Annotated in this window: 52 protein-coding genes (1 of these 52 running past the window's edge); 19 read left to right on the plus strand and 33 right to left on the minus strand. The window is 63.1% G+C overall.

The features are described from left to right. Positions 1–64 carry the 3' end of a CheR family methyltransferase gene (locus NA645_RS13310; protein ID WP_256049244.1) on the plus strand. It extends 4,061 nt beyond the left edge of the window, so 64 of the gene's 4,125 nt are visible here — the last part of the coding sequence; the start codon falls outside the window, past its left edge; its stop codon occupies positions 62–64. A 403-nt stretch (positions 65–467) separates the two neighbouring features. Here NA645_RS13310 and NA645_RS13315 read toward each other — a convergent pair whose 3' ends face one another. Then, entirely contained in the window at positions 468–2,024 is a 1,557-nt protein-coding gene (locus NA645_RS13315) for a sigma-54-dependent transcriptional regulator (protein WP_256049245.1), read from the minus strand. A 257-nt stretch (positions 2,025–2,281) separates the two neighbouring features. Here NA645_RS13315 and phhA point away from each other — a divergent pair, with 257 nt between their 5' ends. From phhA to NA645_RS13330, 3 genes are all read left to right on the plus strand, one after another. After that, positions 2,282–3,067, plus strand: coding sequence for a phenylalanine 4-monooxygenase (gene phhA / locus NA645_RS13320; protein ID WP_256049246.1), 786 nt, complete (start codon positions 2,282–2,284; stop codon positions 3,065–3,067). 190 nt (positions 3,068–3,257) lie between these two features. Further along, the gene (locus tag NA645_RS13325) at positions 3,258–3,614 is read left to right on the plus strand and encodes a 4a-hydroxytetrahydrobiopterin dehydratase (protein ID WP_256049247.1); all 357 of its coding nucleotides are present in this window, start codon (positions 3,258–3,260) and stop codon (positions 3,612–3,614) included. Beyond that, complete coding sequence (locus NA645_RS13330; RefSeq protein WP_256049248.1) at positions 3,611–4,810, plus strand: amino acid aminotransferase; 1,200 nt, start codon at positions 3,611–3,613, stop codon at positions 4,808–4,810. Before NA645_RS13325 ends, NA645_RS13330 begins: the two co-directional genes overlap by 4 nt. 56 nt (positions 4,811–4,866) lie before the next feature. Here NA645_RS13330 and NA645_RS13335 read toward each other — a convergent pair whose 3' ends face one another. Continuing rightward, positions 4,867–5,820 (minus strand): helix-turn-helix transcriptional regulator, encoded by a 954-nt coding sequence (locus NA645_RS13335; protein ID WP_256049249.1) that lies wholly within the window; start codon positions 5,818–5,820, stop codon positions 4,867–4,869. 174 nt (positions 5,821–5,994) lie between these two features. Between NA645_RS13335 and NA645_RS13340 the strand changes: the two genes are divergently transcribed. The 3 genes from NA645_RS13340 to NA645_RS13350 are packed head-to-tail and all read left to right on the plus strand — an operon-like array spanning position 5,995 to position 9,459. Further along, positions 5,995–8,145 (plus strand): TonB-dependent siderophore receptor, encoded by a 2,151-nt coding sequence (locus NA645_RS13340; protein ID WP_256049250.1) that lies wholly within the window; start codon positions 5,995–5,997, stop codon positions 8,143–8,145. A gap of 58 nt (positions 8,146–8,203) precedes the next feature. Then, the gene (locus tag NA645_RS13345; protein ID WP_256049251.1) at positions 8,204–8,518 is read left to right on the plus strand and encodes a DUF2218 domain-containing protein; all 315 of its coding nucleotides are present in this window, start codon (positions 8,204–8,206) and stop codon (positions 8,516–8,518) included. Next, positions 8,515–9,459 carry an alpha/beta hydrolase gene (locus NA645_RS13350; RefSeq protein ID WP_256049252.1) on the plus strand — a complete coding sequence of 315 codons (945 nt, stop codon included), beginning with the start codon at positions 8,515–8,517 and terminating at the stop codon, positions 9,457–9,459. Before NA645_RS13345 ends, NA645_RS13350 begins: the two co-directional genes overlap by 4 nt. A gap of 154 nt (positions 9,460–9,613) precedes the next feature. On the opposite strand, the gene NA645_RS13355 is transcribed toward NA645_RS13350, so the two are convergent. The 6 genes from NA645_RS13355 to NA645_RS13380 all read right to left on the minus strand — a co-directional run bounded on the left by NA645_RS13355 (position 9,614) and on the right by NA645_RS13380 (position 20,639). Beyond that, complete coding sequence (locus NA645_RS13355) at positions 9,614–11,503, minus strand: methyl-accepting chemotaxis protein (protein WP_256049253.1); 1,890 nt, start codon at positions 11,501–11,503, stop codon at positions 9,614–9,616. A gap of 226 nt (positions 11,504–11,729) precedes the next feature. Next, positions 11,730–13,196, minus strand: coding sequence for a sodium-dependent transporter (locus tag NA645_RS13360; protein ID WP_256049254.1), 1,467 nt, complete (start codon positions 13,194–13,196; stop codon positions 11,730–11,732). An 84-nt stretch (positions 13,197–13,280) separates the two neighbouring features. Beyond that, positions 13,281–13,970 carry a maleylacetoacetate isomerase gene (gene maiA / locus NA645_RS13365; RefSeq protein WP_256049255.1) on the minus strand — a complete coding sequence of 230 codons (690 nt, stop codon included), beginning with the start codon at positions 13,968–13,970 and terminating at the stop codon, positions 13,281–13,283. A gap of 230 nt (positions 13,971–14,200) precedes the next feature. Next, positions 14,201–15,298 carry a 4-hydroxyphenylpyruvate dioxygenase gene (gene hppD / locus NA645_RS13370; RefSeq protein ID WP_256049256.1) on the minus strand — a complete coding sequence of 366 codons (1,098 nt, stop codon included), beginning with the start codon at positions 15,296–15,298 and terminating at the stop codon, positions 14,201–14,203. A 457-nt stretch (positions 15,299–15,755) separates the two neighbouring features. Continuing rightward, entirely contained in the window at positions 15,756–16,850 is a 1,095-nt protein-coding gene (locus NA645_RS13375) for a Leu/Phe/Val dehydrogenase (protein WP_256049257.1), read from the minus strand. Between the two features lie 318 nt (positions 16,851–17,168). Next, positions 17,169–20,639: an indolepyruvate ferredoxin oxidoreductase family protein gene (locus NA645_RS13380; protein WP_256049258.1), complete on the minus strand. Its 3,471-nt coding sequence runs from the start codon at positions 20,637–20,639 to the stop codon at positions 17,169–17,171. A gap of 234 nt (positions 20,640–20,873) precedes the next feature. On the opposite strand from NA645_RS13380, the gene NA645_RS13385 reads away from it, so the two are divergent. After that, complete coding sequence (locus NA645_RS13385) at positions 20,874–21,341, plus strand: Lrp/AsnC family transcriptional regulator (protein ID WP_256049259.1); 468 nt, start codon at positions 20,874–20,876, stop codon at positions 21,339–21,341. Positions 21,342–21,344: 3 nt separating this feature from the next. On the opposite strand, the gene phnP is transcribed toward NA645_RS13385, so the two are convergent. The 16 genes from phnP to NA645_RS13465 form a co-directional block, all read right to left on the minus strand. Then, on the minus strand, positions 21,345–22,091 hold the full coding sequence (gene phnP, locus NA645_RS13390) for a phosphonate metabolism protein PhnP (protein ID WP_256049260.1): 747 nt from the start codon (positions 22,089–22,091) through the stop codon (positions 21,345–21,347). After that, entirely contained in the window at positions 22,082–22,639 is a 558-nt protein-coding gene (gene phnN / locus NA645_RS13395; RefSeq protein WP_256049262.1) for a phosphonate metabolism protein/1,5-bisphosphokinase (PRPP-forming) PhnN, read from the minus strand. The genes phnP and phnN overlap by 10 nt, the downstream gene beginning before the upstream one ends. After that, positions 22,639–23,784, minus strand: coding sequence for an alpha-D-ribose 1-methylphosphonate 5-triphosphate diphosphatase (locus NA645_RS13400; protein ID WP_256049263.1), 1,146 nt, complete (start codon positions 23,782–23,784; stop codon positions 22,639–22,641). Before NA645_RS13400 ends, phnN begins: the two co-directional genes overlap by 1 nt. Further along, positions 23,774–24,475 (minus strand): phosphonate C-P lyase system protein PhnL, encoded by a 702-nt coding sequence (gene phnL, locus NA645_RS13405; RefSeq protein ID WP_256049264.1) that lies wholly within the window; start codon positions 24,473–24,475, stop codon positions 23,774–23,776. Before phnL ends, NA645_RS13400 begins: the two co-directional genes overlap by 11 nt. Positions 24,476–24,812: 337 nt before the next feature. Further along, positions 24,813–25,625, minus strand: a complete 813-nt coding sequence (gene phnK / locus NA645_RS13410) for a phosphonate C-P lyase system protein PhnK (RefSeq protein WP_256049266.1) — start codon at positions 25,623–25,625, stop codon at positions 24,813–24,815. Beyond that, positions 25,622–26,497: an alpha-D-ribose 1-methylphosphonate 5-phosphate C-P-lyase PhnJ gene (locus NA645_RS13415; protein WP_256049301.1), complete on the minus strand. Its 876-nt coding sequence runs from the start codon at positions 26,495–26,497 to the stop codon at positions 25,622–25,624. Before NA645_RS13415 ends, phnK begins: the two co-directional genes overlap by 4 nt. A 2-nt stretch (positions 26,498–26,499) precedes the next feature. Continuing rightward, a complete protein-coding gene (locus tag NA645_RS13420; protein ID WP_256049267.1) occupies positions 26,500–27,606 on the minus strand; it encodes a carbon-phosphorus lyase complex subunit PhnI in 1,107 nt (368 codons plus the stop codon). Further along, positions 27,606–28,205, minus strand: a complete 600-nt coding sequence (gene phnH / locus NA645_RS13425; RefSeq protein ID WP_256049268.1) for a phosphonate C-P lyase system protein PhnH — start codon at positions 28,203–28,205, stop codon at positions 27,606–27,608. The genes NA645_RS13420 and phnH overlap by 1 nt, the downstream gene beginning before the upstream one ends. After that, positions 28,205–28,657, minus strand: a complete 453-nt coding sequence (gene phnG, locus NA645_RS13430; RefSeq protein ID WP_256049269.1) for a phosphonate C-P lyase system protein PhnG — start codon at positions 28,655–28,657, stop codon at positions 28,205–28,207. The genes phnH and phnG overlap by 1 nt, the downstream gene beginning before the upstream one ends. Continuing rightward, positions 28,657–29,361 (minus strand): phosphonate metabolism transcriptional regulator PhnF, encoded by a 705-nt coding sequence (gene phnF, locus NA645_RS13435; RefSeq protein ID WP_256049270.1) that lies wholly within the window; start codon positions 29,359–29,361, stop codon positions 28,657–28,659. Before phnF ends, phnG begins: the two co-directional genes overlap by 1 nt. Positions 29,362–29,395: 34 nt before the next feature. Beyond that, entirely contained in the window at positions 29,396–30,190 is a 795-nt protein-coding gene (gene phnE, locus NA645_RS13440; protein ID WP_256049271.1) for a phosphonate ABC transporter, permease protein PhnE, read from the minus strand. 52 nt (positions 30,191–30,242) lie between these two features. After that, complete coding sequence (gene phnD, locus NA645_RS13445; protein WP_256049272.1) at positions 30,243–31,253, minus strand: phosphonate ABC transporter substrate-binding protein; 1,011 nt, start codon at positions 31,251–31,253, stop codon at positions 30,243–30,245. Positions 31,254–31,300: 47 nt separating this feature from the next. Continuing rightward, positions 31,301–32,146 (minus strand): phosphonate ABC transporter ATP-binding protein, encoded by an 846-nt coding sequence (gene phnC / locus NA645_RS13450; protein WP_256049273.1) that lies wholly within the window; start codon positions 32,144–32,146, stop codon positions 31,301–31,303. A 161-nt stretch (positions 32,147–32,307) separates the two neighbouring features. Next, the gene (locus NA645_RS13455; protein ID WP_256049274.1) at positions 32,308–32,733 is read right to left on the minus strand and encodes a DUF192 domain-containing protein; all 426 of its coding nucleotides are present in this window, start codon (positions 32,731–32,733) and stop codon (positions 32,308–32,310) included. Positions 32,734–32,799: 66 nt separating this feature from the next. Then, positions 32,800–33,576, minus strand: coding sequence for a DNA-formamidopyrimidine glycosylase family protein (locus NA645_RS13460; RefSeq protein WP_256049275.1), 777 nt, complete (start codon positions 33,574–33,576; stop codon positions 32,800–32,802). A 292-nt stretch (positions 33,577–33,868) separates the two neighbouring features. Then, positions 33,869–34,750, minus strand: coding sequence for an RluA family pseudouridine synthase (locus NA645_RS13465; RefSeq protein WP_256049276.1), 882 nt, complete (start codon positions 34,748–34,750; stop codon positions 33,869–33,871). Between the two features lie 186 nt (positions 34,751–34,936). On the opposite strand from NA645_RS13465, the gene NA645_RS13470 reads away from it, so the two are divergent. Together NA645_RS13470 and NA645_RS13475 are read left to right on the plus strand one after the other, a co-directional pair. Continuing rightward, positions 34,937–35,740, plus strand: a complete 804-nt coding sequence (locus NA645_RS13470) for a DUF899 domain-containing protein (RefSeq protein ID WP_256049277.1) — start codon at positions 34,937–34,939, stop codon at positions 35,738–35,740. A 198-nt stretch (positions 35,741–35,938) separates the two neighbouring features. After that, positions 35,939–37,738 (plus strand): thiamine pyrophosphate-requiring protein, encoded by a 1,800-nt coding sequence (locus tag NA645_RS13475; protein WP_256049278.1) that lies wholly within the window; start codon positions 35,939–35,941, stop codon positions 37,736–37,738. A gap of 403 nt (positions 37,739–38,141) precedes the next feature. Here the strand turns inward: NA645_RS13475 and NA645_RS13480 are convergent, their stop codons facing one another. Beyond that, positions 38,142–38,408, minus strand: a complete 267-nt coding sequence (locus NA645_RS13480) for a PepSY domain-containing protein (protein WP_256049279.1) — start codon at positions 38,406–38,408, stop codon at positions 38,142–38,144. A gap of 164 nt (positions 38,409–38,572) precedes the next feature. Beyond that, positions 38,573–38,932, minus strand: coding sequence for a copper-binding protein (locus NA645_RS13485; RefSeq protein ID WP_256049280.1), 360 nt, complete (start codon positions 38,930–38,932; stop codon positions 38,573–38,575). Positions 38,933–39,080: 148 nt separating this feature from the next. Here NA645_RS13485 and NA645_RS13490 point away from each other — a divergent pair, with 148 nt between their 5' ends. The 4 genes from NA645_RS13490 to NA645_RS13505 are packed head-to-tail and all read left to right on the plus strand — an operon-like array spanning position 39,081 to position 41,684. After that, positions 39,081–39,389 (plus strand): PepSY domain-containing protein, encoded by a 309-nt coding sequence (locus tag NA645_RS13490; RefSeq protein WP_181105156.1) that lies wholly within the window; start codon positions 39,081–39,083, stop codon positions 39,387–39,389. Further along, positions 39,389–39,694 (plus strand): PepSY domain-containing protein, encoded by a 306-nt coding sequence (locus tag NA645_RS13495; RefSeq protein WP_131650925.1) that lies wholly within the window; start codon positions 39,389–39,391, stop codon positions 39,692–39,694. Before NA645_RS13490 ends, NA645_RS13495 begins: the two co-directional genes overlap by 1 nt. Beyond that, entirely contained in the window at positions 39,694–40,359 is a 666-nt protein-coding gene (locus NA645_RS13500) for a response regulator transcription factor (RefSeq protein WP_256049281.1), read from the plus strand. Before NA645_RS13495 ends, NA645_RS13500 begins: the two co-directional genes overlap by 1 nt. After that, complete coding sequence (locus NA645_RS13505) at positions 40,356–41,684, plus strand: sensor histidine kinase (RefSeq protein ID WP_256049282.1); 1,329 nt, start codon at positions 40,356–40,358, stop codon at positions 41,682–41,684. The genes NA645_RS13500 and NA645_RS13505 overlap by 4 nt, the downstream gene beginning before the upstream one ends. Positions 41,685–41,719: 35 nt before the next feature. Here the strand turns inward: NA645_RS13505 and NA645_RS13510 are convergent, their stop codons facing one another. Further along, positions 41,720–41,935 carry a hypothetical protein gene (locus NA645_RS13510; protein WP_131650928.1) on the minus strand — a complete coding sequence of 72 codons (216 nt, stop codon included), beginning with the start codon at positions 41,933–41,935 and terminating at the stop codon, positions 41,720–41,722. Between the two features lie 1,297 nt (positions 41,936–43,232). On the opposite strand from NA645_RS13510, the gene NA645_RS13515 reads away from it, so the two are divergent. Both NA645_RS13515 and NA645_RS13520 read left to right on the plus strand, forming a co-directional pair. Beyond that, positions 43,233–44,465 (plus strand): exonuclease SbcCD subunit D C-terminal domain-containing protein, encoded by a 1,233-nt coding sequence (locus NA645_RS13515; protein ID WP_256049283.1) that lies wholly within the window; start codon positions 43,233–43,235, stop codon positions 44,463–44,465. After that, positions 44,462–48,109 carry an AAA family ATPase gene (locus NA645_RS13520; RefSeq protein WP_256049284.1) on the plus strand — a complete coding sequence of 1,216 codons (3,648 nt, stop codon included), beginning with the start codon at positions 44,462–44,464 and terminating at the stop codon, positions 48,107–48,109. Before NA645_RS13515 ends, NA645_RS13520 begins: the two co-directional genes overlap by 4 nt. 45 nt (positions 48,110–48,154) lie before the next feature. On the opposite strand, the gene NA645_RS13525 is transcribed toward NA645_RS13520, so the two are convergent. Further along, positions 48,155–48,679 carry a cytochrome b gene (locus NA645_RS13525; protein ID WP_256049285.1) on the minus strand — a complete coding sequence of 175 codons (525 nt, stop codon included), beginning with the start codon at positions 48,677–48,679 and terminating at the stop codon, positions 48,155–48,157. Between the two features lie 266 nt (positions 48,680–48,945). Here NA645_RS13525 and NA645_RS13530 point away from each other — a divergent pair, with 266 nt between their 5' ends. Further along, positions 48,946–49,707, plus strand: a complete 762-nt coding sequence (locus tag NA645_RS13530; protein ID WP_256049286.1) for a phytanoyl-CoA dioxygenase family protein — start codon at positions 48,946–48,948, stop codon at positions 49,705–49,707. A 434-nt stretch (positions 49,708–50,141) separates the two neighbouring features. Here the strand turns inward: NA645_RS13530 and NA645_RS13535 are convergent, their stop codons facing one another. The 3 genes from NA645_RS13535 to NA645_RS13545 form a co-directional block, all read right to left on the minus strand. Then, positions 50,142–50,687, minus strand: coding sequence for an ankyrin repeat domain-containing protein (locus NA645_RS13535; RefSeq protein WP_256049287.1), 546 nt, complete (start codon positions 50,685–50,687; stop codon positions 50,142–50,144). 75 nt (positions 50,688–50,762) lie between these two features. Beyond that, entirely contained in the window at positions 50,763–52,307 is a 1,545-nt protein-coding gene (locus NA645_RS13540; protein ID WP_256049288.1) for a catalase, read from the minus strand. A gap of 165 nt (positions 52,308–52,472) precedes the next feature. After that, entirely contained in the window at positions 52,473–53,153 is a 681-nt protein-coding gene (locus NA645_RS13545; protein ID WP_256049289.1) for a c-type cytochrome, read from the minus strand. Positions 53,154–53,461: 308 nt separating this feature from the next. On the opposite strand from NA645_RS13545, the gene NA645_RS13550 reads away from it, so the two are divergent. Then, a complete protein-coding gene (locus NA645_RS13550) occupies positions 53,462–53,944 on the plus strand; it encodes an acyl-CoA thioesterase (RefSeq protein WP_256049290.1) in 483 nt (160 codons plus the stop codon). Between the two features lie 156 nt (positions 53,945–54,100). Further along, positions 54,101–54,442: a zinc ribbon domain-containing protein YjdM gene (locus NA645_RS13555; RefSeq protein ID WP_256049291.1), complete on the plus strand. Its 342-nt coding sequence runs from the start codon at positions 54,101–54,103 to the stop codon at positions 54,440–54,442. Between the two features lie 141 nt (positions 54,443–54,583). Here the strand turns inward: NA645_RS13555 and speA are convergent, their stop codons facing one another. Both speA and NA645_RS13565 read right to left on the minus strand, forming a co-directional pair. After that, positions 54,584–56,497, minus strand: a complete 1,914-nt coding sequence (gene speA / locus NA645_RS13560) for an arginine decarboxylase (protein ID WP_256049292.1) — start codon at positions 56,495–56,497, stop codon at positions 54,584–54,586. 115 nt (positions 56,498–56,612) lie between these two features. Continuing rightward, positions 56,613–56,984: a translation initiation factor Sui1 gene (locus NA645_RS13565; RefSeq protein ID WP_256049293.1), complete on the minus strand. Its 372-nt coding sequence runs from the start codon at positions 56,982–56,984 to the stop codon at positions 56,613–56,615. Positions 56,985–57,210: the final 226 nt, after the last annotated feature.

The following is a 57,210-nucleotide window of genomic DNA, read 5'->3' on the forward strand; positions in this document are numbered from 1 at the left end:
GCACCTGCGCAAGCCGATCGACCTGCAGGCGTTGATCGATGCGGTGACTCAGGCGGTGCGTTGAGCCAGGTATGTGTTGACGTTCGCTTTTCGTAGGAGCGAGCTTGCTCGCGAACAGGAGCGTCACCGCAACAGAGTGCAGCGCCATCCCGCCGATTCGCCAGCAAGCTGGCTCCTACAGTTGCGCTGCGCCCAGCCACCTTTGTGTAAACGAGATACCGAGTGTTCCGGCGCCTGCGCGGACCCGTCGGACATCCCATACAGCGAAACCGAAGACCGTGTCCACGGCCACGTCTATGTGTTGACGTTCGCTTTTCGTAGGAGCGAGCTTGCTCGCGAACAGGAGCGTCACCGCAACAGAGTGCAGCGCCATCCCGCCGATTCGCCAGCAAGCTGGCTCCTACAAGAGAGCGAGCTTACTCAACAGGTTTGCAACCAGGAAATCGCGTCTGGAAGCGAAGCCCGACTCAGCCCTCTTTGCCAATCCCATACTCACGCAATTTGTTAGCGATGGTGGTATGAGATACACCCAGGCGCTTGCCCAACAGCCGGCTGCTGGGATGCTGCGCGTACAGGCTCTCCAGCACGGTTTTCTCGAAGCGGCCAACGATGGCAGACAGATCACCCTCCAGAGAAAAGTCACCCAGCGGTTGCGGCGCGCCGTAATCCGGCAGGCGGATGTGCTCGGGCTTGATCACCCCACCCTCGCAGAGCGAAACCGCTTGAAACAGCGTGTTCTCCAATTGCCGCACATTGCCCGGCCAGTGATAGCCAGCCAGCCGCTCCAGCGCTTGCGGCGACAAACTCGGCAATGCGCAACCGATCTGCCGGCTGGCCTGATCGAGAAAGTGCAGCGCCAGCGGTTCCAGTCCATCCAGGCATTCGCGCAGCGGCGGGATGTGCAGCGACAGCACGTTGAGCCGGTGATACAGGTCCTGGCGAAACTCGCCTTTGGCGCAGAGCTCCGACAAATCCAGCTGCGTCGCGCAGATCACTCGCACATCCAGATACACCTCCTCGTCGCTGCCCACTCGCCGGAAACAGCCGTCCTGTAGAAAGCGCACCAGCTTGGCCTGAAGCCGCGTACTCATCTCACCGACGCCATCGAGGAACAGCGTGCCACCGGAGGTCAGCTCCAGCAGCCCGAGCTTGCCTTCCGGACGTGCGCCTTCGAAGGCGCCGGGTCCGTAGCCGAACAGTTCGGTCTCGGCCATAGATTCGGGCAACCCTGCGCAATTGAGCGCCATGAACGGTGACTGCCCGCGCGGGCTGGACAGATGGCAGGCACGCGCTAGCAGTTCCTTGCCGGTACCGGTCTCGCCTTCGATCAGCAAAGGCGCATCCAGCGGTGCCATGCGCCTGGCCTCGCGGACTACCGCAGCCATCACCTTCGAACTCTGGAAAATGCTGTCGAAGCCGCGCAGCTCCTGCTTGCGCACGTTGTAGATACGCTCGCCAACCCGGTCGGCGCGATGCAGGGTCAGCACCGCACCGGCCAAGGCTTCGCTGTCGTCATGCTCCGATTGCAACGGCGCGATGTCGGCGAGAAACACGTCGCCCTTGATGGTCACACGCAAACCATTGATGCGCGCCTTGTTCGCCCGCACCAGCTCCGGCAGATCAAAATCCTCGGCATAGCGCGACAGGCTCATGCCCGGCACTTCGTCCACCCGCACACCGAGCAGCTGCGCCGCGGCGCGATTAGCGGCCACGATGGCGCCCGCCATGTCGATCGACAGCACCGGAAACTCCAGTGCACCGAGCAGGGCATTGAGCTCCAGCGAATGCCGCTCGCTGGGCATCAGGCCGACCTTGCGCACCTCGAACACGCCCTGCAGCGCCTCAATCTTCGGTCGCAGCGCTTGCAGCTGGAGGTTCATCAGATTGGGGCAATGCAGGTAGACCGCGTTGCCATGCTCGCCGCCCACCTCGCCACGCGCGACGTTGATGCCGTAATCGACCAGCAATTCGAGCATGTCGCGAAGGATGCCGACTCGGTTCTGGCAAAGAATTCTGATGCGCACGTGAACTTGTCCCTTTTCGTTTCGGCCGCAACTTTCTGCTGCTCGCTTTTGTTTGTCGTCAAGATTATTTGACAGCACGGCTGTTCGACAAGGCGATAAATTCGTTTGTGCGACGATTCGTAAGTATTACTTTACGAATCAGCTGAACCATCCCGTCAAAAGCATCTACCGACGTACTTCCATACGCTGCGCTGCCGCTATCAGATGAGGCATCCAAACAAAAAAGACTCAGGCGGCCATCCCGCTCAGGAGGTCAGATGAAAACTACGAAGTACGTCGCCCGCGAACCGGACGCGCACGGCCATATTCATTACCCCGACGCCGAACACGCCGTCTGGCAGACCCTGATCGAACGCCAGCTGAAGCTCCTCGGCGGGCGCGCCTGTCAGGAATACCTAGACGGCATCGAACAACTCGCCCTGCCCCACGACCGCATTCCGCAGCTGGACGAGATCAACCGCGTCTTGCAGGCGACCACTGGCTGGCAGGTGGCACGGGTGCCGGCGCTGATTCCGTTCCAGACGTTTTTCGAGTTGCTGGCCAGCAAACGCTTCCCCGTCGCGACCTTCATCCGCACCCCGGAAGAACTCGACTATTTGCAGGAGCCCGACATCTTCCATGAGATATTCGGCCACTGCCCGCTGCTGACCAATCCCTGGTTTGCCGAATTCACCCACACCTACGGCCAGCTCGGCCTAAAAGCCAGCAAGGAAGAACGCGTCTATCTCGCGCGGCTCTACTGGATGACCATCGAGTTCGGCCTGGTGGAGACGCCGGCCGGGCGGCGCATTTATGGCGGCGGCATCCTTTCATCGCCGAAGGAGACGCTCTACAGCCTTTCCGACGAACCCGAGCATCAAACGTTCGATGTGGTCGAAGCCATGCGCACGCCCTATCGCATCGACATTCTGCAACCGGTGTATTTCGTTCTGCCGGAGCTGAAACGGCTGTTCGAGGTCGCGCATGAGGACATCATGGGCCACGTGCGCACCGCCATGCAGCTGGGCCTGCACCAACCGAAGTTCCCGCCGAAAGCGGCGTAGGGTGGAAAACTGCGAAGCATTTTCCACGCGTTTGTTTCATCCACCAATTCGTCCGGGGGGTGACTCCGAGGTCTCATCTACAAAGAGACCTCCACAACGCGGCGGACCGAATCCGACGCGTGGACAAGCCTCCGGCGTTGTCCACCCTACGCTGCTTAATTCTTATGCCCATCACCACAAGGACCAACCCATGACCAACCTCACCCAAGCCCACTGCGAAGCCTGCCGCGCCGATGCACCCAAGGTTTCCGACGACGAACTGGCCGAACTGATCAAGCAGATCCCCGACTGGAACATCGAAACCCGCGACGGCCACATGGAGCTGGAGAAGGTCTTCACTTTCAAGAATTTCAAGCACGCCCTGGCCTTCACCAATGCCGTCGGCGAGATCGCCGAGGCGGAGGGCCATCATCCCGGCCTGCTGACCGAATGGGGCAAGGTCACCGTCACTTGGTGGAGCCATTCGATCAAAGGCCTGCACCGCAACGACTTCATCATGGCCGCGCGCACCGACGAGGTCGCGAAAACCGCCGAGGGCCGCAAGTGAAACATTTCAGCGACGTGGCGCGGGTCCCCGGCGACCCGATCCTAGGGCTGCTCGATGCCTATCGCGCTGACCCGAATCCGGCCAAGCTCGACCTGGGCGTTGGCGTCTATAAAGACGCTCTGGGCCTGACGCCGATTCCCAAGGCGGTGAAGCTGGCCGAGCAACGGCTGATCGAGAGCGAGCAGACCAAGAGCTACATCGGTGGCCATGGCGATCCGCTGTTCGGTGAACAGATGCTGCGACTGGTCCTGGGCGAAGAGTCGCCAGCGCTGGTCGCGAACCGCGCCGGCTGCACCCAGACGCCCGGCGGCACCGGCGCGCTGCGGCTGGTGGGCGACTTCATCGCCAAATGCCTGCCGGGCCGCAGCCTCTGGCTCAGCGATCCGACCTGGCCGATCCACGAAACCCTGTTTGCCGCCGCACGGCTGAAGGTCGAGCACTACCCCTACGTCAACGCGCAGAACCAGCTCGACGTGCCAGCCATGCTCGCCGCACTGGAGCGGATTCCCAGCGGCGACGTGGTACTGCTGCACGCGTGCTGCCACAACCCCACCGGCTACGACCTGAGCCAGGACGACTGGCGTCAGGTGCTGGAAATCGTACGCCAGCGCGAGCTGTTGCCGCTGTTCGACTTCGCCTATCAGGGCTTCGGCGATGGGCTGAACGAGGATGCTTGGGCCGTGCGGCTTTTTGTCGAAGCCTTGCCAGAGGTGCTGATCACCAGCTCCTGCTCGAAGAATTTCGGCCTGTATCGCGAGCGCACCGGCGCGCTCATCGCGGTCACGGCAGACGGCGAATCGCTGATCGACGTGCGCAGCCAGTTCGCCTCGGTGGCGCGCAACCTCTGGTCCACGCCTCCGTCCCATGGCGCCGCCGTGGTGGCGACGGTTCTGGCCAATAGCGAGTTGCGCCAGCTTTGGGAACAGGAAGTCGCCGCCAAGCGCGAACGCATCGCCGGCCTGCGCCAAGGTCTGGTGGAAGCGCTGCAGCCGCACGGTCTGGCCGAACGCTTCGCGCATATCGCCCGGCAGCGCGGGATGTTCTCCTACACCGGGCTGACCGCCGCGCAAGTGCTGCGCCTGCGCGCCGAGGACTCGGTGTATCTGGTGGAAAGCGGCCGCGCCAACATCGCCGGGCTGGATGCCGCAAGGCTCGATCAGTTGGCGGCGGCTATTGCGCGGGTGGTTTCAGACTGAGCCCTGCCACGGCGGGCTGACGCGGAACGCTGCTCGCCCCACCCGACCTAGCTGCGTTAAATCCGCGCACGCACCTGCCTCGGATTGAGCCCGAACTGTCGTTTGAATGCCGTGGAGAAGTTGGCCGGGCTGTTGTAACCCGCGCGCCAGGCGGCCTCGTTGACGCTGACGCCGTCGCGCTCCAATGCCTGGCGCGCCTGCAGCAGCCGTCGTGCGCGCTGGTATTCGAACACGGTCATGCCGCGCAGCGTACGGAATTGACGTTGCAGGGTATTGGCGTTGACCCCGACTTCCCGCGCGATGCGCTCCAGCGTCCAGTCATCCGCCGCACCGCTGTCGAGCAGTTCGATCAGCCGCTGCACGCGCACGTGCTCATGCGGTCGCAGACCGGCGCAGGGTGCCCGCTCGCCGAGACTGCCCAGCGCCTCGCAGGCGATGTCCAGCGCGCGGCTTTCCAGATACAAACGTTGCAGCAGCGGATCGTAACCGGGTGGATTGAGCATCTGCTCGGCCAGGGTCAGCAAACGTGCCGAGGGCTGCCACACCCGCGGCGCCAGATGGCTTTGCATGAAGCGATGCACCGAACTGCCAGCCTCACCGCCGGCGGCCTCGAACCACTCGGGCGACAGGCTGACCACCAGCTTGCGGATATGCCGGCCACGCCGGGCCTGGCGGCGGAACAACACCGGCTCGTTCATCGCCAGAGCGATCCCCTCAGGGCTGCGACACCGGCCCGGCTGGCCAAAGGTGAGCGACAGGTCGCCGTAGCTCACCTCGCTCTGACCGTCGAGAAAGAGCACGAACGACAGACGCGGGCCGACGACGTTCTCGGTGACGAAGTCCTGCAGTTCCTCACAGTCGGACCAATGCAGCGACAGCCCGTCGCGCAATTGCAGCCAGCCCACCCGGCCATAGAACAGGCGATCGTCGTCGGGCCGCGCCAGGCGCAAGCCGGGCTGGCTCGTGAGCGGCAACTCGTCGCGGCGGATGAGGTGATCAGGCTGCTGCATGGCGCATATCCCTGGCGATGGCAGATCGCAAAGCAAATGTTCGGTTGCGCAAAGGTTCGGTCCACAGCGCGGTGGCAGACTACGCGCCGTTACATCTTGATGCAAATCATTATCATTAGTGAAGCCACGGGACAGCCGCCAACCTGCCCCGCCGCCCGCGACAGGAGCCGCCGCATGGACAGAACTACCCGCCCCTTCCGTCTTACCCGTCATTCCCGGCACTGGTTGCTGATCGGCGTGCTCGCGCCCTTTCCGCTTAGCGCTCTGGCCCAAGGCGTCGCGCTGCAGGACGAGCCGGTCCAGCTGGAGAGCATTACCGTCGAGGGCAACCGCCTGTACGACATGCCGTCATCGGAGCAGAGCGGCGGCTATACGGTGCCTGCTGCCACCGTCGGCACCAAGACCCCAGCCGAGCTGCGCGACATTCCGCAGTCGATCACCGTCTACACCAGCGATTACATCCGCGACCGTCAGTTCGTGAACCTCGACGATTTGGCCAAGTACACCGCCGGCCTGCGTACGTTGACCAACGACAGCGGTCGCTCCTCGATCTATGCCCGCGGCTACGAGTACGACGAATTCAACATCGACGGCCTGCCGGCGCCCATGGCCAGCATCAACGGCACGCTACCGTCGCTGTCGCCGTTCGACCGGGTCGAGATCATGCGCGGCCCGTCCGGGCTGTTCAGCAGCACCAGCGAGATGGGCGGCATCGTCAACATGGTGCGCAAGCGCCCGACCGCCGAGTTCCAAGGCAGCTTGACCGGTCGCTACGGCAGCTGGGACCAGAACTACCAGGAAGCCGATTTCTCCGGCCCGCTGGACGAAGAAGGCCGGGTACGCGGCCGCGTGGTCGCATCGCGCGCCGACACCAACGGCGAGGTGGACTACAACGAGAACACCAGCGAGAGCTTTTATGGTGCGCTGGACATGGACCTTTCCGATGCCACCACGCTGTCCCTCGGGCTGATTCACCAGACCAAGGACATCCTGCCGCATAACGGTTACCCCGCCGTCACCGACGGCAGTCTCCAGGACTTCAGTCGCTCGACCTATCTCGGTGCCGACTGGGGCGATTTCGATGGCCGCACCACCGACGCCATCGCCGAGCTGACTCACCGCTTCGACAATGGCGGCTACGGCCGCGTCGCGGTGCGCGGCTCCAAACGGGCCACCAATTACCTCTATGCCTTCACCGGACGCAACGCCACCACGGGCGTGACCAACCTCTCCTACACCGCACGCGATTTGGAGCAGGACACCCTCGCCGTCGACGCCAACTACAGCCAGCCGTTCGAACTTCTGGGCCAGGTCTCGGAGTTCGTCGTCGGCACCGATTTCAAACGCTACGAAACCGAATACGCCGACGCCCGCGGCAACCTTGGCGTCATCGACGTCGACACCTATCACCCAAGCGACAAACCGAAGCCGAACATCACTTTCGGCACGCCGACCGAGACCGACGAACGCGAAGCCGGGCTCTACGCCAAGCTGACCTTCCGCCCCATCGAGCGCCTGGCATTGATCGGCGGTGCACGCGTGAGCAGCTTTACCGGCGAGAACAGCACGGCCGAGCACGACGCCAAGGAAAGCGGCTATGTCACACCTTACGGCGGCCTGGTGTTCGATCTTGATGCGCAACATTCGCTGTATGCCAGCTACTCGCAGGTGTTCAAGCCACAGACCGAGACCGATGCCGGCGGACGCATCATCGAGCCGCGCGAAGGCGAGCAGTACGAGGCAGGCATCAAGGGCAGCTATTACGGCGGCGACCTGAACGCACGCCTCACTGCCTTCCAGCTCACCGACGAGAATCGTGCCACCGGCGCCATCGACGACTTCGGCGTGCCGATCAGCGGCGTGTACGAAGGCAGCGGCAAAACCCGCATCCGCGGCGGCGAATTCGAGATCAGCGGCTACCTGACGCCCGAGTGGGAAGTGCTGGCCGGCTACACCTACATGAAGAGCGAAAACCTGGCTGGCGACGAGAATGCGCTGTTCACCCTCATGCCGCGCCATCAGGCGTCCCTCTGGACCAAGTACACGTTGCCCGGCGGCAGCTTGCGCGGTCTGGGAATCGGTGCTGGCGTCAGCGCCATGAGCGACTTCCACATCGAACGCGCCGGCAGCCCGCGATTGAGCGCACCCGGCTATGCGGTGGTCGATGCCAAGCTGTCCTACCCGATCACCGACAAGCTGACCGCCACCTTCGACGCCAACAACCTGCTCGACCGCAAATACTATTCGCGGGTCGGCAGCGTCGGCACCTTCAACTTCTACGGCCCATCACGCAATTTCGTCGTCGGTGCCCGCTACGAGTTTTAATTCGCCTGAGCCGCCGGCGCCCAATAAGCGTCCGGCGGCTTCGCCATGGAGAACCCCCATGCCCCAGTTTCATGCCGTAGTCCCCACACCACGCGCCGCGCGCAACATGACCCGCCTGTGCAAACATTTCGCACACAAGGGAGACGTGCGCTTCGACGAGGCTCACGCACAGATCGATTTCACCTTCGGCAGCTGCCGGATGCTGGCCACCCCGGACCGCCTGCTGATCGACTGCCAGGCCGAGCCCGGCGAAGCCGAAAAACGCCTGCGCTTCGTCATTGCCGACCATCTCCAGCGCTTCTCCGGCGAGGAGGCGCTGCAGGTCGACTGGCAGGACGGCGCCCTGCCGTCAGCCGAGGGCGTGACGCCGTGAAGCGGCTCGCTCTGGCCCTGATCGCCAGCGTCGGCGCGCACCTGATGCCGGCATCGGCGTCCGCTGCACAGCCTTGGCAAGCCGTGACGCTGCCGCACGCCGAGCAGCGTCTTTTGCATTCGCAGCACACCGACCGCGACTACCGCATCTTCGTCTCGCGGCCGCAGCACGAACCGCCACCCGGCGGCTATCCAGTGCTCTACGTGCTCGACGGCAACGCACTGTTCCCTTCACTGGCGATCCAGGCCCAGGCGCTGGAGGTCCGCCCCGATCCGACCCTGCGCAATTCCGTGCTGATCGTCGGCATCGGCTATCCGGGCGAGGGACTCTACGACTTCAAGGCGCGCGCCGAGGACTACACACCCGACGCCGAAGATCGTCAGCGCCTGCCCGGTCGCGAACCGCCACCCTCCGGCGGCGCCGAGCGCTTCCTGGAGTTTATCGAAACCGAACTCAAACCGATGATCGCCGAGCGCTATTCGATCGATCCAGCGCGGCAGACGCTGTTCGGCCATTCCTACGGCGGGCTGTTCACCCTCTACACGCTGCTCAACCGGCCGCAGGCGTTCAGCGGCTATGCCGCCGCCAGCCCGTCGATCTGGTGGTACCAGGGTTATATCGGCCGCAGCCTGGCAGCGTTCGAGAAGAAAGTGGGACAGCATCCCGTGCAGGCGCGCCTGCTGGTTACCGCCGGCAGCGCCGAGGAACCCGCCGCCGATGATCCGCTGACCGATCCGCGCCAGCGCCACATGGCCGAGCGGCGCATGGTGGGCAATGCACGGGACCTGACCGAACGCCTGTCAGCCGTGCCGGGGCTGCCGGTCGACCTGCGTATCAACGAAGGCGCCAACCATGGCACCAACGCGCAGTACAGCACGGTGCAGGCGCTGGAGCTGGCAACCTCGACAGGCGTGCCAGCCACGACGAAGGCGGGCGACTAGCAGGCCTGAGCGCGATAACTGGAGATGCGCGTTCCGGAGCGGGACTGATCTGAATCGCAAGTAAGGAAGGCGATTCGCGAGCAAGCTCGCTCCTACGGGAACGGCAACGTTGCACGTGTAGGCGTGGGCTTGCTCGCGACGCTGCTGTACACGTTTAGATCCGGAAGCTTCCTACCAGCTGCTTGAGCCGCGCAGCCTGCTGCTCCAGATCGCCACAGGCGCGCAGGGTCGATTGCAGGTTCTCCACGCCTTCCTGATTGAGGGTGTTGATTTCGGTGATATCCATGTTCAGCGACTCGATCACCGAAGTCTGCTCTTCGGTGGCAGTGGCGACCGACTGGTTCATCGCGTCGATCTCGCCGATGCTCCGGGTCACGCTGCCGAGCCGCTCGCCGGCCTGGTTGGCGATGTCGACGCTGGCCTCGCTCTGGCGCTGGCTCTCGGTCATGGTGGACACCGAATCACGTGCGCCGACCTGCAGCTTCTCGATCATGCCGTGAATTTCCTGCGCCGAGGTCTGGGTCCGATGGGCCAGGCTGCGTACCTCATCGGCCACCACCGCGAAGCCACGTCCGGCTTCACCGGCGCGGGCCGCTTCGATGGCGGCGTTGAGCGCCAGCAGGTTGGTCTGCTCGGAAATACCCTTGATCACATCGAGAATCTGGCCGATGCCGACGGTCTGGCTGTTGAGCGCTTCGATCTGCTCGCAAGACGCGCTGATGTTGCTCGACAGCTGCTTCATCGCCTCGATATTGCGCTCGACCACCTTGCGCCCGTCTTCGGCCTGATGGCTGGCGCCGCTGGCCTGTTGTGAAGCATCAGCAGCGTTGCGGGCGATTTCCTGAGCGGCGGCGCCGAGCTGGTTGATCGCGGCTGCGACGCTGTTGGTGCGGCTAGCCTGCTCATCGGAGTTGACCATCGAGGAGTTGGAAGCCGCCAATACGCGCTGCGCCACTTCGTTGACCTGTTGAGTCGCGGAAGACACTTCGCGTATCGAGCCGTGGATCCGTTCAACGAAGCGGTTGAAGGCCATTGCCAGCTCGCCGAACTCGTCCTGCGACTGCACGGACAGGCGGCGGGTCAGATCACCCTCACCTTCAGCGATGTTAGCCATCGCCCGTCCCATATCGGTCAACGGGCGCATCAGCACGCGGATCAGCATGCCCAGCAGCAATAAAATGAACACCACGGCAATCACGGCGGCAACGAAGGCTGACGTACGGAAGTCGGATAGCGCCGCATAGGCCTTTTCCTTGTCCACCGAAATACCTACGTACCAAGTCACCGAGGGGAGACCGGGAACCGGGCTGAAGCTGAGGATGCGCGCCTGACCGTCGAGCTCCGCCTCGCTGAAACCACTGGTCAATGCCGGAGTGTCGTGCGGATAGAGCTCAGCCAGCGTCTTCATGACCTTGGTCCGATCAGGATGGACCAGCACCTTGCCGTCGCCGCTGACAAGGAACGCATAGCCCATGCCGTCGAAATTCAGCGCGTTGATGATATCGACGAGCACCTTCAGGCTGAGGTCGCCGCCGACCACGCCCAGGCTCTGGGCACCGGCGTTGGCTGGCGTCGCCGCAGTAATGATCAGCTCGTTGGTCGCGGCGTCCATATAAGGCTCGGTCAGCGTGGTCTTGCCTGCGTTGATTGCATCCTTGTACCAGGGACGCTGGCGTGGATCGTAGCCTGCCGGAAGTTCGAAACGCGGATGTACGATGAACTCACCGTCGCTGCGACCCAGGTAGGTAAAGGCGAAGGTGGAGCTGAGAGCCGGCTGCTGCACCAGGGCCTCGACCGCCTGGCCTGAACTGTCGCGAGCGATGGTCTGCGCCGTGCTTTCCAGCAACACCAGACGGCCGGAGAGCCAGTTATGGATGTTGTGCGCGGTCACGTCGCCCATCTCGTTCAGGTAGCTCTCGAGCTTGGCCTGGATGGCGTTGCGCTGCAGATAGTCGTTGAACAGAGTGAACAAGGCGAAGGTTGCAATCACGACGAGTGATGCGGCCAACAGGATTTTGTGACTGAACTTTAGACGACTGGGCATGGGCGCGTGTCCGAGGATTGATCTGGGTCAATGCGAAGATCCCTTTTCTGGCCGAGCCTCCTTGCGCTAATCGGAGTATCGGCTCGGCGCAAAAGACCTTGAGGTCACCGCTGGTCAGCTAGAATCGTTGCGAGCCTTGATGACACCCTCGTCGCCCCGCTCGATTCCTCATGCAAAAACGGCACTTCCGTTTCCAGAAGTGCCGTTCAGGCGGGCTGCCACTGGGTTAGACGTTACGCCTGACCAATGCCGGCAACACCCGGGGACGCAGACCTTCGCCAAGGATGGTCAGCGCACCGATGGCGCCTACGATCCAGTACCAGCGCACCAGCGGGTCGAAGCCCAACCAGCCGAGGGCATGCAGAAATACCATCAGGATCAGCACCGGGCAGACGTAGCGCACCATGAACAGCCACAGCGCATAGCCCAGCGGTGGCAGGTCCAGCTCATCGCGCATGATGTCGCTGCGCAGCGCATAGCCGGCAAAGACCACGATGAAAATCCCGCCCAGCGGCATCATCCAGCGCGAGGTCAGGTAGTCCAGCCAGTCGAAGAAGTTCTTGCCCAGCGGCGTCCAGCCCGACAGCAGGTTGAACGACAGCATCGCCAGCAGGCTGATCACCAGCAGGACCGCGCCGGAGCCGATGGCCGCCTTGAGGCGGCTGATGCCGTGTTTTTCGTTGAGGTAGGCGACGGTGGCCTCGATCATCGAGATGGCCGAAGTCAGCGCGGCGAGGGAAACCATGGCGAAGAACAGCACACCGAACGCGGTGCCGAACGGCATCTGTTGGAAGGCCAGCGGTAGACTCATGAAGATCAGCCCCGGTCCGGCGGTGGGGTCCATGCCGTTGGCGAAGATGATCGGGAAGATTGCCAGCCCCGCCAGCAATGCCACGCAGGTATCGATGATGGCGACGGTGAAGGTCGTGCGAGCGATGGACTTGTCATCGGGCAGGTACGAGCCGTAAGTGAGGATCGCGCCGGATGCCAGGCTAAGCGTGAAGAAAGCGTGACCGAGGGCGGCCAGCAAGGCTTCGCCAGTAATTTTCGAGGTGTCGAAGCTGAACAGGAAAGCGAAGCCCTGATCGAAGCCACCGCTGGTAAAGGCGTAGCCGACCAGGATCAGCAGCAGCACGGCGAGCCCCGGCATCATCCAGCGCACGGCATTCTCGATGCCCTTCTGCACGCCCTTTGCGACGATCCACAGCGTCAGCAGCGCCACCAGTAGGCTCCAACCGCCCAACTGCCAGGGGCTGGCGTTGTGCGCTTCGAACACCTGCGCCATACCGTCGACTGAGGTGGCGGCCAGAGAGCCATCAAGCATCTTCAGGGTATAGGCGAAGGCCCACCCGGCGACCACTACATAAAAGCAGAGGATCAAGAAGCCGGCCGCCATGGCCATGCCGCCGACGCCCTTCCACAATGGGCTGCTGCCGTTTTCACGCGCCGCGCGGCCAATCGCATCAATGGGGCTGCCGCGGCCGCGCCGGCCGATGGCGATCTCGGTCATCATCACCGGAATGCCGATGGCCAGGATGCAGGCCAGGTACATCAGCACGAAGGCACCACCGCCGTATTCGCCGGTGATGTAGGGAAATTTCCAGATGTTGCCGAGGCCGACTGCCGAACCGGTCGCAGCGAGAATGAAGCCCCAGCGGGACAGCCAGAGGTTCTTGGGTTTTTCACGTGTCATGCGTCACCTGTTTGTTTTTATCTGTGACGAAAATCGAACCCGCCACGCTCGTGGCGCGACGGAATGTGCAAGGCGGATACACCTTTATTGAGCGTCGGGCTGCACCTCCGGAGCTGCTTTAGCGAAGGCTTCGAGGGTTTCGCAGCGTTCGACCATCTCGAGGATGCGCGGGTACGCGGTGAGGTCACAGGCAAAACGGCGCGCATTGTATACCTGTGGAATCAGGCATGCCTCCAGGTAACCCGGCCGTTTGCCGAGTGACAGCCTGCCCTCGAACGGGGCCAGCCCCTGCTCGAAGCTTGCCAGGCCGGTAGTGATCCAGTGACGGACCCACTCGTTCTTGACCTCGTCGTCCACGCCCAGCGTGCCGCTCAGATACTGCAGCACGCGCGTGTTGTTCAACGGATGCACATCACACGCGATATGCAGCGCCAGAGAACGCACCCGCGCGCGATCGGCAGGATCGTCGGGCAACAACGGCGGCAGCGGAAAGATTTCGTCCAGGTATTCGAAGATCGCCAGCGATTGACCGATGCGCTCGTCGCCATCGATCAACAACGGCACCAGCCCTTGCGGATTGAGCGCTCGGTAGTCAGCTGAATGCTGCTGTCCGCCGTCCTGGACCAAATGGACCGGCAGATTTTCATAGGCCAGTCCTTTCAAGTTAAGCGCGATACGCACTCGGTAAGCGGCGCTGGAACGCCAGTAGCCGTAGAGCTTGAGCGTTGGTGACGCGCTTGATGGATCAGCTGTTATCGCTTGATTGTTATCCATGGGTATCCCTGAGTTAGAAGGCGGCCAACGGCGGCGCGGAACCAATGTAGGGTGGGTTAGCGACGCATGCGCCTCGTCGCATATAGCCTTACGGAGCTGAAGCGTCGCGTAACCCACCAAGCGGAGTATCGGGCCCGTCCTTTTGATGGGTTACGCAGCGGCCAGCTTCTATGCGATCCGTTAACTCCGGTTTAGCGCTGCTCCACCCATCCTACGCTCGCTTCCGACCGTTACTCGCCGCCAATCACGCCGCGGCGAACCTGGTCTTCCTCGATGGATTCGAACAGCGCCTTGAAGTTGCCCTCGCCGAAGCCCTGGTTGCCCTTGCGCTGGATGATTTCGAAGAAGATCGGGCCGATCACCGTGTTGGTGAAGATTTGCAGCAGGATGCCGTCGTCACCTGATTTGCCAGTCCCAGGCGCTCCGTCGATCAGCAGGTTCAGCTCGCGCAACACCTCGGTGGGCTCGCCATGCCCGGCGACGCGGGTATCGACCTTCTCGTAATAGGTATCCGGCGTACTCATGAAATCCACACGATTGGCGCGTAGTTGGCGCACGGTGGCGTAGATGTCGTCGGTGGATAGCGCGATGTGCTGGATGCCCTCGCCGTGGTACTCGCGGATGAATTCCTCGATCTGCGACTTGTCGTCCGCCGACTCGTTGATCGGGATGCGGATCTTGCCGCAAGGCGCCGTCATGGCGCGGGAAAACAAGCCGGTGAGCTTGCCTTCGATGTCGAAGTAGCGGATCTCGCGGAAATTGGCGATGCGCTCGTAGAAGCCGGACCAGACGTCCATCTGCCCACGCATGACGTTGTGGGTCAGGTGGTCGATGCATTGCAGGCCGACGGCGTTATCGTTCGGCGTGCGGCCTTCGATGTACTCGAAATCGACGTCATAGATCGACTTGTCCCCGTAACGGTCGACGAGGTACAGCAAGGAACCGCCGATGCCCTCGACGCAAGGAATGCTCAGCTCGCCGAAGTTGGCGTGGCTGCCCACCAGCCTGGCACCTTGGGATTCGACGTAGGCGGCGGCCTGGGCGGCGTTCTTCACCCGGAACGCCATGGCACAGGCACTCGGCCCGTGTTTTTCAGCGAACTCACGCACATGACCAGTCGGGCTGCCGTTGAGCACGATATTGATGTCATTCTGCTGGAACAACCAGACTTCCTTGGAGCGATGTTTGGCCGTCTCGGTGAAACCCATCTGGCTGAACAGCTGACGCAGCTGCTCGATGCCTTCGGCGTTCGGCGCGGTGAATTCGACGAACTCGAAGCCGTCGGTACCGATGGGGTTGTGCTGCTCGATCTTGGTCACGGCGTTCATTGCGCCTCCTGTTTATTGTTCTGGCTGTACGACAAGGCTTGCGCGCATCACAAACCAGCCGGAGAAGACGTACAAGCCCGCCGCAAGCCTCATCCGCAGTCGGAAACACGCTGTACTGGAAGGATTTATTTACACCGGGCCAAAACGCCCGAATGCCAAGGTTGCCCCGCTGCAGTCGTAACGAAAAGCTGACAGCGCAGTGCGACAGCCCGTCGCATCCTCGTTCGCGAATACCGCATTGCTCCGTAGGGTGGTGCTTTAGCCCACCGATGCTGGTGGGCTAAAGCACCACCCTATGCAACGCGCTGCATTCGACCGATGCACCATGGGCGACCTTCAAGACACCTCATTTCTGCCAGGTTTGGTAGGCCGCCACTCAGGCTAAAACACAAGCCCGGCGCCGGTAGGGCTGCATCGACCGAGGCTGTCGGAACAGGCGGTACGGGCCGCCAGAATCCTAAGCGTGCAGGCGCTGCCCGCTTGGCTGGGCCAACGTCTCTCCGACCTGCAGCCGCTCGAGGGCCAGACGGTCGGCGATGACCGAGGTAGGCTCGCCGCTGGCGGCGGCACGGCTGAAAATTTCACGCAGGGTGTCGCCGATGCCTCTGACATGCGCGTCGGTCTGGGCTGCGCTGCCGCCGATGCGCTGGTAATAGACATCGATGATGCCGCCGGCATTGATGGCGTAGTCCGGCGCGTAAAGCTGGTTGCGACGCTGCAGCTCGACGCCGATTTCCGAGCTTGCCAGCTGATTGTTCGCCGCACCGGCGATCACTGGCGCACGCAGACTTTGCAGGGTATCGGCGTTGAGGATGCCACCCATGGCACACGGCGCAAAGACGTCCACATCCAGGCCATAAATGTCGTGCGGGCGCACCGCGTTTGCACCGAGCTCTTCCATGGCGCGCTGTACGTTTGCATCGAAGATGTCGCAGACCCACAGCTCGGCGCCGGCCTGTTTGAGATGCCGGGCCAGGCCCAGACCGACGTGGCCGACGCCCTGGATCGCGACCTTGAGACCAGTCAGATCATCACGTCCCAGCCGATGCTGCACGGCCGCCTTAAGGCCGACGAACACGCCGAGCGCGGTGGACGGCGACGGATCGCCACTGGCGATGCTGCCGTCGAGCAACGTGCGTGGCGATGCGCCCATCACATGGCGGGTGCGCTGGGCGAAGGCCTGCATCTCGGCGTCGCCGGTGCCCGAATCCGCCGCCGTGATGTAGCGCCCGCCGAGGCTGTCGACGAAATCGCCCATGGCGTGCAGCAGTGCCTGGCTCTTGCCGGTGTGCGGATTGCCGATGATGACCGCCTTGCCGCCGCCGAGCTTGAGGCCCGCCAGCGAGGATTTGAGCGTCATCCCACGGGACAGACGCAGCACGTCGCGCAGGGCATCGTCGTCGCTGGCGTAGGGAAACATCCGGCAGCCGCCCAATGCCGGGCCGAGCGTGGTGTCGTGAACAGCGATGATGGCTCTGAGGCCCGACGCCTTATCGTGGCCGAAGACCACCTGTTCGTGGTTATCGAAATCGGGATGGGTGAAGACGGACATCTTTTGGATACCTCTGTTTTGTTTGGTTCGGCCCGACGCATCGAGCCGCGTAGAAATTGGCCAGCCTTGATAACCGCCCGTTTGTAGCTCTACCGGTGGGCTGAAGCGGAAGCCGCTCGGCCCACCCTACGAAGCTGTCGGCTCCTGTTCGCGAGCAAGCTCGCTCCTACAAAAAAACTTCGTCAGCGGCGAACGACTCCAGTGATTACCGTAGGGTGGGCGCAGTTTTGTAGGGTGGGCTTCAGCCCACCAGTACGCTGAACTCCGCCGGAGGGCTGAAGCGGAACGCCGCCCGGTCCACCCTACCTTCCCGCTCCCTTACGCCGCCGGCTCGAACAGCCGCACGCTCTGCACCTCATCGCCACGGGTCAGTTGCTCCTTGAGCAACTTTTCCTGCTGGCGGGCCTTGGCAATGGAGCGCTCCTTCACCGGGCCGTAGCCGCGGATCTGTTCCGGTAGCGCGGCAATCGCCACGGCGGTGCGGTAATTGGTCGGCTTGAGCTGGGCCAGGAGCTGATCGAGGTTGTGCTCGTACTCGCTGATCAACTCGCGCTCGACACGCCGGTCATGGCCATACCCGAACACGTCCAGGGGCGTCCCGCGCAGGAACTTCAACTTCGCCAGCACGCCGAAGGCGTTCAACACCCAAGGCCCAAGCTCTCGCTTGCGTGGCTCGCCAGTGGCGCTGTCGCGCTTGGCCAGCCAGGCCGGGGCCAGATGGAACTGCAGCTTGTAGTCACCCTCGAACTGCGCTTCCAGCTGCTCGCGGAACTCCGGCTCGCTGTACAGCCGCGCCACTTCGTACTCGTCCTTGTAGGCCAGCAGTTTGAAGTAGTAGCGCGCCACCGCCTTGGACAGGGCCAGATCATCGGCCGTATCGACCTCGCGCACCCGCTCCACCATCGCCCGATAACGCTTGGCATAGGCCGCGCTCTGATACTTGGTAAGGAAGTCCACGCGCCAGTCGACGATCTCTTCCAGCGTCTGGCAGATCGGTTCGGCCTGCTCGACCGGACGTGCCAGTTTTTCCACCGCCTCGCGCTCGAGCACAGCACGGCGGCCCCAGCGGAACGCCTGCAGGTTCAGTTCGGTAGACACGCCGTTGATGCTGATGGCCTTCTCGATGGCCTCGGCCGACAGTGGCAGCAGCCCCTGCTGATAGGCAAAGCCGAGCAGGAACAGGTTAGTGGCGATGCTGTCGCCCATCAGCCGGGTGGCCAACCGAGTCGCATCGATGAAGTGCGTCTTCTCGGCGCCCACCGCGTCCATCAGCGCTTCGCGCATGGCCTTGCCCGGCACCTGGGCGTCGGGGTTGCGAGTAAACTCCGCTGTCGCCGATTCGTGGCTGTTGATGACTGCATGGCTGATCTGATCGTTGAGACGGGTCAGCGAATCATCACCAGCGGCCACCACCAGATCGCAGCCCAGTAGCAGGTCGGTCTCACCCGCTGCGATGCGAACCGCATAGATATCGTCCTGCTTGGCGGCGATGCGCACGTGGGTGACCACCGGGCCGAACTTCTGCGCCAGGCCGGCCTGATCGAGGACTGTGCAGCCCTTCCCTTCCAGGTGCGCGGCCATGCCCAACAGCGCGCCGAGGGTGGTCACGCCGCTGCCGCCGACACCAGGAATCAGTACATTCCAGGGACGTTCGAGCGTCGGGCGTTGTGGCTCCGGCAGCTGATCGCCTGCGATGCCTCCGGCCACGGCCTCAGGCTTGCGCAGCCCGCCACCGTGCACGGTGACGAAGCTCGGGCAGAAGCCCTCGACGCAGGAGAAATCCTTGTTGCAGGCGTTCTGGTCGATTTCGCGCTTGCGCCCCAGTTCGGTTTCCAGCGGTTGCACCGCCAGGCAGTTGGATTTCTCACCGCAATCGCCGCAGCCCTCGCATACGGCGGGGTTGATGAAGGCACGCTTGGCCGGGTCTTCCAGCTTGCCGCGCTTGCGCCGACGGCGCTTCTCAGTGGCGCAGGTCTGGTCATAGATGATCACCGAGACGCCCTTGAACTCGCGCAACTCACGCTGCACGGCGTCCAGGTCGCGACGGTGATGGAAGCTGGTGATCGGCGCAAAAGTGTCGCGGGTCGGATATTTGTCCGGCTCGTCCGAGACCAGCGCGATGCGCTTGACGCCTTCGTCGGCGATCTGCCGGCTGAGCTGGTCGACGCGCAGCTCGCCGTCAATGGGCTGGCCACCAGTCATGGCGACCGCATCGTTGTAGAGGATCTTGAAGGTGATGTTGACGCCCGAGGCGACCGCCGCTCGTACGGCGAGGCTGCCGGAATGGAAATAGGTGCCATCGCCAAGATTCTGGAATACATGCGGGGTTTCGGTGAACGGCGCCTGGCCGATCCAGTTGACGCCCTCGCCACCCATTTGGGTAAAGGTCTCGGTGCGCCGATCCATCCATTGCACCATGTAGTGACAGCCGATGCCGGCGCCGGCGCGACTGCCTTCCGGGACCTTGGTCGAGCTGTTGTGCGGGCAGCCGGAGCAGTAATGCGGGGTGCGTACGGTGTCGTAATTACGTGCGGCCAGCGCCTTCTCTTTTGCGGAGAGGAACGCCAGGCGCGCCTGGATGCTGTCGCTGGTGTAGATCGGTGCGAGGCGCTTGGCGATCACGCGGGCGATCATCGCCGGGGTCAGCTCGCTGAGGTTGGGCAACAGGGACTGGCCCTGTTCATCGAACTCCCCCACCACCCGTGGGCGCTTGTCTACCGGCCAGTTGTAGAGCTGACCGGTGAGCTGATCTTCGAGAATGCTACGTTTTTCCTCGACCACCAAAATCTCGTCCAGGCCCTGCGCGAATTCGTGCACCGAAACCGGCTCCAGCGGCCAGCTCATGCCGACCTTGAGCACCCGCAGGCCGACCGAGGCGCACAGCGCTTCGTCGAGGCCGAGGTCGTCCAGCGCCTGCCGCACGTCGAGGTAGCTCTTGCCGGTGGTGATGATGCCCAGGCGCGGATTTGGCGAATCCAGCATCACCTGGTTGAGGTTGTTGGCGCGGGCGAAGGCACGGGCGGCGTAGATCTTGTACAGGTTGAGGCGCTTTTCCTGGGCCAGCGGCGGGTCCGGCCAGCGGATGTGCACACCGTCTTCGGGCAGCTCGAAATCGTCGGGAATGGTCACGCTGACACGCAGCGGATCGACTTCCACCACAGCGGAGGAATCGACATTTTCGGCGATGGTCTTGAGCGCCACCCAACAGCCGGAATAGCGCGACAGCTCCCAACCAAGGATGCCGTAGTCGAGAATTTCCTGGACGTTGGCCGGGTTCAGCACCGGGATCGAGGCGGCGATGAAGGCGTGCTCGCTCTGGTGCGGCAGTGTTGAGGATTTGCAGCCGTGATCGTCGCCGGCCAGCAACAGCACACCGCCATGGGGCGAGACGCCGGCGGCATTGCCGTGCTTGAACACATCGCCAGAGCGATCCACACCCGGCCCCTTGCCGTACCACATGGCGAACACGCCGTCGTATTTCGCGCCGGGGAACAGGTTGGTCTGCTGACTGCCCCAGACGGCCGTCGCCGCCAGTTCCTCGTTGAGGCCCGGCTGGAAATGGATGGCGTTCTGCTTGAGGAATTCGCGCGCTTCCCAGAGGCTCTTGTCCAGCCCGCCCAGCGGCGAGCCGCGGTAGCCGGAGATAAAGCAACCGGTGTTCAGGTTCTGAGCCTGGTCGCGCTGATGCTGCAGCATCGGCAGGCGGGTCAGCGCCTGAGTGCCGGTGAGGTACAGATGTCCGGTTGCGAGCCGGTACTTGTCATCCAGGCGGATCTCGGCCAGTGACATGGGGCGCTCCTGTTTGTTGTTATCGGAGTCAGGGACGTGTTTGTCCCGCCTAACCAGGTCGTGGGCAGCTGCACGGTAAGCCGTCCCACGCCAGCAATCGGCAGGGATCACCCAACCGTTGCGCGTTAGATAAAAGTCTGGCCGTGACGAAGAGCGATTTTCTTTCTACTTTTGCGGTGTAAGCGCTATCGCGTGCATGATCCATCCACTAACAACAACAAAACGGGAACAACCATGCAGACTCCGCTGAGCAGTATCGACCGCAGGATTTTGCTGTTGCTGCAACACAACGCCGATCTGTCCGCCGCCGAGATCGCGGAAAAGGTGGAACTGTCGCAATCGCCCTGCTGGCGGCGCATCCATCGCATGCAGGAAGAGGGGCTGATCGAACGCAAGGTCGCCCTCCTCAACCCTAAAAAGCTCGGGTTGAACATGACGGTGTTTGTCAACATCAAGCTGTCCGCCCACGGGCGTAGCAACCTCGACGAATTCGAGCGCGCGGTGGTCGGTTACCCCGAAGTGCTGGAATGCCACACCATGGCCGGCGAGTCGGACTACCTGCTCAAGGTCGTGGCCAAGGATATCGACAGCTACGAACGCTTTCTGCGCGATCAGCTGCTGCAGCGGCCGCATGTGCAGGAGGCGCACAGTCATATTGCAATGAGCGAAGTGAAACGGACCACAGAGTTGCCGCTGGACTAGCGCTCAGAAGGACTGGCCGTCGCTGGCCAGGCTGACGCCCGCCGGCAGCGCGTCGGGGTTGTCGAGCAACCAGGCATCCAGCTCGTGGCCGATATGGGTGAGCAAGGCTTGCTTCGGCTGCAGCTGGACAATCGTTGCCAACGCATGGGTCAGGTCGTTGTGGTTCTGCGGCGCCGCCTGAGGCGGGCTCGAACAGTCCAGCACCAGCAGGTCGAGTGGGCACTGGCGCAACACACTCAGGCTGACATCAGGCACGCCAAGGGTGTCGGTGAGATAGGCAATGCGCCGCCCCACCCCTTCGAACAGATAACCCAGGGTCGGCTTTGAATGGTTGAGCGGCAACGCGGTAACGCTGAGCTCACCCAGCTCACGTCGCTCCAGCGTGGCGAACGGCTGAGAAAAATCCAAGATACCGGGATGCTTGTAGAGATCGGCCAGGCCCTCGGGGTCCCGCGGGCCATGCACCGGAATCCGCAACCCGAGCCCCCAGCGCAAATGCAGCAGGCCTTGGGCGTGGTCGGCATGGTAATGGGTCTGCAGGATTCCGCTGAGGCTGCCCGGCGCGAAGCGCTCGGTCAGGTCGGTAAGGCCACTGTCGATCAGCCAGCGCTGCGAGCCGCATTCGATCAGAGCGCAGCAAGGGCCGCGACGCTTGGAAGGATCATGCCGGGCGGCGCGACAGGCGATGCAATCGCAGTTGTACACCGGCACCTGACGGGCATTGCCGCTGCCGAGGATGGTCAGGCGCATGCGGGAGCCTGATCGATCAGTTGCAGTAAGCGCTGCACGCTTTGCTCCAGCGCCCCGGAGTTGTCCAATACCAGCGCCTCGCCCTGCCCCGCTGTCTGAAACTGGTCGTTGCGGGCCAGCCGTGCATCTATTTCCTCGAGCGATTCACGGCCGCGCGCCAGCAGACGCTCACGCAGTACCGGCAGCGCCACCGTGAGCAGGACCGCTTGCAGCTGCGGATAACGCCGGCGCGCCTCGGTCAGATAGCCGCGTGAGCCATTGACCAGCACATCCTGGCCCACCGCCAGCCAATCGTCGATCTCTCGGGAAATGCCGTAATGCAAGCCGTTGGCCCGCCAGTGCAGGGCGAAGGCGCCGGTCGCTCGCAACTGCTCGAACTCCGCCTCCGTCACCGCCAAGGCGTCCTCCCCCACCGCCTCGGCGGATCGGGTGATGACGCGCCGGGCGATCCGGCACCCACGCGCCTGCAGCGGCTCGCTGGCCGCTTGCAGCAGGCTGTCCTTGCCTGAGCCGGAAGGCCCCATCAGATAGATCAATCGCCCCGTCATCAAAATACCCTTGTACCTTGTCGCCACACCTGTCGGACCACCGGCTGGCCATGCCTGTCGCTCGCCTGCAGCAGATCCGCGCGCAGACCGGGGCGGATTTCGCCACGGTCGTCCAGGCCCGCCGCCCGAGCCGGCGCCAGACTGACCGCCGCCATGGCCTTGGGCAAGTCATAGTCGTTGCCCAACGCGGAAAGCAGAAACGCCGCCTGCAACAGACTGGCCGGATAGTAGTCGCTGGAGAGTATGTCCAGCACACCGTGGCGTGCCAGATCAGCCGCTGCAATATTGCCCGAATGCGAGCCGCCGCGAACGATGTTCGGCGCGCCCATCAATACCTTCAGCCCTTTGGCATGGCTGGCCTGCGCCGCTTCGAAGGTGGTGGGAAATTCGGCGATGGCCATGCCGAAGCCGGCCGACTCCGCGACATGCGCCAGCGTCGCGTCGTCGTGGCTGGCTAGTGCCAGCCCGCGCGCCTGACAGATCTCGACGATGGCACGGCGCTGGCGGTCGCTGTATTGGCTGGAATTGGCAGTCTGCTGGTCGCTAAAGGCATCCATCTCCGCCGCGTTGAGGTGGTACTTGCCCATGTAGTACTCGCGGTACTTCTTCACTTGGGCGAATTGGCGCTGGCCCGGCGAGTGGTCCATCACCGATACCAGCTGCACCAGCGGATGCTCCACCAGATCACGAAACACCGGTAGCGTGTCCGGATGGCAAACCTCGCAGCGCAGGTGCAGGCGGTGTTCGGCGCGGGTGTCGCCGGCGGCCTCGGCATGGGCGATGGCGTCGAGCATGGCGGGCAACTGCTGCATGCGCTTGCCGCGCGGATTGATGTCGCCGATGGACAGCGCATCGAACACCGTGGTGATGCCCGCGGCGACGATCTGCGCATCATGGGTCAGCACCGCCGAGGCCGAAGGCCAGTCGACGCCGGGGCGTGGCGTCATGTGCTTTTCCAGATTGTCGGTGTGCAGCTCGACCAGGCCGGGCATCAGGTAGTCGCCGCCCAGATCTAGCGCCTGCGGCAGCCGGCTGTTGCCTTCGTCGAATTCGACGATCATCCCGTCACGGATGACCAGCGTGCCGTCGATGACACGATCGGCAGTGACCACTCGGGCGTTGCTCAGAATCAGTTCAGCAGGCATGGCGGTGCTCCTCAGCAGTCATGTCCAGGTAGCGGTCGGCGACCGCCTCGCGTATCGCACGGTCATGGAAGATGCCGATCAACGCGGCACCTGCGGCCTTGGCCTCGGCGATCAGCTCCAGCACCACCCGGCAGTTCGCCTCGTCCAGCGATGCGGTGGGCTCGTCCAGCAGCAGCACCGGCCACTGCACCATGAACCCGCGCGCCAGGTTGACGCGCTGCTGCTCACCACCGGAAAAGGTGCCAGGCGCCAGCTGCCAGAGCCGCTCGGGGATGTTCAGCCGGGTCAGCAGGCTCTCTGCACGGGCCTGCGCTTCCTGACGGCCCCAACCCCGCGCCAGCGCCGGCGCCATGACCACTTCGAGGCAAGGCACCCGTGGTATTACCCGCAGGAACTGGCTGACATAGCCGAGGCTTTCGCGGCGTACCGCCAGCATCTGTCGAGGCTCTGCGCCGACCAGCTCCAGCGGTTCGCCGCGATGGCACAGGCGGATGCTGCCGGTGGCCAGGTAGTTGCCGTACAGGCAGCGCAACAGGGTGGACTTGCCGGCACCGGAGCGCCCATGCAGTACCAGACACTCGCCCGGCGCGACGGTAAAGCTGAGCGCTTGCAGCACGTCGAGCGTTATGCCGTGCTGCTGATGAAGGGTGAAGGATTTGCGGAGGTCGCGGACCTCGATCGGGCTGCTCATGGATTACCTCGCAATGAAAGGAAGGAGTGAACGCGGGGCATAGATGCTCGAATCGCGAGCAAGGGCTCGGCGGCGCCCTTGCGCCTACGAGGGCAGAGGCGGTATCGCGCTTGCGGACTACTCTGGACCTCCTGTAGGAGCCAGCTTGCTGGCGAAGCTTTTCGCGGCCCACACGGCCGCCCTGTCATGGCGGCGACATCGAAAACACCGACGGCCCGGTTCGCGAGCAAGCTCGCTCCTACAGCAGCAGATGCCTCCTTACGCGTGCGGGCTACTCCAGCCCCCTGTAGGAGCCAGCTTGCTGGCGAAGCTTTTCGCGGCCCCCAAACGACCCCGCTCATGGCTGCAACACCGAAGACACCAGCAACTGCGAATAAGGGTGTTGCGGGTCGTCGAGAACCTGATCGGTGAGGCCGGTTTCCACTACCCGCGAGCGGCGCATGACCATCAGTCGATCCGCCAGCAGCCGCGCCACAGCCAGGTCGTGGGTGACGATCACCACCGCCAGATCCAGCTCATGTACCAGCCCGCGCAGCAGATCGAGCAGCCGCGCCTGCACCGAGACGTCAAGGCCACCGGTGGGCTCGTCCATGAACACCAGACGCGGCCCGGATACCAGGTTGCGGGCGATCTGCAGACGTTGCTGCATACCACCGGAAAAGGTGCGCGGTAGGTCGTCGATGCGTGCCGGGTCGATCTCCACCTGGCTCAGCCAATCCAGCCCGGCCTGTCGCAGCTGGCCGTAGTGGCGCTGCCCCTGTGCCATCAGCCGCTCGCCGATGTTGGCGCCGGCTGATACGCCCATGCGCAGGCCGTCGCGCGGGTTCTGCTCGACGAAGCCCCACTCGGTGCGCAACAGGCTGCGGCGCTCGGCCTCGCTGGCCGCATACAGATCGAGCCAGGAGCCATCCCGACCGCGGTAGCTCACCGAGCCCCGATCGGGTGGGCAGCGCCCTGAGAGCAGGCTGAGCAGCGTGGATTTTCCGGAACCTGATTCACCGACGATGCCCAGTACCTCACCCGGATAGAGATCGAAATCGACGCCCTGGCAGCCAGTATCTGGCCCGTACAGGCGCGTCAGTCCGCGGACCGACAGTAAGGGCTGATCGAGGCGACTGACGGGTTGTTGCAGATCGAGCGCGGCGTTCATTCGGCGGCCTCCTGGGCGTCGCGGCGTTGCGTGCAGTAGTCGGTATCCGAGCAGACGAAGCGCTTGGTCCCGGCGTCGTCGACAATGAGTTCGTCGAGGTAGGAACTGTCACTGCCGCAGAAGGCGCAGCACTGGTCCCAGGCCTGGATGGCGAAGGGGTGATCCTCGAAGTCCAGGCTGTGCACGTCCGTGTAGGGCGGCAGCGCATAGAGGCGCTTTTCGCGGCCGGCACCGAACAGCATCAGCGCCGGGCTCATGTTCAGTTTGGGGTTATCGAATTTGGGGATCGGCGAAGGATCCATCACGTAGCGGCCATCGACCGTTACCGGATAGGCGTAGCTGGTGGCGATATGGCCGAAGGTGGCGATGTCTTCGTAGAGCTTGACGTGCATGACCCCGTAATCGGCCAGCGCATGCATGGTCCGCGTCTCGCTCTCCGAAGGTTCGATGAACCGCAGCGGCTCGGGGATCGGCACCTGATAAACCATGATCTGATCGTTGCGCAGCGGCGTTTCCGGAATCCGGTGGCGGGTCTGGATCACCGTCGCCTCGGGCGTGCGGGTAGTGGTGGCGACACCGGCGGTGCGGGAGAAGAAGCGGCGGATCGACACCGCGTTGGTGGTGTCGTCCGCGCCCTGGTCGATCACCTTGAGCACGTCCTCGGCGCCGAGAATGGCGGCGGTCAGCTGCATGCCGCCAGTGCCCCAGCCATAGGGCAGCGGCATCTCGCGCCCGCCGAAGGGCACCTGATAACCGGGGATTGCCACGGCCTTGAGCAGCCCGCGACGGATCATGCGTTTGGTCTGCTCGTCGAGGTAAGCGAAGTTGTAGCCCTGCTCCGTCGCGCCGGGCTGATGGTCAATAACGGTCATATTCATGCGCGGCGCTCCTCGACGTTGGGCTCGGCCGTGGCGGTCTCCTCGACCGGCGCGCGGCGCAGCTTGCGAATCAACTCCAGCTCGGACTGGAAGTCGACGTAGTGCGGCAACTTGAGGTGCGAGACGAAGCCACCGGCCTCGACGTTGTCGCAGTGCATCAGCACGAATTCTTCCTGTTGCGCCGGCCCCTGCACCGTCTCGCCGTATTCGGCGCCGCGTAGCGCACGGTCGACCAGAGCCATACCCATCGCCTTGCGCTCGGCGTAACCGAAGGCCAGGCCGTAGCCACGGGTGAACTGCGGGTCGATGCCCTGACCGCCGACGAACTGGTTGACCATCTCGCACTCGGTCACTTCGATGTCGCCCAGCGGCACAGCGAAGCCCAACTCCGGCGGCTCCATCCAGACCTCGACCTGTCCGATGCGGATTTCCCCGGCGAAGGGGTGGTTGCGGCCATAGCCGCGCTGGGTCGAGTAGCCCAGCGCCAGCAAAAAACCTTCGTCGCCACGGGCCAGCGCCTGCAAGCGCTGGGCGCGGTCGCTGGGGAATTCCAGGGGTTCGCGGGTGATGTCCGGCACGGCGTGGTCGTCGCCGCGCTCCGGTTTCATCAAGCCCTCCTGGGCGAGCAGATCGAGCACGCGCGGACAGGCCGCCAGCTCGGCTTGAGGATCAAGCTCCGGACCGGGATGTTCGCCTTCGGCCAGCAGGCTGAAATCCAGCAGGCGATGGCTGTAATCGAAGGTCGGGCCAAGCAGCTGGCCGCCGGGCAAGTCCTTGAAGGTCGCCGAGATCCGCCGGGTCGGGCGCATCTGCGCGGTTTCCAGCGGGACGCTAGCGCCGAAGCGCGGCAGCGTGGTGCGATAGGCGCGCAGCAGGAAGATCGCTTCGAGCAGATCGCCAGCCGCCTGTTTGATCGCCAGCGCAGCCAGCTCCTCATCGAACAGCGAACCTTCGGCCATGACCCGCGCCACCGCCAACGGCAGTTGCTGTCTGATCTGGCTGACGCTCAATTCGGGCAAGGCGGTGTCGCCGCGGCGCTTCTTCGCCAGCAGCCGGTGGGCATTGTCGATGGCCTGTTCGCCACCTTTGACGGCTACGTACATCAGGCGACCTCCTCTATCGATGCTGCGATGCGGGTGCTGCGGGGCAAGCCGATCAGTGATTGGTCGGCGGCGAAGAACAGGTCCAGCCCCCGTGGGAAATCACTGCGGGCGGCGCGCTGCTGCCATAACGCGGCCGGAACCGGCAGGCTGACCTCGCGCTGAGCAAGAATGCCGGGGCCGCTCCAGCTCAACGCCGCGCCACCGTCGAGGCGATCGAGCTGGACCAGCAACGTGCAGGACTGATCAGGAAAGCGTTCACTGCCGGTGCAGTAGCCGGACAGGTCGTTCAACTCCTGCGCGCCGAGCAGCGCGAAGTCCGCCGTTTCGCGCTCGGCTACGATCGGGCAACCACAATGGAAGGCCAGGTTGGCGCGTACCGCTGGCGTATCGAAGGCGGGCGCCAGCCACAGCCGCGTATCACCGTCGAGCAGGCTCAGGCACAAGGCGTAAGTGGCCGGAGCCAGCGAATCGAGGGCCGAAACCGGAATCACTGGCTGCGCCAGGCCGGGCTCGGCCAGGGCCTTGAGCGCAGTGCGAAACACTCTTTGGCTATCCAGCACTTGGTCGTCGAATGCTGCATGCAACAAATCCGCGCTCATCAGTCTTCTCCTCTGACCAGGGTGAAGAATTCCACCTTGCTACTGGCCGTCTCGGCGTCCTGCGCCGCTCGACGTGCCGCCTGTTCAGATGCCAACGGATCGATCAGCTGCTGCTGCCAACGCGCCTGATCGCGGCCCTGCAGATGCGCGTCAGCCAGCGCGGCCAATTCGGCGTGATGCTTGTTGCGTCCAGCCACGTAGCTGTATCCGGTGCGCCCGTCGCCAAGGCGCACGACGCAGCGGGTCACGCTCATCTCGCCGAGATTGAACGCGGCGCCGGTGCCGCCCATGCGGCCACGGACCAGGGTCATGCCGATCTCTGGTGCACGAACGAGTTGGTAGTCGATGTCCTTGAGTGCAGCCTCGTAACGCGCCAGCTCATTGCCGGCACGGGCGAGCACGCCCATCCAGCGCTGGCGGGTGGCAACTTCAGGGGTCATGTGCGTCTCCATCAGGTAGCGACCTGGTATTGGAAGCGGTCGGCGCGGCTGGTCGACAACGACAGCTCCACCGGCCGCCCGGCCAGGTCATGGGAAAGGGTCATAACGGTGAGCAGCGGCGCGTGACGTGGCATCAATAGCTGATCGGCCTCGTCAGGGGTCGGCAGCCGTGCGCCGATCAGGCTGAAGGCACGACTCAACGGCAGTTCGCGCGCGGTCAGGTACTGACGCAGCGAGCCGCCGTTGTAATCAGCCAACAACGACTGGCGGCTGGCGCAGAAACGGTGTCGGATCAGGCTCACCGGTTGCTCGTCCAGCAGGCGCAGGGTGCGCAGTTCAAGCAACGGCGCGCTTTCGCCCAACATCAGGTGATTCGCTTCCTCAGCGGTGGCCGGACGCACCTGGCGTTGCAGCAGACGTGCCTGCACACCAAGCCCTTGCGCCGATAGCGATTCGCTGTAGGCACTGCCCGCGGCCAATGGATAGATCAGCGGCCGCGCCAGCACCCGAGTGCTTCTGCCCTGCTGGCGCAGCACCCGGCCCTCGCTGACCAGCTCGTCGATGGCGCGGCGCAGCGTGTGCCGGTTTACATCAAAGCGGGCCGCCAGCTGCGTCTCACCAGGTAGCTGGTCGCCGGGCTGCAGATGACGCAGCTCCTCACGTAGCTGGGCGGCCAGTTGCAGATAGCGCGGCTGCGGTTGTCTAGACATGTGCATGGTTAAAAAAAGACGCGCGCGGCGCCCTCTCCGATCAGATGAACAATTTGCGCAGGCGCTGGGACACGATGTCGATCACGCTGACTACCGCCACGATGACGATCAGCAGCGCGCAGGTCTGGCCGAACTGGAAGCCGCGAATGGCCTCCCAGAGAATCACGCCGATGCCGCCAGCGCCGACCATTCCCACCACCGTCGCCGAGCGCACGTTGGATTCGAAGCGATACAGCGCGTAGGAAATCCACAGCGGCAGGACTTGTGGGATGACGCCGAAAATCACCTCCTGCAGCGCGCTGGCGCCGGTGGCACGCACGCCCTCAACCGGGCCCGGCTCAATCGCTTCCACCGCTTCAGCAAATAGCTTGGCGAGCACGCCGGTGGTGCCGACGAACAGCGCCAGCACGCCAGCGAAAGGCCCGAGGCCGACCGCAACGACGAAGAGCATGGCGAACACCATCTCGTTGATCGAACGGCACGCATCCATCACCCGCCGGACCGGCTGATAGACCCACCAGGGTACGATGTTCTCAGCGCAGAGAATGCCCAGCGGAATCGCACAGAGAATTGCCAGCACCGTGCCCCAGAGGGCGATTTGCACGGTGACGATCATCTCCTTGAGGTACAGCTCCCAGTTGCTGAAGTCCGGCGGAAAGAAGTCGGCGGCGAAGGTGGCCATGTTGCCGCCGTCGCGGATCAGCGCCAGCGGGTTCATCTCGGCGCCCTGCCAGGACCAGCCGAGCAGCGCCAGGAACAGGCCCCAGCCGATCAGCTTGAACCAGGAGTGCTTCTGCGGTGCGGCAGCTGGGGTATGTGCGGTCAGTGAAGTCATCGGATGCTCCGGCAAACAGAAGTCGACCGCCGCTTATGCGGCGGCCAGCGGATCAACCCGCCGTGGCGGCTGCGGTTTTTTGCTGGAGTTCGGCCATGCGCTGCTCGAGCGCGGCAAGCTGGGCGTCCAGTTCCTGCAATTTCGCCTGCTTGTCGCTTTCGTCGAGTTTGCTGTTGCCGGCGACTTCGCTGCGCTGCTTGAACAGCTCCAACTGGCGGATCGGCAGCAGCTGGTCGTCATCAGAAGCGCGGAACTTGCCCCACTGCAGGTCGGCCAGCACCTCTATCTCACCGGGCTGATCGCCATAGGTCATGAAGAATTCGCGGATCTGGGCCTTGGTCGCCTCCGGCAGGTTCTTGCGCCAGACCATCGGGTCGGCTGGGATCAGTGGCGAGGTCCAGATCACCTTGAGTTGAGCCGCCTTCTCCGGTGCGGTCAGCTCCAAGCGCTCCATGCCCTCGTTGTTGAAGGTGCCAACGTCGACCTGCTTGTTGGCCACCGACAGGGCGTTCACTTCGTGGCTGCCGTTGAGCGAGCGCTTGAAGATCTTGTTGGCGTCGACCTTGTTCTTGGCGAACACGTAATAGCCCGGCACCAGATAGCCCGAGGTGGAGTTCGGATCGCCGTTGGCGAAGGTCAGCTTGGCGGCGTCCTTGAGCATGTCGTCGACGGAGTCGATCGGGCTGTCCTTGTGCGCCACCAGCAGGCTGTAGTATCCCTGCGCACCATTGGCGGCGACGGTCTGGGCGAAGATCTCGCCGCCGGCGCGGTCCACGGCTTCCATCGCCGACTTGTTGCCGTACCAGGCCAGGTCGACCTTGTCGAAGCGCATGCCCTGGATGATGCCGGCGTAATCGGGAGCGAAAAAGGCGTTGATCTTCATCCCGGTGCGCTCGCTCATGACGGCGAGGAACGGGTCCCAGACGGACCGCAGATTCTGCGAGGACTCGGTGGAAATGATGCCGAAGTTCAGTTCCTTGCCATCATCCGCGTGGGCGCCACCCAGCAGCGAGCCGGCCAGCAAGGCGGAGGCGGCCAGGACGCGACCAATACGATTGAACATGGAAAAGCTCCTGTCATTGGATGATGTTTGGGTTGGCAATTGGCTGTTCAGGCCTTGGCCAGGCTCAGCGTGCGAACCGGAGTCGGCGACGCCGCAGCGGGCGCGCGGGCCTGATCGGAAAACAGAAGATTGGCGTCCAGATCAGCGCCGTAGAGGTCGTTGAGAAAGCGCGCATCGAGGTCGGCGCAGGCACCGTCGTAATGGATGCGGCCATCCTTGAGCGCCACCGCCCGACGGCAATAGCGCAGGGCGTAATCGACTTGATGCAGGGTCACCACCACGGTCTTGCCGTCGCGCTGATTGATGTCGGCGAGAATGTCCATGACCTTGCGCGCGGACTCGGGGTCGAGCGAGGCGATAGGCTCATCGGCAAGTATCACTTCGGCCTGCTGAGTCAGCGCACGGGCGATGGCGACCCGCTGCTGCTGACCACCGGAAAGCGTCGAAGCACGCTGCTCGGCACGATGAGCCAGCCCTACGCGGTCCAGTGCTGCCAGCGCCTGCTGCTTCTGCTCGGCGCTGAACATGCCCAGCGAACCGCGCCAACGCGGCATGCGGCCGAGAAAGCCCAACAGGACGTTGTCCAGCACACTGAGGCGGTTGACCAGATTGAACTGCTGGAAGATGTAGCCGATGTCTGCGCGCAGCCGCCGCACGTCGCCATTCAGGCGCCCCGCCGACTGCACTTCACGCCCGAGCACCTGAATATTGCCGCCGCTGCGGTCACAGCAGGCCAACCCGGCAATGTGCCGCAGCAAGGTGGATTTTCCGGAGCCCGAAGCGCCGATCAGCGCCACCATCTCGCCCGGCTGCACGGAAAGCGCCAGGTCATGCAGGGCACGTTTGCCTGCGAAGGTCTTGTTCAGACTGTCGACACGGATAACCGCATTCATGGACCGTCTCCCTCATCGAGAACGACGGCAGCCCTTGTTGGCTACCGTCTGATGAGGCATGACCTTAGGCACGGCCAATGTCGCTTCGGCGACGACTCCATGACGGTTTGATGACTTGTCTAAACAGGCGAAACGGCACCGCCACCGCTCGCGGGTCGTCGTCAATCGACGCTGGGAATGCCCTTCACTTGATCACCGGCCCCTTGCCGATGCTGACGAAACCAGCCCTGGTTCATCTCCAGCGCATAACGCGCCGGCTCGCGCGAACAGCGGATCGCGGTGCTCAGGGGCTCCAGGTCGATCACATCGACGATGCGTCCCTGCTCGTCCATGAAAGCCGCCGACAGCGGCAGCGGTGTGTCCTTCATCCACAGGCAATGGCGGCGAAAATCGTCGAAGCGAAACAGCATGCCGCGATCTGCCGCCAGCTCGGTGCGTTCCATCAACCCGCGTTCGCGCTCGGCGGGAGAACGGGCGTATTCGGCCTGCAGCCGTACGTCGCCCACACTCAGATCGAGCAGGGGTTCGCTGGCGACAGCGCAGGAAAGCCACGTCAGAAGAGATAACAGCAAGGCGGTAATACGCATCGAAGGGCCGGTCTCGAATGAAGAAACGCAGGGTGACGGACCGCCGAAGCATACACGTCGGCAGCGCTATTCTTCGGCGATCGGTTCCTCGACAGCGACCTGATCGCTCTCGCCGTAGCGCTTCTGACAACGCTCGCAATGGAAGCTACGGCGTTTGCTGCGGCCCAGGGATTTGGCTTTGACGAAGGGAATCTTGCAGCGCGGGCAGGTGGTTTTGGTATGCGCCAACCAGTGTTTCTTGAGCGTGCCCTCGCGCTTCCACTGGAGGAAATCGAAGCTGTAGGTGCGGACCTCACTTGCCAGCTCGCGCAGCTTGGGTGCCGGCAATTCACCGATCAGCGACAGCGGATGGATGCGCGTGCGGAACAGCACTTCGTTCTTGATGATGTTGCCGGAGCCGGAGAACAGCGTCTGATCCAGTAGCGCATCGCAGGCCAGCAGCCGGGGCCGTGCACGCAGTTTCTTCAGGGCTGCGCGCCCATCCCAGGCGTCGCTCATGACATCCGCGCTCCAGTCGTAGGCCTCATCCAGCGGCCCCTCGATGAACTGCACCGAACAGCCATAGAAATTCAGTTCGCCGCTGGCGAACCCCAGGCTCAGGCGCGGCGCGGATTCCTTGCGCTCGTTGATTCGGTAACTGCCGAACAGCAGCAGATGGATGCGCAGGGAAACGTCGTCCAGCTCGATCAGGAAATGCTTGCCCCAACTGCGAAACGATCGCACCGACTGACCGACCAGCCGCGCCTTGTCGAGCTTGGAGTTGCCCTCGGCGCGTTCGATGGTTTTGCCGGTGAATTCGGCGACTTCTTCGCGAAGAATGACGATTGAAGGACCTTCGGGCATGGCGATATCGCTTCGGCTGGGGCGTTATCGATATCGACTGGTGTCAGCCGCGAAGGTGCGACGGTCATCGGAGGCTTCGCGAGCTAGCTCGCTCCTACGGGAACAGCCAACCGGGGCGACACGTAGCGCTTCGCTTGCTTGCCCCGGCAGGACATCAGCATGATCGAGGCTCGAAGCTATCCGCCCGCCTTACCCTCGTAGGAGCCAGCTTGCTGGCGAAGCTTTTGCCCGCCGCTCCATCGGGTTCGCGAGCAAACTCGTTCTATATAAAGGCGCACAGGGTCCAGCGGCGTCACCAATCCAGCTGCAGACGGCTTTCGAACCGGCGCGGCTCACCGGTCAGCGGATCGTCGAATTGCAGCCCGCGTGCCAGCAGTTTGAGTGGCTTGGAATAGTCATCCTGATCCCGGCGCCCGCGCTCGATCAGCTCCGGATAGAAGGGATCGTTGCAGATGCCCGCCCCCAGCGTTGCCATCTGCAGGCGCAGCTGATGCTTGCGCCCGGTGACCGGATAAAGTGCGTAGCGCCACAGTTCCTCGCGGCGCTCCAGTACCTCGATACGCGTCTCGCTGTTGGGCTCGCCATCGCCCCGCTTCATCAGAAAGAACGGCTCGCCATCGACCATGTGCAAACGCTCCTGACGCGGAAATTCCAGCTCAGGCAACGCCGGGCTAATCGCCTCGTAGCGCTTGTCGATCTTGCGCTCACGAAACAGCGCCTGATAACGGCCACGGCTTTCGGGATTGGTGGAGAACAGCACCAGCCCCGCGGTCAACCGGTCGATGCGATGAATCGGCACTAGATCGGGGTTGCCCACGCGCTTGCTCAGGCGCGCCAGCAGGGTTTCGTTGACGTATTCGCCGGCCGGCATCACCGGCAGGAAGTGCGGTTTGTCCGCCACCAGCAGATGTTCGTCGAGATGCAGTACCTGCTCCTCGAAGGGAATCGGCTTCTCGTTCGGCACCTCGCGAAAGTAGTGCACCTTTAGCCCGACGCGATAAGGATGCGTCGCCGCAAACGGCTGCCCATCGGCCCCCAGCACGCGGCCTCTGGCGAAACGATCGAGCCAGGTGTCGCGGTCGATGGCGGGAAAATGCGCGCACAGGCAGTCGAGTATCGTGTCCCAATCGCCCTGGGGCAGATGCAAGGTGCTGCGAGCGTTGGGAGCGGGCATGGCGGCGACACGCGAAGGGAAACGGCCGACGATGATACCTGACCTCGCCGCGAGCACTCCGACGGCGGCGTTCGAACTGCCTCAGTTTCATGGTCTGTCGATTTGCACTGGCGTCGTTCGACCATCCTGGAGCGCATCGAAAAACATCCGATGCTCCATCGTTCGTTCCGCAAACGGAGGTCCACGATGAACAACCATCCAATCGTTTCTCGCCAGCAGTGGCTGGCCGCCCATACCGAGCATCTGCTCAAGGAAAAGCAGGTCACCCATCAACGCGAAGCCCTCGCCGCCGCCCGTCGCGAGCTGCCCTGGGTGCTCGTGGACAAGCGCTACACCTTTCAGGACGCGAACGGCCCGGTGGGCCTGGTCGATCTGTTCGAGGGTCGCAGCCAGCTGATCATCAAGCACTTCATGTTCGGCCCCGACTGGCATGAGGGCTGTGTCGGTTGTTCGTTCGAGATGGATCACTTGCAGGGCACCCTGGTGCACCTGGCCAATCACGATGTCAGTGTCGTCGCGGTGTCGCGGGCGCCTTTCGCGGCGCTCGACGCATTCCGCCAACGCATGGGCTGGCCGATCCGCTGGGTGTCGTCTGCCGGTAGCGATTTCAATCGCGACTTCCACGTTTCGTTCGATCCCGAAGACATCGTCGACGGCAAGGTTTTTCACAATTTCGTCTGGCAACCGTTCGAGTGCGAGGAGCTTTCAGGTTTCAGCGTGTTCTACCGCGACGAGGACGGACGCATCTTCCATACCTTTTCGGCTTACGGGCGTGGGGCAGAGGAGTTGTTGGGTAGCTATGTGCTGCTCGACATGACGCCTAACGGGCGCAACGAAAACGGCCCGCAGCACAACCTCACCGACTGGGTCCGGCACCATGATCGCTACGGCAGCGGTGACACTGTCGATGTCACCGGACGTGCCAGACCAGGCGATTCCACCGCCTCTGCCGGCTGTTGTCATCAGGCAGAGCCTCAGTCACCCAGCTGAAGAATTGCGAGTGGCAGGGCGGCGCTCGTCCCAACTCAGCGGAACGGGGCGCCGGGGGGATACCGGTGGGCTGAAGCCCACCCTACAGGGCTGAAGCTGGCGAACCCTGGCGGGATCGTCCGGTCCAGACTAGAACACCCGGCACCGAGGCCCCGCCCGGGTGCCCGACCCCTTCGAGTCCAGACAAGGCGAGCCCCCATGGCAAAGACAGTTGGCGACTACCTGATCGAACGTCTCTACCAATGGGGCGTTCGTCGCATCTACGGCTATCCGGGCGATGGCATCAATGGCGTATTCGGCGCGCTCAACCGGGCCAACGGGAAGATCCGCTTCATCCAGGCGCGGCATGAGGAAATGGCGGCCTTCATGGCCTCGGCTGATGCCAAGTTCAACGGCGGTCTCGGTGTCTGCATCGCCACGTCCGGCCCCGGCGCGACTCATCTGCTGACCGGGCTCTACGACGCGCGCATGGACCATATGCCGGTGCTGGCCATCGCCGGGCAACAGTCGCGCACGGCGATGGGCGCGCACTACCAGCAGGAAGTCGACCTGGCGTCGATGTTCAAGGACGTCGCCGGAGCCTTTGTTCAGCAGGCGGCCGCACCGGCGCAGGTGCGGCATCTGATCGACCGGGCGATTCGCACCGCGCTGGGCCAGCGCGCCGTCACCGCGATCATCCTGCCCAACGACCTGCAGGAAATGGAGTACAGCGAGCCACCGCGTGCTCACGGCGCGGTGCATTCCGGCATTGGCTTATCGCAACCCAAGGTGGTGCCCTACGAGGCGGATCTGCAGCGTGCCGCCGAGGTGCTCAATGCCGGCGAGAAGGTAGCGATTCTGGTGGGCGCCGGCGCGCTGAATGCCACCGATGAAGTTATCGCCGTAGCTGAAAAGCTCGGGGCCGGCGTCGCCAAAGCGCTGCTGGGCAAGGCGGCGGTACCGGACGACCTGCTTTGGGTCACCGGCTCCATCGGCCTGCTCGGCACCGAGCCGAGCTACAAGCTGATGACCGAGTGCGACACCCTGCTGATGATCGGTTCGGGCTTTCCCTATTCCGAATTTCTGCCCGAAGAAGGTCAGGCGCGTGGCGTGCAGATCGACCTCAAGGCCGACATGCTCAGCATCCGCTACCCGATGGAGGTGAACCTGCAGGGCGATTCGGCGGAAACGCTGCGCGCGCTGCTGCCACTGCTGCAAGAAAAGACCGAGCGCACCTGGCGCGGCGAAATCGAAAAATGGCGTGCCGACTGGGACGAAACCCTGGAAAAACGCGCCTTGGTCACGGCCGACCCGATCAATCCGCAGCGCGTCGCCTTCGAGCTATCGCCGCGATTGCCAGACGCGGCCATCGTCACCAGCGACTCGGGTTCCTGCGCCAACTGGTATGCCCGTGACGTCAAGCTGCGCCGCGGCATGATGGGTTCGTTATCCGGCGGCCTGGCGTCGATGGGTGCCGCCGTGCCCTACGCCATTGCGGCCAAGTTCTGTCATCCGGAGCGCTCGGTGGTGGCTATGGTGGGCGACGGCGCGATGCAGATGAACAACATGGCCGAGCTGATCACCGTCGCCAAATACTGGAAGGAATGGCAGAACCCGCAATGGATCTGCTGCGTGTTCAACAACGAAGACCTGAACCAGGTGACCTGGGAGCAGCGGGCGATGGAGGGCGACCCGAAGTTCGAAGCCTCGCAGAACATCCCCAACGTGCCCTACCACCGCTTCGCCGAATCGATTGGTCTGAAGGGCATCTATGTCGACCGCGAGGACCAGGTCGCCGCGGCCTGGGATGAAGCCTTCGCCGCCGACAGGCCGGTGCTGATCGAATTCAAGACCGATCCCGACGTGCCGCCACTGCCGCCGCATATCAAGCTGGAGCAGGCGAAAAAGTTCGCCACCACGCTGCTGCACGGCGACCCGAACCAAGGCGGGATCATCAAACAATCGGTCAAGCAGGTATTGAGCAAGGTGATGCCAGGGCCGGATAAGGACAAGCACTGAACCTACGCCGGCCGCACCCGCGTACTGCGATCCCCTGCTCGTCGCCTTGCGCAGCTTCGGCTTGCCGTTACCTCGCGCTGCCGGTATCACACGAAGCGCCGACGAAGCCAATGCGTTGAGCATTGCGAAGTAGGTGATGAGAGGAGTTCTGGCTGAACCTGCCGTACCGTTGATCACGGGGCCTGACGAGGTTGTTATTGAAACGCGTAGAAATCGATCAGCAGGAGCTCAACCGCCGTAACGCAGCCGCCGCTCTGACGGAGGCCGAACGGATCGTCAACGGGGCTGGCCAGGCCCTACGCCGCCGACACTGTGGAAAGCGAACGGGGTGCCGAGCGGGCTGCCCGCCCGCAATTTTATAGATAGCCGGCCCGCCGCTTGCGCTACGGCGGGCCCGCCACGATCATTCTTCCTTGTCTTGAGTGATTTCCCCGGTCTTGCCATCCATCTTGAATTCCCAGGTTTTGCCGTCGGCCTTGGTGCCTTCGCCTTCCCAGGAATTGTTATCGGCGTCGATCGAATGGAGCGTGGTGTAGCCGGCGGCCTTGGCCTTCTCGACGGCCTGTTCGAGGGTGATCCAGTCGGCGCCCGGCTTGTCTGCCAGAGCAAAGCCGCTGGCGCCTCCGAGAACGGCGATGGCAAGAGCTGCGGTCAGTTTCTTGTGATACATGAGCGTGATCCTCGTGATGATTCATCGATGCGAGCCGCAACCAAGCCGTGTGAAAAGCTACTGCGTTTTTCACACGGCTGGTAAGCGCGGCCCCTGTTGAATACGAGGCCCGCAGTCAGCAAAGGGTTCCTTGCAGCCCGTCTGCCATGGGTGACGAGACTGTGTCAGCGCTTGTCAATGGAGACGATCGCAGCCTCGTCGCCCTCGCTTTGAAAGCCGATCCGCACCGCATCGCCCACGTCCAGGCCCTCGAGTTGCTCCGGCCTGGCCTGAAACTCCATGGTCGAAGCCGGCCACTTCAGCGCCGGGACCGGACCGTGGGCGATGGTCACCACGCCTCGCTCGCGATCCATGGCCTCGATCGTGCCGGTGGCGCGCATGACCGGTTCGGAGACCATTTCGGTGGCGGGTCCGGCGTCGATATCCGGCGATTGCGCCGGCGTTGCGGGTTTGAGCAGATCCTTGGCCAGTGCCGGCTGGACGAGCAGCAGCAGGCTTAGCGTGACGCAATGAAGCGCTTTCATGACAGACCTCCCGATACAGGTGGACGTACGCGCATTGGACAATGCGCCCGCCGCTATTGCTGCCAGTGAATGTTTGTCCGCGTTCAGCTTCGCGTAAGCCGCGGCTCGTAACCTGTGAATCGTCAAAACCCACACAGGAAAACGAACCATGAAAACACTGACTACGCTGATCACTGCCGCCACCCTCGCCCTCGGCGCCAACCTGGCCATGGCCCGCGACCTCGGCCCGGATGAAGCGCTCAAGCTGCGCGACGCCGGCACCATCCAGTCGTTCGAGAAGCTCAACGAAGCCGCACTGGCCAAGCATCCCGGCTCCACCATCGAGGAAACCGAGCTGGAAGAGGAATACGGTCGCCACATCTATCAGCTTGAACTGCGCGACGACAAAGGTGTGCAATGGGACATGGAACTCGACGCCAAGACCGGCGAAGTGCTCAAGGACCATCAGGACGACTAATGCGTGCCACCCTCTTCCTAGCGACTCCCTTGGCTCTGCTGCTCGCCGCCACCCCGGCGGCGAGTCGCGACCTCGATCAGGACGAAGCCCTGCGGCTGCGCCGCGAGGGGCTGATCATGCCGCTCGAAGCGCTCTTGCAGCGCGCCATGGAGCGCTATCCGGGAGCCCGGCTGCTGGAAGCAGAGCTGGAAGAAGATGACGGCATCTATGTGTATGAAATCGAACTGCTGACCACCAACGGCATCGCCCGCGAGCTGGAAATCGACGCGCGCGATGGCCGTCTGCTCAAGGATGAAGAAGACTGATGCGCCTGCTACTGGTCGAAGACAATGTGCCACTGGCAGACGAACTGATCGCCAGCCTCACCCGCCAAGGTTATGCGATCGACTGGCTCGCTGATGGCCGCGACGCCGATTACCAGGGCGGCAGCGAACCCTATGACCTGATCGTTCTGGACCTCGGCCTGCCCGGCAAACCGGGGCTCGAGGTATTGCGCGCCTGGCGCGCGCGCGGCCTGGCAACGCCAGTGCTGATTCTCACCGCCCGCGACTCCTGGGCCGAACGCATCGAGGGGCTGAAGGCCGGCGCCGACGATTACCTGACCAAACCCTTCCATCCCGAAGAATTGCTGCTGCGCATCCAGGCGCTGTTGCGCCGTACCCATGGCGTGGCCAACCAACCACTGTTGCAGGTCGGCGGGCTGGCGTTGGACGAAGCGCGCCAGCGCTGCAACAAGGACGGCGAGGACATCGACCTGACCGCCGGCGAGTTCCGCCTGTTGCGCTATTTCATGCTGCATGCAGGTCAGCTGCTTTCCAAAACCCAGCTGGCCGAGCATCTCTACGACGGCGAAACCGAGCGCGACTCCAATGTCATCGAAGTGCACGTCAACCGCCTGCGCGGCAAGCTCGGCCGTGAGCTGATCGAAACCCGTCGCGGTCAGGGCTACCGCTTCGGCGGCACGCCTTGAGGTCGATTCAGCGCAGCCTCAGTCTCGGGCTGGTCTGCGCCCTGCTGCTGGTCGGCCTGCTGCTGGTGCAGAGCAGTCTGTGGCTGTTCGAGTCAGGTTTGCGGCGCAACCTGGCGACCGACCTGCGCGAGGAAACCGAAGGCCTACTGATCGCGGTGGTCCAGGGCACCGAAGGTTTCAAGCTGGACTCGAGCCGGCTGAACCCGCGTTATCAGCGGGCGTTTTCCGGCCACTATTTCCGTATCGAGCTGCCCGAGCGCAGCTGGCGATCGCGCTCGCTGTGGGACGCCGAACCGCTGTGGCCGACGCGCAATGGCTTGGCTAACAATCTGCTGGAAGGTCCGCAGCAACAGCGGCTGCTGGCCTATCGCGCCGAATATCGCCGCGATGGCCAACGCATCGTCATCAGCGTCGCGCGCGATTACACGCCGGTTCTCAAAAGCTTCGCTCAGGTTCGGCTTGGCGGGCTGGGGCTGATCGGCGTGGCACTGCTGGCGTTCCTGCTGTTGCAACGCTACGCCGTGAAGCTCGCCATGCGCCCGCTGGAACGTGCTCGCCAGCAAATCGCGCAGCTGCAGCAGGGCCAGCGCCAGCAGCTGGATATCCAGGCGCCAATCGAACTGCAGCCGCTGGTGGATCAGATCAATCGCCTGCTGGCGCACACCGACGACACCCTCAAGCGTTCGCGGCACGCGCTGGGCAATCTAGGCCATGCGTTGAAGACACCGCTGGCGGTGCTCGGCAGCCTCACGCAGCGCGAGGAGCTGACCGCCTATCCGCAATTACAGAAGGACCTGCGGGAACAGCTGGCGCAGATCCAGCAACGCGTCTCCCGCGAGTTGGGCCGCGCCCGCCTGGCTGGCGAGGTGTTACCCGGCGCCTATTTCAATTGCCAGGAAGAACTCGCGCCGCTCTTCGAAACGCTGAAGATGATTCACCGCCGTGATCTCAATCTGCATTGGAAAACGCATCCGGATTGCCGCCTTCCCTGGGACCGCGAGGACATGCTCGAACTGCTCGGCAATCTCTTGGACAATGCCTGTAAATTCGCCCGTTCGGAGGTGCTGCTGAGCATCGATCAGACGCCGGATGGCTATCTCATTCAGGTCGAGGACGACGGACCGGGAATCCCCGCCGACCGCCGCGAAGCGGTAATGGAGCGCGGCACTCGCCTGGATGAGCGTGCCGAAGGGCATGGTCTGGGGCTTGGCATCGTGCGGGATATTCTGACGGCCTGGAACGGCCGGCTATCGCTGGAACAGAGCGATCTGGGCGGATTGCGGGCGTGCATTCATCTGCCGACGCAACAGCGTGGGCGAAGCTAAACCGGGAGGCGAAGAACAGCGGATGGAGCGGGGAATCACTGTGCGCGGGCCAGCTCGTTGCGCATGTCTTCCAAAATGGTTTCGACCAACAGGCCGTTCTGTACCTGCCGCCCCGAGACCATTCGAATGGCTTCGGTACCGTTGATGGGATAGCCGATACGGACAACCAGATATCCATCGTCCTGCGGCTCTACTCGGGTCTTATAGTCAGGAGGGAAATGATCGGCAAGGTGGCGGGACAGGGTTTTCATGAATGCCTCAGGCGCTGGGTCTGACACAAAGACCCAGCAATGGACGAGGAGATTCCAACCGCTCATCGGATGACCGTCTATCGACAAGAAACTGTAACCTTCGATACCCGTCAGGCTCAGTTCCCTTCGCTACGTTTATGAGCAGTCAAAGCCACTCACGATGACGCTGTCCACGGTCGGCTGTATTGAAGTGCGGCTTGAATATAGGTAGGTTCGCGCGCACGTCGAACCGGCGGTCAACCCTACGCGAGGCTGAGAGCGGAGCAGAAGGCAATCATCGAAACCGACTACGGAATGGAGAGCGGCGTGCTGTGCCTCGAGAGGAGTGGAGCGCGGGTTCAGTATGCGCTGCAGCGTTATCAGGCAATGCGGCGGCGCAGTGGATTCAGGTGGCGAGTCTGCAGAAATTGAAGAGGTGGTTTGCATTGATGAGCCCGCCACACCGCATCGTGCTCCGTTGGGTCCCCCTCGCTTTGGGTAGGAGCGAGCTTGCTCGCGAAATTGTGCTGACGGCACCACCCTATTTATATGACGCCGCGCTTGAGGCGCCCCAGACCTCAGGTTTCGCCCTGCTGGGCGCCTCACTTTTTTCAAACGCCGGAAGGCCGGCCCCCAAAAAAGTAAGCAAAAACGCTTGCTCCTGCACCGGACTAGGCGTCCCCGGTTCGCTGCGCTCGACTTCCCTCATTCCATCCTCGTTCCGGGGGCCGGCGTACAAGGGCCATCCATACCGATGGCGGCCCCGACCCTTTACGCCTCTCGCGGCATCCATGCCGCTCGCTCCCCTCCACCACGAGAATTCCATTCGGCCTCCTGAAAGGGGCGTTCGGTGTCGTCTGGTAGATCGTACGCATGGGTACAAGCAAAGCGATTTGCTTCTACCGCTATTTAGGAACTTTCAGACAACTCGGACTAAATTCCCCTTCAGGAGGCCGAACGTAGGCGCGGCGCAGGGGGACGCGAGGCATGGATGCCGAGCGAGGAGCGATGGGACATGGATGCCCCTTCGCGACGACCCCCGGAGCGGCACCGGAGCGAGGGAAGTTTTGCGAAGCAAAACCCGGATGTTGGGATGGCCTTCTTTTTGGTTACTTTTTCTTGGCCACTCAAGAAAAAGTGACTCGCCCAGCAGGGCGAAACCACTGCCTCAGCCAAGCACGATAAACAGCCGCGGCCACCAAACCCAAAGACACAAGCTTCGCGAGCAAGCTCGCTCCTACGAAAGCCCCTCACGAAACGTGCGCGGTAACCGCGAGGTGGAGCCGCGCCCACTCCCAATCAAAAAGACTCTTTCCGTATGCGCCTGATCCACACTTCCGACTGGCACCTTGGCCAAACCCTCCACGGCCAGGACCGCGACTACGAACACGCGCAGTTCCTCGCCTGGCTGCTCGACCAGCTCGTCGCCCACGCAGCAGACGCCCTGCTCATCGCCGGCGACATCTTCGACACGGTCAATCCGCCGCTCAAGGCCCAGGAACGCCTGTACGACTTCATCGTCCGCGCCCACGAGAAGCTGCCGCAACTGGACATCGTGATGATCGCCGGCAACCACGACTCCGGCGGCCGCATCGAGTTACCGGCACCGCTGATGAAGCGCTTGAATGCCCATGCCGTCGGCCGAATCAGTTGGATCGCCGAAGGACAGCTCGACCACGGCCGGCTGCTAGTACCGCTGCACGATGCCAACGGCCAGATCGCCGCCTGGTGCCTGACCCTGCCCTTCCTGCGTCCGGCAGAAGTTACGGGCTTCGATACCGGCGATGACTACATGACCGGCATCCGCCACGTCCATCAACGTCTGATCGCCGCCGCCGAAGCCGCGCGCCAGCCCGGTCAGGCGCTGATCGCCATGAGCCACGCGCACATGGCCGGCGGCGCGGTGTCGGAAGAATCGGAACGTAACATCGTTATCGGTAACGCCGAAGCGCTGCCAGCCAGCCTGTTTCCCGAATCCATCGCCTATGTCGCGCTCGGCCACTTGCACAAGCCGCAGCAGGTCGCCGGCCAGGCGCGCATCCGCTATAGCGGCTCGCCGCTGCCGCTGTCGTTCGCCGAGGTGAATTACCCGCATCAGGTCCTGCTGGTCGAACTCGATGGCGATCGCCTGAAAGATGTCGAAAGCCTGCCGGTGCCGCGTGCGGTGGAGATGATCCGCATCGGTCGCGCGCCGCTGGCTGAAGCGATCGCCGCACTGGAGGCGTTGCCTCAGGTCGGCCTGTTCAGCGAGAACCTGCCCTGGCTGGAAGTGCGCGTGCTGCTCGACGAGCCGCTGCCGGACCTGCGCCAGCGCATCGAAACGGCGATCACCGGAAAGGCCTGCCGGCTGGTGCGCATCGCCAGTGAGTACGCTGGCAAGCGCGGCGAGGCGAAATCTGAAGTGCTGCTCGGCCTCGACCAGATCAGCCCGCAGGAGCTGTTCGCCCGCGCCTGGGAAGAACAGTTCGGCAACCCGCCGGACGAACAGGCCATGGACGACTTCGCCAGCCTGCTGCAAACCGTGGAGTTTGGCGAAGGAGACGACAGATGAAGATTCTCGCCATCCGCCTGAAGAACCTCGCCTCGCTCGCTGGCGAGCAGGTCATCGACTTCACCGCCGAGCCGCTGGCCAGTGCCGGGCTGTTCGCAATCACCGGGCCGACCGGCGCCGGCAAGAGCACCATTCTCGATGCGCTGTGCCTAGCGCTGTTCGGCAGCACGCCGCGGCTGGACAACGTCTCGCCGCTGAACAAAGTGCCGGACGGCGACGCCGAAATCGGCGGCGGCGACGAGCGCAACCTGCTGCGCCGCGGTTGCGGCAGCGGTTATGCCGAGGTGGATTTCATCGGCGTCGACGGCCACCGCTACCGTGCGCGCTGGGAGGTCAAGCGCGCCCGCGAGAAGACCGACGGCCGCCTGCAGGCCAGTAGCCAAAGCCTCACCGATCTGGACAGCGGGCAACTGCTGGCCAGCGGCAAGAAACGCGAATTCCGCGAACTGCTCGAAGCCCGCCTGGGTTTGAACTTGGCGCAATTCACCCGCGCCGTACTCCTTGCGCAGAGCGAATTCGCCGCCTTCCTCAAGGCCGACGACAACGAGCGCGGCACCCTGCTGGAAAAGCTCACCGACACCGGCCTCTACAGCCGCATCGGGCAAGCCGCCTTCGAAGCGGCCAAGTGCGCCCGCGAAGCGCTGGCGCAACTGCAACAGCAGGCCGGCGGCGTGCAACCGCTGGAACCCGAGGCACGCCAGGCGCTGGAAGCCCAGCACAACCAGCAGACGAATGAACTGAAAAGCCTGCAGCAACAGCTCAAGGCACTGGAACAGCAGCACCAGTGGCTGGCAGAGCTGCGGCGTCTGGAAAGCGACCGCAGCGCCGCGCGCACTCAATTGCAGGAGGCCGAAGACGAGCACGAACGCCTCGCCGACGCCCGGCGCATCCTCGCGCTGTTCGAACAACTGGCGCCGCAGCGCCACCGCTTCATCCGCGCGAGCGAACTCTCGCCGTTGCTAGCGAAGACCGACGAAACCCTTGTCCGCCACGAGCGCGAGCAGGCTGAAGTACAGCGCCGCCTCGATGAACTGGAACAGGCCTGCCATGCTGCGAAAGAGGCACTTGAAGCCGCCGAACAAGCACTCAAATCCGCCGTACCGGCGCTCGCCCAGGCGCGGCGTGACGAAGAACGGCTAAGCCACCTCGGTAACGACCTGCGTGAAGCTCACGAGCACGCCGAGCAGACTGAAGCGGCCACCAAGGCTGGCGAGCTGAAACTCGCCCAACTACATCAGCAACAGGAACAAGCCGCCCAGCAACTCGATGCCCTTGATGAACAGCTCGCCCGCAGCGCCGAGTTGCAACCACTATGCGCGGCCTGGAACGGCTACCGCCCGCGCCTGCAACAGGCCGTGCAGATCGCTGCCCGCCTGCGCCAGGGCCGCGCGGAACTGCCGGCGCTGGAAACCGCCGCCCTCGCCGCCGAAACCGCCCAGACCAGCGCGCGCCAGGCGCTCGATGCGTTGCAGGCGCAGATCGGCGGTGAGACCAGCGGGCAACTGGCGCAGCTCACGGCGCAACTCGATACCTGGCGCGCCGCCGAGCGCGAATTCGAAACCCTGCAGCGCCTCTGGTCGCGCCAGCAGCAGCTCGTCGCGCAGCAGCGCAGTCTGCAAAGCGAACAGAACCGCCAGCAAGGCGAACTCGAGGCGCTGACCCAAGCCGGCAAGGCCGCCCGCAACGAACGCGACGACGCGCAAAAGGCGCTGCAACTGGTGCAGGCCCTGCTGGAACGCCAGCGCCTGGCCCGCAGCGCCAATGTCGAGGCCCTGCGCGCCGCGCTGGTGCCGGGCGAGCCGTGCAACGTCTGCGGCAGCCTCGAGCATCCTTGGCACGACGGCCAGGCGCTGCTCGCCGCTCTGGATCAGCAGGACGAGTGCGAAGCCGAGCAGGCCCAACGGCATTTGCAGGCCCAGGATCAACGGCTGCAAACGTTGCGCGACCAGCACGTCGCCCTGTCTGGCGAGGCCAAACGGAACGCGCAGCGCCTGGCGGAAATCGCCGAGGAACTGGTCCAGCTGCAGCCGCAACTGGCCGCCCTATCCGCTCACGCCGAACTGCTGACTCAGGCGGAAACAGAGCAGCAGTCTTGGCTCGACAGTCGGTTGGCCACGCTCAAAGCTGACATCACCGCCGCCAACGCCCGGCAGCGCGAACTGCTCACCTTGCAGCAGCGCAGCGAAGCCCAGCAGAAGGCCTGGCAGAGCGCTCGGGAAGCGTGCGTCCAGGCCACCCAGGCGCTGGCTGGGCAACGCGACGCCATTGCCCGCGACGACGCACGGCTCGCCGAGGAGCTGGCCGAGTTCGCCGGTCTATTGCCCGCCGCCCTGCTTGAGCGCTGGCGCGAGGCGCCCGCCGAAACCTTCATGCAGCTCGATGGCCAGGTCGAGGCACGCCGACAGCAGCTTGAGCAACAGGCGCAGCTGACCGAAGTACGGCAGCAATGCCAGACCGCGTTGGAGCACGAACAGCTGCAACAGCAACATCGCTTCGAACGGCATCAGGCCTGCGCCGCGCGCCTCACCGAACTGCAAGCCCGCGAACAGGCTTGTAGTCAGAGCCTACGCCAAAGTCTGGGTCAGCAACCCAGCGCCCAGGCCTGGCAACAGCAACTGGAACAGACGATCCAGAGTGCTCGCCAGCAGCAGGCCGAGGTCGACCGGCAACTGAACGAGGCCCGACTCGAACTTACCCGCCTGGCCGGCGAGCAGCAGAATTGCCGTCAACGCCGCGATGAATTGCTGGCCGAACGCCGTGCACTGGACGAAGAACTCGCAACCTGGCGCCGCGCCCACCCCGAGCTGGACGACGCGACCCTCGCTCAGCTGCTGCATATGGAGGACGCCCTGCTCGACGAAGCGCGCCAGCGCCTGCGCGACAACAGCGAACAGCTGGCCCGTTGCCGCGAGCGCCTGGAAGGCTGCGATCAGCGAATCGCCGCGCATCGACAACAGCATGCCGAGATGCCGGACGTTGAAAGCCTGGAGCAGCAATTCGCTGCGCAACAGGCCAGCTGCGATCAGGCCGAACGCCACTGCGCCGAAACCCGCGCCGCGCTGCTCGATGACGACCGACGGCGCAACCAAAGCCTGGCCCTGCTTGAACAAATAGAGGTGGCCACGACCGAACACCAGCGCTGGGGTCGCATCGCCGCGCTGATCGGATCGAGCGACGGCGGCGCCTTCCGCAAGATCGCCCAGGGCTACAACCTCGACCTTCTTGTACAGCACGCCAACGTCCAGCTGCGCCAGCTGGCTCGACGCTATCGCCTCAAGCGTGGCGGTAGTCCGCTGGGGCTGCTGGTAATGGATACCGAAATGGGCGATGAGCTGCGCTCGGTGCATTCGCTCTCCGGCGGCGAAACCTTCCTCGTCTCGCTGGCACTGGCGCTGGGCCTAGCTTCGATGGCGTCGAGCAAGCTCCGGATCGAGTCCCTGTTCATCGATGAAGGCTTCGGCAGCCTCGATCCCGAATCGCTGCAGATCGCCATGGACGCGCTGGACTCATTGCAGGCCCAGGGCCGCAAGGTTGCGGTGATCAGCCACGTCGCGGAAATGCACGAACGCATTCCGGTGCAGATCCAGGTGCAGCGACAGGGCAACGGGCAGAGCGGGCTGCGGATCTTGGGTGGGGCCGGCTAAGGGGCTGTGAAGAAACGGGATCGGCAAGGTGCCGATCCCGACCGATCAACGCACCAACGGCAACATGCCCTTGAGCACGTCATCGCGACGTACGTAGTGATGCCAGAGGGCAACGGCGGCATGGCCGAGAATCATCGCGAAGAGCACGTACTGCCCGAGGATGTGAACGTCCTTCGCCACGCCACGAACGTTCGATGAGAACGGCAGCGGCCCGATCTCCACCAGCCAGAACAAGTTGATCGGCTTGCTGCCGAACAGCAGCCCGGAAATCGGCATCATCAATAGCAGCAGATACAGCAGGCCATGCCCAGCCTTGGCCGCGAACCGTTGCGCAGGGGACTGTTCGAGCTGTTGTGGCGGGATCTTGCGCCCGCGGTAGGCCAAGCGCAGCAAGGTCAGCAACAGCACGACGATGCCCAACGACTTGTGCAACGTGAACACGTCGCCCTTGCCGCCGAGCAGCGATGCGAAGAAATCCGCGCCGTAGGGCAGCGCGATGATCAACAGCACCAGCAAGGCGCTGAGCCAGTGGAACGCGATTTGTACGGGAGTAAAACGTGCGGTAGCCATCCAGACCTCTTTCTATCCAAGCGCCTCGCAGCGCAAAAAATCGGCGGCGATTCTCGCTCATAAGGCGGCAATACCCAAGTTAGAGCGTTTTCGCTATGTAACGAGCAGCACAAAAACGGTGCTACGAGCTATCGGATTGGCGCGAAGAAACGATGCAACGGTCCGCCGCCCGCCGCAACGACTGGCCATCGCGAGCGCGATAACAACAGACGAACCCAGGCGTTGAGCATGCTGTCGACAATCTACGTACCACCGAGCCTGCTGCCATGCCACGAACCCGCCATACCACCGAGCAACTGCGTGCCATGCATGAGCAAGGCTTCGTGCTACTACGCGGCATTCTGCAACCGCGGCAGATCGAAGACGTGCACGCCGCGATCGACCGCCTCGAGCCGATCCACTGGGATTATCAGGGATTGGTGGACGACCATTACAAATGCGTGTTCAACCGCGACCCGTTCTGGCTGGACTATCTCGATCTACCGGGCGTCATCGAGCTGGCCGAAGCCTGCCTCGGCGCGGATTGCCACGTCATCGGTCAGACCGCCTGGCGCAGTCATCCGGGCTTCGTCGGCGGCGAGCTGCATGCCGATTACCTGGCGATGGAATTGCCGGACAGTCTGCTGGCCGATCCGGCATTCGAGTTGCCGATGCAGGTCTGCACCGTGCATATCTATTTCGACCGGATCGATGCGGATCTCTGCCCCACGCTGGTGATTCCCGGCAGCCACCGCGCCGGGCGCAAGCCGTACGCAGGCGAAACCAGCTGGCACAGACGGATGCCCGAACCGGTGCTCTGCGACGCCGGCGACGTACTGCTGTTCCGCAGCGATCTCTGGCACGCCGGCAGCCGCAACCGCACACGCGACCGCAGCCGTTATCTGCTGCAGGTGCACTATGGCCGTCGCATGGTGGCGCAGAAGTTCTCGCCCTACCTGCACTTCGCTTTCAACCCCGAGATGCTAGCCGCCGCGACACCACGCCAGCGACGCTTGCTGGGCGAACATGCCGCCTCTGAATACGATTGAACCGCCCTTTCGCTCGAAAGCCGTAGAGCCGAACTTGTTCGGCCTTCCAATCTGCGGCCGAATAAATTCGGCCCTACGAATTTGTACTTTTCAATAAATCTGGCTATCAGCGCGAGCGAATTTCACTACGCGTCAGTCTGCCGACCGACTTCCCAGATCCTTTCCGTTTCGCTGCGATCTCGACGAAACCCATCCCGGACCGTAGGGCCGAATAGATTCGGCCCTACGAATTTGTGCTTTTCAATAAATCTAGCTATCAGCGCGTGCGAATGTCATCGCGCGCCAGTCTGCCGACCGACTTCCCAGGCTCTTTCCGTTTCGCTGCGATCTCGACGAAACCCGTCCCGGACCGTAGGGCCGAACTTGTTCGGCCTTGCAACCTGCGGCCGAATAATTCGGCCCTACGAATTTGTGCTTTTCAATAAATCTGGCTATCAGCGCGTGCGAATGTCACCGCGCGCCAGGCTCTTTACCGAGTTACCCAGCGGGTCGGTGGCGTCGAGGTCGGCGCCGCGTTCGCGCAATGCATCCAGCAGCGCCTCGCGCTGGAACAGCGCGGCGTACATCGCCGGCGTCTGCCCGGCGGCGTTGCGCTGGTTCGGGTTGCATTCGGTGGCCAGCAGGCGCTTGGCGACGCGCAGCTCGCCCTTGAAGATCGCGCCCATCAGCGCGGTGTTGCCGCGCTTGTCCTCGGCGCAAGCATCGGCACCGGCGGCGAGCAGCTGTTCCACGGCGTCCGCGTGGCCGTTGTAGGCGGCGAGGATCAGGGCGGTGTAGCCCTTTTCGTCGGCGATGTTCAGGTCGAACCTCGCCTGGATGAATTCGTCGAGGACCGGCCCGTCGCCGTGCCTCGCGGCATCGAAGAAATAACTGCGCAACTGGGCGTGCACCTGTTCGGCATCCGCCGCGGCCGGTTCTCCCTGCGCCAGTGCAAGGCTGCTGCCCAGCCAGAGGACCGCCAGCAGAATCAGACCTTTCATTCGCATTCTCTCCACATGAGAAGCCCGCGACAGGCGCGGGCTCGGGATGGCCGGCTGCGTGGGCCGGCCGGGACATCAGTCTTCCAGCTCGGCGGCCAGCGCCTTGACCTTCTGCAGGTCGCCCTTGGCCACCTTGGTCAGGCCTTCGCCGTACTTGGCGTCAGCCTTGTAGAAGTACGACAGCAGGTGATGGCGCGCTTCTTCGTCGGTCTTGCCCAGCTCGCCACCCAGGGTGTTGATCAGGTCCTTCTGCTCCTTGGCGGTGAAGGAACGGAACAGCTCGCCGGTCTGCTTGAAGTTCTGCGTGCGGTAGATCGGCGCCTGCTGGGTGGTGCCCGACAGTGCCATCTGGCTGTACAGACCGCGCGACACTTCCTCACGGTCCATGCGACGGCTCGGCTGGTAGTTCACGCTGGCGGTGGTGTTGCCGCCATTGAGCTGGCCGTCCTGGTTACCGTTATTGACCGGCACCTTCGCCTGGTTGATCGGCAGGCTCATGTGGTTGGCACCGATGCGGTACATCTGGGTATCGGCATAGGCGAACAGACGGCCCTGCAGCAGTCGATCCTCAGACGGCTCGATACCCGGTACCAGGTTGGACGGCGCCATGGCGACCTGCTCGGTCTCCTGGAACACGTTGTCCGGGTTCTTGTTCAGCACCATGGTGCCGATCTTCTTCGAGGGCACTAGGTCCTCGGGCCAGATCTTGGTGGCGTCCAGCGGATCGAACTCGAACGTGGCCAGCTCTTCCGGCTTGACCACCTGCAGGTACAGGTCCCACTTGGGGTAGTCGCCCTTGTCGATGGCGGTGATCAGGTCGCGGGTCATGTGGCTGTAGTCACGGCCCTGGGTTTCCTGCACCTGTTTCGGGTCAAGGTTTTTCACGCCCTGCTGCGATTTCCAGGCGAACTTGACGTAGTGCACCTGGCCTTCGTCGTTGATCAGCTTGTAGGCGTGCACGCTGCTGCCGTCCATGAAGCGGTAGCCGGCCGGCGTGCCGTAGTTGGAGTACAGGCGAGTCAGGGTCTGGATGGACTCGGGGTGGTAGGACAGGAAGTCCATCCGGCGGCTGTCGTCGTCCAGGTTGGTGCGCGGGTCGGTCTTGAACGCGTGAACCATGTCCGGGAACTTGATGGCGTCGCGGATGAAGAAGGTCGGGAAGTTGTTGCCGACCAGATCCCAGTTGCCATCGGCGGTGTAGAACTTGGTGGCGAAGCCGCGTGGGTCGCGCAGGGTTTCCGGCGAGTGGCTGTTGTTGGTCACCGCCGAGAAGCGCACAAACACCGGGGTGGTGGTGCCCTTGTCGAAAACCTTGGCGATAGACAGACCGGAAATGTCGGCAGTGGATGTGAATTCACCGTGGGCGCCGGTACCGCGGGCGTGAACGACACGCTCCGGCACGCGCTCGCGATCGAAGCGCTGCAGTTTCTGCAGCAGCTGCGCATCCTGCAACAGGGTCGGGCCGTTCGGGCCGGCGGTCTGGGAGTTCTGGTTGTTGCCGACGGGCGCGCCGTTGTCGCGGGTCAGCGGAGCAGCATGGGCGGAAAGCGTCAGCAGGCTCGCGCAAAGCGCGCCCACTAGCGTGCGGGCAGGCAAGGCACCTGGCAGGTAACGATTCATCTAGTCGTCCTCTTCTCATTTTGGATTGCGTCTGGGACGCGGCGAGGAGACTAGTGATAGGCGCTGCGCAGCCGAAATTGAATAAGCGAAGCGGCGCGATAGGGAAAATCTGGTTGTTTCGCAATCGCAGGCGGTTCAGGCTCGCAACGCAAACGGCAGACAAGTTCAGTGCACGTCCATGCCCAGTAGCTGCGCATTGGCCTGTTGCTCTTGTCTTTCGCTCAGCTGCAGCTGCGTCAGATAGGCCGCCAACGACTCTATTTCCGCTTCGGACAGCTTGCCGGCAATACCGATCATCACCGAACCCGCGCGGCTTGGCTCGTTGTTGCGAAAACGCGTCAGTGCGGTGCGGATGTACTCGGCGGACTGGCCAGCCAGACGCGGCATGGTTTCCAGGCCTTCTGCATGTTCGCCGTGGCAGCCTATACAGGTGCGCTGGAACAGCGCCGCGCCCTGCTGAATCAGCGCCGTATCGCCTGCGGTCGTAGCAGGCACGACCTTCTGCTGACTGAAATAGACGGCGATATTGACCCGGTCCTCCAGCGTTAAATTCTTCGCAAGCTTCGACATCACGTAATCGGTGCGCTCACCATTGGCAAATTTCTCGAATGACTGGAATAGGTAAATCGGGTTCTGCGAGGCCAGGTTCGGAATATGTGGACGCTTGCTATTGCCATCCTCGCCGTGACAGTAACCGCAGAAGAGTGCGCGCTCCTGTCCGGCCATATAAGCCAGCTGGCGTCGTTCGGTATCGGCCATCAGGTAGGTGAAACGCTCCATTGCCGTCTCGCTGGAATGAGCAAGTGAAGCGAGGCAGCTGAGCATTAGAAGAGCGATAACGCGCATGCGAAAGTCCGGCACGGTGAACGGTATGAATTGAATAGCCGGGACTATAAGGAGGAAAACAGACGCGATACTGGCGCAGATCAATAAAGCATCACACTGCGGGTTTGGGCTCGGGTGTTTTGAAAACGCCCGGGCACCGGCCGAATGGAAGAGAGCCTGACAACCTTCCAAGCCCCGCACCGGATGCTGCGCGTTATTGCCGCATTGACCCTACGAGCAAGAACTGAAGGCAATTACGCACGCAACGCACACAGCCGCCTCGTATTCGACTAAAGTAGCGCCCCTTTTCGCCAGGATGAGCCGCGAACATGCTTGATGGACATGCCGAACTGACCATGACCGTATTGATGACCCCGGACAAGGCCAACTTCTCCGGTAACGTCCATGGCGGCACGTTGCTGAAATACCTCGACGAAGTTGCCTATGCCTGCGCCAGCCGTTATGCCGGGCAGTACGTGGTGACCCTGTCGGTGGACCAGGTCAATTTCCGCCAGCCTGTGCACGTCGGCGAACTGGTGACGTTTCTCGCCTCGGTCAACTACGTCGGTAACACCTCGATGGAAATCGGCATCAAGGTCGTCACCGAAGACATCCGCCAGAAGACCGTTCGCCACACCAACAGCTGCTTCTTCACCATGGTGGCGGTCGGCGAGGATGGCCGCCCGGCCAGCGTCCCCCCGCTGCAACCGCAAACACCGGACCAGAAGCGCCGCTTCGCCCAGGCCCAGCAACGCCGGCAAATCCGCCGCGAGCTGGAAGAGCGCTACCGTGCAATCAAGGACGACTACTGAGTTCGGCTCGTCTTGTGGGCCGCTCCGCCGCCAACTCAGGCGGCGGGCTGCCCCTCCTCTGAATCCCGTCCAGGCGAACCAGAGCGCCGTCCGCGCCTGATCGAATAAAACCTTATACACTTCGCGGCTTTTTCCAATGCCAATAGAGGATCCGCCGTGAGCGCTTTGCCATCCTGCCCCCAATGCAACTCCGAATACACCTACGAAGACGGCCAGCTGCTGGTCTGTCCGGAGTGCGCGCACGAGTGGTCAGCCAACGCGGCGGAGAGCACTGGCGACGATAGAAGGGTAATCAAGGATTCGGTGGGCAACCCCTTGCAAGACGGCGATACCATCACCGTCATCAAGGATCTTAAGGTCAAGGGTTCATCACTGGTGGTGAAAGTCGGTACCAAGGTCAAGAACATCCGCCTGGTCGACGGCGACCATGATATCGATTGCAAGATCGACGGCATCGGCGCGATGAAGCTGAAGTCGGAATTCGTCCGTAAGGTCTAGAGCAAAGCCGAAAGCGTCACCCCGGGGCGGACCGTCTAAAATCAATGCGGTATGCACTTTGGGCTTTGGCCCTCAGCACGATGCTTTGGGCCTCGCCGGCAAGTTTATGGCCCGCTTTACACCGAAGCGGGCCGCCACAGCTCAAGGCGTGAGATAAGACGAGCGCGTCAGTCCCAGTCGCAGCGCGTCGATGTACTGGGTGCGCTCCTTGGCGCTGAGTCGGGCGCTGGAAACCTTGTCACGGTAGTAAGTCATCAGCTCCTCGGGCGACAGGTGCACGTAGCGCAGCATGTCCTCGATGGTGTCGTGGGTCTCGATACCGGCGTGGTAATAGCTGCCATCCTCGCGCTGGTAGACGTTCACCGAATCGGTGTCGCCGAACAGGTTGTGCATGTCACCGAGAATTTCCTGGTAAGCACCGACCAGGAAGACGCCGAGGAAGTACTCCTCCCCCGCCTGGATCTCATGCACCGGCATGCTGTTCTCGATGCTCTGCTCGTCGACGTAGTGCTTGATTTTACCGTCCGAGTCGCAGGTCAGATCCTGCAGCACGGCACGGCGCACCGGCTCCTCGGTCAGGCGCTGGAGCGGCACGATCGGCAGAATCTGGTCGATCGCCCAGGTGTCCGGCAGGCTTTGGAACACCGAGAAGTTGCAGATGTATTTGTCCGCCAGCTTGTCGTTCAGCTCGTCGAGTACGGCACGATGGGAACGCTGACGCGCCTTCAGCTGGTTGTACAGGCGACGGCAGATAGCGAAGTAACTCTGCTCGGCCAATGCCTTCTGCGCCAGCGACAGCTTGCCGGACGCATACTGAGCTGCGGCCTCGCTAATGTAGTGAGTGGCGCGCCAATAGGTTTCGGTAACCATCTCCGGATCGGTCGGCCCGAGCAAATCGGCCAGCGACTGGACGATATCGGGCAGTTCGTCATAGTTCTCGATGGTTGGCGCCTCATCGTTGTGGCGCTCGAAGTCGGTCACCTGCATAACCAGAACAGCGTGGTGCGCAGTCATCGCCCGGCCACTTTCGGAGAAGATATGCGGATGCGGCAGCTCCTGCCGGTCGCAGAACTCCTTGAGCATGCCGACCACGGTGCCGGCGTATTCGTCGATGTCGTAGTTGATCGAGCTGGCATTACGCGAATGAGTGCCGTCGTAATCGACCCCCAAACCGCCGCCAACATCGATATGATCGACCGGCAAGCCCAGCGCGCGCAGCTCTGCGTAATAACGAATGGCTTCCCGGAAACCTTCGCGGTAATCGGCCAGGTTGGCGATCTGCGAGCCCATGTGGAAATGCAGCAACCGCACTCCCTGCTCGACACCCGCGGCGCGGAAGCGCTCGATGACGGTCAGCAGCTGAGCGGCCGACAAACCGAACTTGGACTTTTCACCGCCAGTATCTGCCCACTTGCTTGAAGCCAGCGAGGACAACCGCACGCGCAAACCAACCTGCGGAACGAGCTTCAGCTCGGCGGCTTCTTCGATGACCAGCCCTACTTCGGACATTTTCTCGATGACGATGAAGACGTTGTGCCCCAGCTTCTGCCCCATCAGCGCCAGCCGGATGAACTCACGGTCCTTGTAGCCGTTGCAGACGATGGTGCCACCTTTGGGCGCCAGTGCCAGCACCGCCATCAGCTCAGGCTTGGAGCCGGCCTCCAGACCGATAGCGACGTTCTGCGTGGCGATAATGTTTTCCACCACCGCCTCCTGCTGATTGACCTTGATCGGATACAGGGCGGTGTACTTGCTCTGGTATTCGAGGCGCTCGATGTTGGCATCGAAGGCGCCGGTCAAACGACGCACACGGTCCTGCAGAATATCGGGGAAGCGCACCAACAGCGGTAGTGTCAAACCGGCGTCACGCAACTGCTCGATCAGGCCGGTAAATTCGATGGGCTCTCCGCTCGGCCCCTGCGGACGTACTTCGACATGGCCCTCGTCACTGATCGAAAAGTAACCGGCACCCCAGTGACGAATCCCGTAAACGCTACGGCTATCCGCTGCGGTCCATTGGCTGCCGTCATCTTTACGTGTGCGTCGTACGGGCATCTAGGCCTCCTGATATGAGATTACCTACCGAGCGTAGAGCACGGCAGAAAGCTATCTGATTGGACAGCCGGTGCGCCAAGTAATAAGCACAAACTTGATTAGTCGGATATCGAACTCAGCCGCCGGATTTTTTGGCCTTGAAACCGCGCTTGACCAGCTCATCTAGCAGCAGTTGAACATGATCTCCCTGAATTTCGATGGTCCCGTCCTTGAGCGCGCCGCCAGTACCGCAACGGCGCTTGAGAGCGCTGGCGAGCTCTTTGAGCTCCGCTTCCGCAAGGGGCACGCCAACAACAGTCGTCACGGTCTTGCCGCCGCGCCCTTTGCTCTCCCGGCGCACGCGGGCGATACCATCACCTTCAGGAATAGCCTGCTGCTTGCAGATACAGGCATCCAACGGCTGATTGCAATCGGGGCAATGGCGTCCTGCGTCTGTGGAAAAGACCAGCCCGCCAAGACCGGAGAACGATGTGGTTTTCTTAGCCACGCGAACCTCTTGAACAATAACCGCAGCCCCAACACACCGAGACCACCCAAAGTTCGCAATGTAGCAGTAATTGCATTTCTCTCGAAGGGTTGCTCGCGTCCTTATCGCGAACGGCTTTGAAACAGTGGAATGGTTTTCTCAAGCATCACAATCCGAACGATCAACACTGCTAAGCGAACTTTTCAAACTCGATCTTGGGGTTGGTCCTAGGGCGTTGGCATGGCTT

This window comes from Stutzerimonas stutzeri (assembly GCF_024448955.1).
Lineage (GTDB): Bacteria > Pseudomonadota > Gammaproteobacteria > Pseudomonadales > Pseudomonadaceae > Stutzerimonas > Stutzerimonas stutzeri_AQ.

Bases quoted from the DNA above. Each gene is read 5' to 3' on its own strand.
- NA645_RS13455 (WP_256049274.1), bottom strand. From the start codon at position 32,733: ATGCGTATTACCGCCTTGCTGTTATCTCTTCTGACGTGGCTTTCCTGC.
- maiA (WP_256049255.1), bottom strand. From the start codon at position 13,970: ATGGATAACAATCAAGCGATAACAGCTGATCCATCAAGCGCGTCACCA.
- phnG (WP_256049269.1), bottom strand. From the start codon at position 28,657: ATGGAGACGCACATGACCCCTGAAGTTGCCACCCGCCAGCGCTGGATG.
- NA645_RS13515 (WP_256049283.1), top strand. From the start codon at position 43,233: ATGCGCCTGATCCACACTTCCGACTGGCACCTTGGCCAAACCCTCCAC.
- phnN (WP_256049262.1), bottom strand. From the start codon at position 22,639: ATGACGGGGCGATTGATCTATCTGATGGGGCCTTCCGGCTCAGGCAAG.
- speA (WP_256049292.1), bottom strand. From the start codon at position 56,497: ATGCCCGTACGACGCACACGTAAAGATGACGGCAGCCAATGGACCGCA.
- NA645_RS13550 (WP_256049290.1), top strand. From the start codon at position 53,462: ATGCTTGATGGACATGCCGAACTGACCATGACCGTATTGATGACCCCG.
- NA645_RS13400 (WP_256049263.1), bottom strand. From the start codon at position 23,784: ATGCCTGCTGAACTGATTCTGAGCAACGCCCGAGTGGTCACTGCCGAT.
- NA645_RS13355 (WP_256049253.1), bottom strand. From the start codon at position 11,503: ATGCCCAGTCGTCTAAAGTTCAGTCACAAAATCCTGTTGGCCGCATCA.
- NA645_RS13335 (WP_256049249.1), bottom strand. From the start codon at position 5,820: ATGCAGCAGCCTGATCACCTCATCCGCCGCGACGAGTTGCCGCTCACG.
- NA645_RS13540 (WP_256049288.1), bottom strand. From the start codon at position 52,307: ATGAATCGTTACCTGCCAGGTGCCTTGCCTGCCCGCACGCTAGTGGGC.
- NA645_RS13375 (WP_256049257.1), bottom strand. From the start codon at position 16,850: ATGTCCGTCTTCACCCATCCCGATTTCGATAACCACGAACAGGTGGTC.
- phhA (WP_256049246.1), top strand. From the start codon at position 2,282: ATGAAAACTACGAAGTACGTCGCCCGCGAACCGGACGCGCACGGCCAT.
- NA645_RS13465 (WP_256049276.1), bottom strand. From the start codon at position 34,750: ATGCCCGCTCCCAACGCTCGCAGCACCTTGCATCTGCCCCAGGGCGAT.
- NA645_RS13460 (WP_256049275.1), bottom strand. From the start codon at position 33,576: ATGCCCGAAGGTCCTTCAATCGTCATTCTTCGCGAAGAAGTCGCCGAA.
- NA645_RS13510 (WP_131650928.1), bottom strand. From the start codon at position 41,935: ATGAAAACCCTGTCCCGCCACCTTGCCGATCATTTCCCTCCTGACTAT.
- NA645_RS13325 (WP_256049247.1), top strand. From the start codon at position 3,258: ATGACCAACCTCACCCAAGCCCACTGCGAAGCCTGCCGCGCCGATGCA.
- NA645_RS13535 (WP_256049287.1), bottom strand. From the start codon at position 50,687: ATGAAAGGTCTGATTCTGCTGGCGGTCCTCTGGCTGGGCAGCAGCCTT.
- phnH (WP_256049268.1), bottom strand. From the start codon at position 28,205: ATGAGCGCGGATTTGTTGCATGCAGCATTCGACGACCAAGTGCTGGAT.
- phnL (WP_256049264.1), bottom strand. From the start codon at position 24,475: ATGAGCAGCCCGATCGAGGTCCGCGACCTCCGCAAATCCTTCACCCTT.
- NA645_RS13545 (WP_256049289.1), bottom strand. From the start codon at position 53,153: ATGCGCGTTATCGCTCTTCTAATGCTCAGCTGCCTCGCTTCACTTGCT.
- NA645_RS13380 (WP_256049258.1), bottom strand. From the start codon at position 20,639: ATGTCACTGGCCGAGATCCGCCTGGATGACAAGTACCGGCTCGCAACC.
- NA645_RS13490 (WP_181105156.1), top strand. From the start codon at position 39,081: ATGAAAACACTGACTACGCTGATCACTGCCGCCACCCTCGCCCTCGGC.
- phnC (WP_256049273.1), bottom strand. From the start codon at position 32,146: ATGAATGCGGTTATCCGTGTCGACAGTCTGAACAAGACCTTCGCAGGC.
- phnP (WP_256049260.1), bottom strand. From the start codon at position 22,091: ATGCGCCTGACCATCCTCGGCAGCGGCAATGCCCGTCAGGTGCCGGTG.
- NA645_RS13495 (WP_131650925.1), top strand. From the start codon at position 39,389: ATGCGTGCCACCCTCTTCCTAGCGACTCCCTTGGCTCTGCTGCTCGCC.
- phnK (WP_256049266.1), bottom strand. From the start codon at position 25,625: ATGAACGCCGCGCTCGATCTGCAACAACCCGTCAGTCGCCTCGATCAG.
- NA645_RS13485 (WP_256049280.1), bottom strand. From the start codon at position 38,932: ATGAAAGCGCTTCATTGCGTCACGCTAAGCCTGCTGCTGCTCGTCCAG.
- NA645_RS13500 (WP_256049281.1), top strand. From the start codon at position 39,694: ATGCGCCTGCTACTGGTCGAAGACAATGTGCCACTGGCAGACGAACTG.
- NA645_RS13520 (WP_256049284.1), top strand. From the start codon at position 44,462: ATGAAGATTCTCGCCATCCGCCTGAAGAACCTCGCCTCGCTCGCTGGC.
- NA645_RS13360 (WP_256049254.1), bottom strand. From the start codon at position 13,196: ATGACACGTGAAAAACCCAAGAACCTCTGGCTGTCCCGCTGGGGCTTC.
- NA645_RS13340 (WP_256049250.1), top strand. From the start codon at position 5,995: ATGGACAGAACTACCCGCCCCTTCCGTCTTACCCGTCATTCCCGGCAC.
- NA645_RS13480 (WP_256049279.1), bottom strand. From the start codon at position 38,408: ATGTATCACAAGAAACTGACCGCAGCTCTTGCCATCGCCGTTCTCGGA.
- NA645_RS13475 (WP_256049278.1), top strand. From the start codon at position 35,939: ATGGCAAAGACAGTTGGCGACTACCTGATCGAACGTCTCTACCAATGG.
- NA645_RS13470 (WP_256049277.1), top strand. From the start codon at position 34,937: ATGAACAACCATCCAATCGTTTCTCGCCAGCAGTGGCTGGCCGCCCAT.
- phnD (WP_256049272.1), bottom strand. From the start codon at position 31,253: ATGTTCAATCGTATTGGTCGCGTCCTGGCCGCCTCCGCCTTGCTGGCC.
- NA645_RS13385 (WP_256049259.1), top strand. From the start codon at position 20,874: ATGCAGACTCCGCTGAGCAGTATCGACCGCAGGATTTTGCTGTTGCTG.
- phnF (WP_256049270.1), bottom strand. From the start codon at position 29,361: ATGCACATGTCTAGACAACCGCAGCCGCGCTATCTGCAACTGGCCGCC.
- NA645_RS13530 (WP_256049286.1), top strand. From the start codon at position 48,946: ATGCCACGAACCCGCCATACCACCGAGCAACTGCGTGCCATGCATGAG.
- phnE (WP_256049271.1), bottom strand. From the start codon at position 30,190: ATGACTTCACTGACCGCACATACCCCAGCTGCCGCACCGCAGAAGCAC.
- hppD (WP_256049256.1), bottom strand. From the start codon at position 15,298: ATGAACGCCGTGACCAAGATCGAGCAGCACAACCCCATCGGTACCGAC.
- NA645_RS13420 (WP_256049267.1), bottom strand. From the start codon at position 27,606: ATGTACGTAGCCGTCAAAGGTGGCGAACAGGCCATCGACAATGCCCAC.
- NA645_RS13345 (WP_256049251.1), top strand. From the start codon at position 8,204: ATGCCCCAGTTTCATGCCGTAGTCCCCACACCACGCGCCGCGCGCAAC.
- NA645_RS13525 (WP_256049285.1), bottom strand. From the start codon at position 48,679: ATGGCTACCGCACGTTTTACTCCCGTACAAATCGCGTTCCACTGGCTC.
- NA645_RS13415 (WP_256049301.1), bottom strand. From the start codon at position 26,497: ATGACCGTTATTGACCATCAGCCCGGCGCGACGGAGCAGGGCTACAAC.